At 71.2% G+C, this 50,555-nt stretch carries 38 protein-coding genes and 2 tRNA genes; 33 read left to right on the forward strand and 7 right to left on the reverse strand.

The features are described 5' to 3' along the window. Positions 1-91: 91 nt before the first annotated feature. Positions 92-1,327 (reverse strand): GNAT family N-acetyltransferase, encoded by a 1,236-nt coding sequence (locus tag ACIA8F_RS36760; protein WP_399385388.1) that lies wholly within the window; start codon positions 1,325-1,327, stop codon positions 92-94. Positions 1,328-1,443: 116 nt separating this feature from the next. Here ACIA8F_RS36760 and ACIA8F_RS36765 point away from each other — a divergent pair, with 116 nt between their 5' ends. The 4 genes from ACIA8F_RS36765 (at position 1,444) to ACIA8F_RS36780 (ending at position 5,622) form a co-directional block, all read left to right on the forward strand. Next, positions 1,444-2,589 carry a PP2C family protein-serine/threonine phosphatase gene (locus tag ACIA8F_RS36765; protein WP_399385389.1) on the forward strand — a complete coding sequence of 382 codons (1,146 nt, stop codon included), beginning with the start codon at positions 1,444-1,446 and terminating at the stop codon, positions 2,587-2,589. Positions 2,590-3,393: 804 nt separating this feature from the next. Then, positions 3,394-4,845: a pyridoxal phosphate-dependent decarboxylase family protein gene (locus ACIA8F_RS36770; protein WP_399385390.1), complete on the forward strand. Its 1,452-nt coding sequence runs from the start codon at positions 3,394-3,396 to the stop codon at positions 4,843-4,845. Continuing rightward, entirely contained in the window at positions 4,842-5,297 is a 456-nt protein-coding gene (locus ACIA8F_RS36775; RefSeq protein ID WP_399385391.1) for an HD domain-containing protein, read from the forward strand. Before ACIA8F_RS36770 ends, ACIA8F_RS36775 begins: the two co-directional genes overlap by 4 nt. Positions 5,298-5,427: 130 nt before the next feature. Next, on the forward strand, positions 5,428-5,622 hold the full coding sequence (locus ACIA8F_RS36780; RefSeq protein ID WP_250739483.1) for a hypothetical protein: 195 nt from the start codon (positions 5,428-5,430) through the stop codon (positions 5,620-5,622). Between the two features lie 153 nt (positions 5,623-5,775). Here the strand turns inward: ACIA8F_RS36780 and ACIA8F_RS36785 are convergent. Next, positions 5,776-5,846, reverse strand: a tRNA-Gly gene (locus tag ACIA8F_RS36785). 156 nt (positions 5,847-6,002) lie between these two features. On the opposite strand from ACIA8F_RS36785, the gene ACIA8F_RS36790 reads away from it, so the two are divergent. The 5 genes from ACIA8F_RS36790 (at position 6,003) to clpX (ending at position 10,909) form a co-directional block, all read left to right on the forward strand. After that, positions 6,003-6,079, forward strand: a tRNA-Pro gene (locus ACIA8F_RS36790). 188 nt (positions 6,080-6,267) lie between these two features. Next, complete coding sequence (gene tig / locus ACIA8F_RS36795) at positions 6,268-7,662, forward strand: trigger factor (RefSeq protein WP_399385392.1); 1,395 nt, start codon at positions 6,268-6,270, stop codon at positions 7,660-7,662. Positions 7,663-8,093: 431 nt separating this feature from the next. After that, positions 8,094-8,711 carry an ATP-dependent Clp protease proteolytic subunit gene (locus ACIA8F_RS36800; RefSeq protein WP_399385393.1) on the forward strand — a complete coding sequence of 206 codons (618 nt, stop codon included), beginning with the start codon at positions 8,094-8,096 and terminating at the stop codon, positions 8,709-8,711. 107 nt (positions 8,712-8,818) lie between these two features. Then, a complete protein-coding gene (locus ACIA8F_RS36805) occupies positions 8,819-9,469 on the forward strand; it encodes an ATP-dependent Clp protease proteolytic subunit (protein ID WP_250739479.1) in 651 nt (216 codons plus the stop codon). A gap of 153 nt (positions 9,470-9,622) precedes the next feature. Beyond that, on the forward strand, positions 9,623-10,909 hold the full coding sequence (gene clpX / locus ACIA8F_RS36810) for an ATP-dependent Clp protease ATP-binding subunit ClpX (protein ID WP_250739478.1): 1,287 nt from the start codon (positions 9,623-9,625) through the stop codon (positions 10,907-10,909). 73 nt (positions 10,910-10,982) lie between these two features. Here the strand turns inward: clpX and ACIA8F_RS36815 are convergent, their stop codons facing one another. Then, complete coding sequence (locus ACIA8F_RS36815; protein WP_399385394.1) at positions 10,983-11,945, reverse strand: hypothetical protein; 963 nt, start codon at positions 11,943-11,945, stop codon at positions 10,983-10,985. A gap of 127 nt (positions 11,946-12,072) precedes the next feature. On the opposite strand from ACIA8F_RS36815, the gene ACIA8F_RS36820 reads away from it, so the two are divergent. Further along, on the forward strand, positions 12,073-14,694 hold the full coding sequence (locus ACIA8F_RS36820) for a valine--tRNA ligase (RefSeq protein WP_399385395.1): 2,622 nt from the start codon (positions 12,073-12,075) through the stop codon (positions 14,692-14,694). Positions 14,695-14,783: 89 nt separating this feature from the next. Here ACIA8F_RS36820 and ACIA8F_RS36825 read toward each other — a convergent pair whose 3' ends face one another. Beyond that, positions 14,784-15,419 (reverse strand): vitamin K epoxide reductase family protein, encoded by a 636-nt coding sequence (locus tag ACIA8F_RS36825; RefSeq protein WP_399385396.1) that lies wholly within the window; start codon positions 15,417-15,419, stop codon positions 14,784-14,786. 152 nt (positions 15,420-15,571) lie between these two features. Here ACIA8F_RS36825 and ACIA8F_RS36830 point away from each other — a divergent pair, with 152 nt between their 5' ends. Beyond that, positions 15,572-16,723, forward strand: a complete 1,152-nt coding sequence (locus ACIA8F_RS36830) for a sensor histidine kinase (protein WP_399385397.1) — start codon at positions 15,572-15,574, stop codon at positions 16,721-16,723. A 40-nt stretch (positions 16,724-16,763) separates the two neighbouring features. Here ACIA8F_RS36830 and ACIA8F_RS36835 read toward each other — a convergent pair whose 3' ends face one another. Beyond that, positions 16,764-17,813, reverse strand: a complete 1,050-nt coding sequence (locus ACIA8F_RS36835; RefSeq protein ID WP_399385398.1) for a rod shape-determining protein — start codon at positions 17,811-17,813, stop codon at positions 16,764-16,766. Between the two features lie 118 nt (positions 17,814-17,931). Between ACIA8F_RS36835 and ACIA8F_RS36840 the strand changes: the two genes are divergently transcribed. From ACIA8F_RS36840 to galE, 18 genes are all read left to right on the forward strand, one after another. Beyond that, positions 17,932-19,446: a bifunctional folylpolyglutamate synthase/dihydrofolate synthase gene (locus ACIA8F_RS36840; protein WP_399385399.1), complete on the forward strand. Its 1,515-nt coding sequence runs from the start codon at positions 17,932-17,934 to the stop codon at positions 19,444-19,446. Between the two features lie 3 nt (positions 19,447-19,449). After that, complete coding sequence (locus ACIA8F_RS36845; protein WP_399385400.1) at positions 19,450-19,809, forward strand: DUF4233 domain-containing protein; 360 nt, start codon at positions 19,450-19,452, stop codon at positions 19,807-19,809. Positions 19,810-19,913: 104 nt separating this feature from the next. After that, positions 19,914-20,324, forward strand: a complete 411-nt coding sequence (gene ndk / locus ACIA8F_RS36850) for a nucleoside-diphosphate kinase (RefSeq protein WP_214950910.1) — start codon at positions 19,914-19,916, stop codon at positions 20,322-20,324. Positions 20,325-20,620: 296 nt separating this feature from the next. Further along, positions 20,621-21,640, forward strand: coding sequence for a rod shape-determining protein (locus tag ACIA8F_RS36855; RefSeq protein WP_069923827.1), 1,020 nt, complete (start codon positions 20,621-20,623; stop codon positions 21,638-21,640). A gap of 221 nt (positions 21,641-21,861) precedes the next feature. Next, complete coding sequence (mreC, locus tag ACIA8F_RS36860; protein ID WP_399385401.1) at positions 21,862-22,809, forward strand: rod shape-determining protein MreC; 948 nt, start codon at positions 21,862-21,864, stop codon at positions 22,807-22,809. 12 nt (positions 22,810-22,821) lie between these two features. Then, complete coding sequence (gene mreD / locus ACIA8F_RS36865) at positions 22,822-23,526, forward strand: rod shape-determining protein MreD (RefSeq protein ID WP_399385402.1); 705 nt, start codon at positions 22,822-22,824, stop codon at positions 23,524-23,526. A gap of 13 nt (positions 23,527-23,539) precedes the next feature. Then, positions 23,540-25,717, forward strand: a complete 2,178-nt coding sequence (gene mrdA / locus ACIA8F_RS36870) for a penicillin-binding protein 2 (RefSeq protein ID WP_399385403.1) — start codon at positions 23,540-23,542, stop codon at positions 25,715-25,717. A 14-nt stretch (positions 25,718-25,731) separates the two neighbouring features. After that, positions 25,732-26,934 carry a rod shape-determining protein RodA gene (gene rodA / locus ACIA8F_RS36875; protein WP_399385404.1) on the forward strand — a complete coding sequence of 401 codons (1,203 nt, stop codon included), beginning with the start codon at positions 25,732-25,734 and terminating at the stop codon, positions 26,932-26,934. Between the two features lie 192 nt (positions 26,935-27,126). Next, the gene (locus ACIA8F_RS36880) at positions 27,127-28,647 is read left to right on the forward strand and encodes a CHAD domain-containing protein (protein WP_399385406.1); all 1,521 of its coding nucleotides are present in this window, start codon (positions 27,127-27,129) and stop codon (positions 28,645-28,647) included. Positions 28,648-28,720: 73 nt separating this feature from the next. Further along, positions 28,721-30,646: a TIGR03960 family B12-binding radical SAM protein gene (locus ACIA8F_RS36885; RefSeq protein WP_383952806.1), complete on the forward strand. Its 1,926-nt coding sequence runs from the start codon at positions 28,721-28,723 to the stop codon at positions 30,644-30,646. Positions 30,647-30,767: 121 nt separating this feature from the next. Beyond that, positions 30,768-31,847, forward strand: a complete 1,080-nt coding sequence (locus ACIA8F_RS36890) for a hypothetical protein (protein ID WP_399385407.1) — start codon at positions 30,768-30,770, stop codon at positions 31,845-31,847. Positions 31,848-31,983: 136 nt separating this feature from the next. Further along, positions 31,984-32,775: a TIGR03936 family radical SAM-associated protein gene (locus tag ACIA8F_RS36895; RefSeq protein WP_399385408.1), complete on the forward strand. Its 792-nt coding sequence runs from the start codon at positions 31,984-31,986 to the stop codon at positions 32,773-32,775. 244 nt (positions 32,776-33,019) lie between these two features. Then, a complete protein-coding gene (locus ACIA8F_RS36900; protein ID WP_399385409.1) occupies positions 33,020-37,000 on the forward strand; it encodes an Rne/Rng family ribonuclease in 3,981 nt (1,326 codons plus the stop codon). A 495-nt stretch (positions 37,001-37,495) separates the two neighbouring features. Further along, complete coding sequence (rplU, locus tag ACIA8F_RS36905) at positions 37,496-37,816, forward strand: 50S ribosomal protein L21 (protein WP_214950890.1); 321 nt, start codon at positions 37,496-37,498, stop codon at positions 37,814-37,816. A 13-nt stretch (positions 37,817-37,829) separates the two neighbouring features. Beyond that, positions 37,830-38,084 carry a 50S ribosomal protein L27 gene (gene rpmA, locus ACIA8F_RS36910; RefSeq protein WP_030013081.1) on the forward strand — a complete coding sequence of 85 codons (255 nt, stop codon included), beginning with the start codon at positions 37,830-37,832 and terminating at the stop codon, positions 38,082-38,084. 180 nt (positions 38,085-38,264) lie between these two features. Next, positions 38,265-39,707: a GTPase ObgE gene (obgE, locus tag ACIA8F_RS36915; protein ID WP_399385410.1), complete on the forward strand. Its 1,443-nt coding sequence runs from the start codon at positions 38,265-38,267 to the stop codon at positions 39,705-39,707. Between the two features lie 130 nt (positions 39,708-39,837). Next, entirely contained in the window at positions 39,838-41,460 is a 1,623-nt protein-coding gene (locus ACIA8F_RS36920) for a glycosyltransferase family 2 protein (protein ID WP_399385411.1), read from the forward strand. A gap of 64 nt (positions 41,461-41,524) precedes the next feature. Further along, on the forward strand, positions 41,525-42,514 hold the full coding sequence (gene galE, locus ACIA8F_RS36925) for a UDP-glucose 4-epimerase GalE (RefSeq protein ID WP_399385412.1): 990 nt from the start codon (positions 41,525-41,527) through the stop codon (positions 42,512-42,514). 104 nt (positions 42,515-42,618) lie between these two features. Here the strand turns inward: galE and ACIA8F_RS36930 are convergent, their stop codons facing one another. Both ACIA8F_RS36930 and ACIA8F_RS36935 read right to left on the reverse strand, forming a co-directional pair. Beyond that, complete coding sequence (locus tag ACIA8F_RS36930) at positions 42,619-43,824, reverse strand: glycosyltransferase (RefSeq protein WP_399385413.1); 1,206 nt, start codon at positions 43,822-43,824, stop codon at positions 42,619-42,621. Further along, positions 43,821-46,700, reverse strand: a complete 2,880-nt coding sequence (locus ACIA8F_RS36935) for a CDP-glycerol glycerophosphotransferase family protein (RefSeq protein ID WP_399385414.1) — start codon at positions 46,698-46,700, stop codon at positions 43,821-43,823. The genes ACIA8F_RS36930 and ACIA8F_RS36935 overlap by 4 nt, the downstream gene beginning before the upstream one ends. A 156-nt stretch (positions 46,701-46,856) precedes the next feature. Here ACIA8F_RS36935 and ACIA8F_RS36940 point away from each other — a divergent pair, with 156 nt between their 5' ends. The 4 genes from ACIA8F_RS36940 (at position 46,857) to ACIA8F_RS36955 (ending at position 50,165) form a co-directional block, all read left to right on the forward strand. Continuing rightward, a complete protein-coding gene (locus ACIA8F_RS36940) occupies positions 46,857-47,858 on the forward strand; it encodes a glycosyltransferase family 2 protein (RefSeq protein WP_399385415.1) in 1,002 nt (333 codons plus the stop codon). A 164-nt stretch (positions 47,859-48,022) separates the two neighbouring features. Beyond that, entirely contained in the window at positions 48,023-48,433 is a 411-nt protein-coding gene (locus ACIA8F_RS36945) for a GtrA family protein (RefSeq protein WP_399385417.1), read from the forward strand. Positions 48,434-48,541: 108 nt separating this feature from the next. After that, the gene (gene proB, locus ACIA8F_RS36950) at positions 48,542-49,669 is read left to right on the forward strand and encodes a glutamate 5-kinase (RefSeq protein ID WP_399385416.1); all 1,128 of its coding nucleotides are present in this window, start codon (positions 48,542-48,544) and stop codon (positions 49,667-49,669) included. Between the two features lie 82 nt (positions 49,670-49,751). Beyond that, positions 49,752-50,165, forward strand: coding sequence for a hypothetical protein (locus tag ACIA8F_RS36955; RefSeq protein WP_399385418.1), 414 nt, complete (start codon positions 49,752-49,754; stop codon positions 50,163-50,165). Positions 50,166-50,555: the final 390 nt, after the last annotated feature.

Here is a 50,555-nt window from a genome sequence, read left to right on the forward strand (position 1 = left end):
GAGACCCCATTCGCGTCGACTCCCTCCTCCGCCTTGCGATCCACGGCACCAGACCCCGCTCCCTGATCCGGCCCGATCGACAAGACACCCCCTAGAACCCGTGCGGCAGCCAGGGGGCCACGTCGCCCGCGAAGGCGCGCGAGGCGCGGGCCAGCGCGCCCGGCCGCAGCTCGCGGACCAGACCGGCCGCGCCCAGCGAGTTCAGGGTGACCCCGCCCAGGTAGGCCGCGCCGAGCTCCCGTACCGACAGCTCCAGGTCCGCCGGGTCCTCCGTCCGGGTGCAGAGCGCGGACCCGTCCGCCCCGACGGCCAGCCGCCAACGCCCCGCGTTCCACGGGCAGAAGGCGTCCTCCACCTCCAGCACCGCCTCCAGCGGAGCCCCGTAGGCCCGCGCGGCCAGCGCCGCGGGCAGGTCCACGAGCCGTACGTGCATCGAGTCGCGCAGCCGTGCCTGCGTCCGCCGGACATCGGTGACCAGGTGCAGCACCGCATCGTCCGCCGGCCGCTTGACGGCCCGTACGGTCCAGGTCAGGTCGATGGAGCACACGTAACGCCACAGCGCCGCGTAGGCCGCGGGGTCCAGCGCATCGAGGTCCGACACGTCCACCCGGCCGTCCGAGCCGGTCAGGTCCCACTCGGGCCGCACCCGGTAGCGGGCGTACCCGGCCACCTCGCCGTCCGCCCGCTCGGCGACCACGCACTTCAGGGGAGAGGCGCCGTTGCGCGTCGCCTCCGGGTCCAGCAGCGCCTGCAGCTCCCAGCCCGGCTGCCGGGCCGGCATCCCGGGACGGCCCGCGAGCAGCGCCGCGTACACCCGCTCGCAGTCGGCCAGGGCCTTGCGCGGATCGACCAGCCGCAGCCGTACGTCATCGGTCCCCGGCGGCACGGAGAGCCGTACGCGGGACTTGTCGATCTCCACGGACAGCGAGTACGCGGCGGTGCCGTAGCCGAAGCGCCCGTAGATGGCCGGATCCGATGCCGTCAGCACGGCGATCGGTTCACCACCCGCCCGGACGTCGTCCAATTGGCGCCGCATCAGCGAGGTGAGCACGCCCCGCCTGCGGTGGGTGGGGGAGACGCCCACCATCGTGACCCCGGCGGCCGGGACGAGCGCCCCGCCCGGCACCGAAAGCCGGAAGGAGAAGGCTCCGGCCGTGGCCACGCAGCTCCCGCCGTCCCAGACGCCGAGGGAACGCTCCGTCTCCGTCAGCGACCGGTAGAGCTCCCGCTCCTCGGGGGACTCGGGCACCCCGCCGAACGCCAGTTCCAACTGGTCGTACCAGACATCCCACTCATCCGGCTGCAATACGCGCGTCTCAAGAGGCATACGGCCATCCCTATCAGGGCAATCCGTCCCGGTCGATCTCTTTTCGGTCGCCGATGGGCCCATCTCCGGGGGTACCCCTGCGCGCACACAGCCATGATGGATAGGGTCCCGAAGCAATGGCCGGAGCACACGTGGAGTCCCTCCTGGCCCGGTCCCGCATGGCGTGGCACCGGGCGCGCACGGCGCTGCGCAAATCCGCCGTCGACTACTTCCGCGGCGACGCCTCCGACTGGCTGGCCTTCGGCGGCCTGCTCCTGACCATTCCGGCCATCGCCTGCGGCACGCTGATGATGCCCGTCTGGTTCTCGCCCGCCGCGCTCGTCCTGCCGATCGTGGCCGGCGGCCTGCTCCTGCGCCCCGCCAGCCTGCTCGCCCTGTACGCGGCCTCCGCGGCCGCCCTCATCGTCGAAGCCCTCGTCCTCGGCCCCTACACACAGGGCCCGGCACGGGTCACCCCCGGCACCGTCCTCGTCGTCGCCGCCTGCGGATTCTTCGGCCTGGTCATCGCCCAGTTCCGCAGCCGCGTCGGTGTGCCCTGGCGGCGCGGCGGCACCATGCTCTTCGACCTGCGCGAACGCATCCGGGTCCAGAGCAAGCTGCCCGCCCTGCCGCGCGGCTGGCACCGGGAGATGGCCCTGCGCCCGGCCGGCGGACAGTCCTTCTCCGGCGACTTCGTCGTCGCCGCCCGCACCAACGGCGGCCGCACCCTGGAGATCGTCCTGACCGACGTCTCCGGCAAGGGCATGGAAGCGGGCTCCCGCGCCCTCCTCCTCTCGGGCGCCTTCGGCGGCCTCCTCGGAGCCCTCCCCCCGCACGGCTTCCTGCCCGCCGCCAACGGCTACCTCCTCCGCCAGGACTGGGACGAGGGCTTCGCCACCTCCATCCACCTCGTCCTGGACCTGGAGACCGGCGACTACGAACTCCTCTCCGCCGGCCACCTGCCCGCCCTCCAGCTCTCCGCGGGCACCGGCCGCTGGCAGGAAAAGACCGGCGAAGGCCCGCTCCTCGGCGTCTACGACGGCGCCGAGTTCACTCCCGCCCGCGGCAACCTCCGCCCCGGCGACGTCCTGATGCTCTTCACCGACGGCCTGGTCGAAACCGCCGACCGCGACCTCAGCGAAGGCATCGACCGCCTGACGGGCGAAGCCGACCGCTACGTCGGCGCGGGCTGGGAGGGCGCGGCCTGGCACCTGATCGAAAAGGTGGCCAAGGACGTCAACGACGACCGAGCCCTCCTCCTGATCCGCCGCCACCCCTTCTAACGCTCCGCTCGCACCGCTCGGCCCTGGCGGGCCTCCCGGGCTTCGCGTCGCTGCGCCGGACTCCGTCCGGCGGTGGCTGGTCGGGGCTGGTGCCATGGCCGTCCCGGCGCGGGGTCCGGTGGGCGGGTGCGGCTGGTAGGTGCGCTCTGCGGGGCCGGGGTCCCCTACCCACCCTTCGCCCGTTCCCCGGGGCTCCGCCCCGGACCCGTTGCCGGGTACGGAGGCGTTGCCCCCGGACCCCCGCTCCTCAAACGCCGGAGGTGCTGGATGTGGGCAGGCGTCGCTGAGACCGCCCGTCGGACACGTCCAGCGCACCCGGTCAATTTCGGCCGTCCGGTGCGTCAGGTGGGGTCTGGGCGCAGCGAATCCAGGCGTCCGGCGCCTCAGGTGGGGTCCGGATGCGGCGAATCCAGCTGTCCGGTGCGTCAGGTGGGGTCTGGGCGCAGCGAATCCAGCCGTCCGGCGTTTGAGGACCGGGGTCTGGGGCCGGAGCCCCAGAAGGGGTCCGGGCGAAGCCCGGTACCCCTCCCCAGCCCGTCCGGCGCTTGAGGACCGGGCTCCGGGCAGCGCCCGGGGACCCCCTCAGCCCCGCCGGCGTTTGAGGCGCGGGGTCCGGGCAGCGCCCGGGGAACGGTGGAAGGGCGGGTAGGGGACTCCGCCCCGCAGGGCCGCACCCCGCGTGCCAACGCAGGCGCCCGGCCGGCCCCAGGCGGCACCGCCGCCCCCGCACCGCCGCCCCAGCACCGACCACTCACCTCCGATTGGCCGGTCCACCGCCCCCGGGGCGCCCCCTACCGTGCCCCCATGGACCGCACCCTCGCCGCCGACCTGGCCCGCCTCCCCGAGCTCCTCGACGCCACCCGCGCCACCGCCGCCGCAACCCTCGCAGCCCTCGACGCACGCCCCGTCGTACCAGCACGGACACACGCACACGCACACGCACAGCCACCGGCCCCGGCCCCGACCCCCCACCCGGCGGAGCCCACCCCACCGCTCCCAGAACACGGCACCGGCACCCACACCACCCTCGCAGCCTTCGCGGAGCGCTGGGCGCCGCGCCTGTCGGCCTCCGCCGGCCCCCGCTACCTCGGCTTCGTCACCGGCGGCGCCACCCCCGCCGCCCTCGTGGGCGACTGGCTCACCGCGGTCCACGACCAGAACTCCAACTCCGCCCTGGACGCCGGAGGCCAGGACCTCGAACGCGAAACCGTCACCTGGCTCCGCGAGCTCTTCGGCCTCTCCGCCGCCCACACCGGCACCTTCGTCAGCGGCGCGACGATGTCCAACGCCACCGGCCTGGCCATCGCCCGCGAGTGGCTCGGCGAACGCCTCGGCGTCTCCCCGGCGGAGGACGGCGCGGCCGCGCTCGGCCCGGTCCGCGTCCTGTCGGGCGCCCCGCATTCCTCCATCGCCAAGGCCCTGTCCCTCCTCGGACTCGGCCGCGCCGCCCTGGTCCCCGTACCGACCCTGCCCGGCCGCGAGGCCGTCGATCCGGCCGCCCTGGACCGCGCCCTCGCCGACGCGCCCGGCCGGCCCGCCGTGGTCGTCGCCAACGCCGGCACCGTCAACACCGTGGACTTCGACGACCTCCGCGCCATCGCCGCCCTCCGCGAACGCCACGACTTCTGGCTGCACACGGACGCCGCCTTCGGTGCGTTCGCCGCGCTCTCGCCGGCCCACGCCCACCTCACCGACGGCCTGGACGCCTCCGACTCGCTCTGCGTCGACCTGCACAAGTGGCTCAACGTTCCCTACGACAGCGCCGTCCAGTTCACCCGCCGCCGCGACCTCCAGGCCCGCGTCTTCCAGAACGCCGCCACCTACCTCGGCCCCCTCTCCGCCGAACCCGACCTGGTGCACCTCACCCCGGAGAACTCCCACCGGCTGCGCGCCCTCGCCGCCTGGTTCACGCTGCGCGCCTACGGCCGCGAGGGCCACCGCGAGATCGTGGAACGGGACATCGCCTGCGCCCGCGCCCTCGGCGAATCCCTCACCGCGGACCCGTACTTCACGGTCCTGGCCCCGGTCCGCCTGAACGTCGTCTGCTTCACACTCGCCCACACCCACCCCCACACCCCCACCCCGGCCCGCCTGACGGCGCTGCGCGAAGCGGCCGGCCCGGAGGTCTTCGTCACCCCCACGACCTACGCGGGAACCCCTGCCCTGCGCGCCGCGTTCTCCAACTGGCGCACCACACACGCAGATGTACGCCGGATCGCGCAGGCCCTCCACGCAGCAGCGAAGGAGCTCGGATGAGCAACAGCCCCCTCACCCTCATCGAGGTCGAGGCCCTCGCCCGCGCCGCGCACGAAGGCCAGACGGACAAGTCCGGCCGTCCGTACGCCGAACACCTCGCCGCCGTCGCCGAGGGCGTCCGCACCCGCGGCGGCACCACCGAACAGCAGGCCGCGGCCTGGCTCCACGACGCGATCGAGGACGAGGCCCTCACCGAGGCCTGGCTGGAAGCGTCCGAACTCCCCCAACCGGTCAAGGACATGATCCTGGCCGTCACCAAACGCCCCGGCGAACCGGTCGAGTCCTACACGGCCCGCATCCTCGCCACCCCCGGCGCCCTCCTGGTCAAGGAAGCCGACCTGGCCCACAACACGGATCCCGCCCGCCTCGCGGTCCTCGACGCCGCCACCCGTGACAGGCTGTCCGTGAAGTACACCTATGTCCGCTCCCTCCTCGGTCTGAGCGCCCCCTGACGGAAAAGCGTCACCGTCACTTCGTCACGAGACGGATAGCCGGGGCACGTTGGTGGGAGGATGGAGCATGTGGGGGCGCGCACGGCCGCGCCCCGGGCCGACCAGGGGACGACCGAAGGTGTGATCAGAAGTGGCCATTTCGCTCTCAGTGGTAGTCCTGTTGGCGATCATCCTGGTGGTGCTCGTCCGCGGAGGCCACCTCAAGGCCGGCCCCGCGATCGTCGCGGTCCTCTTCGGCTTCTTCCTCGCCTCGAGCTCCATCGCCCCGGACGTGAACCGCTTCCTGAACTCCCTCGCGGACACCATCGCCGGCATCAAACTCTGACGACCCGTCCCGGGGCCCACGCCGACCACGGCCCCGGCCTCGCCGGTCCCTGTCCGACGGCCGGGAAGCCACGCAGGCGACCCTCAGCGCCCCCGGGAACGACGAAGGGCCAGATCGAGGAAACATCCTCTGACCTGGCCCTTTGCGTCTCTGAGCGGGTGACGGGAATCGAACCCGCGTAGCTAGTTTGGAAGACTAGTGCTCTACCATTGAGCTACACCCGCAGTACGTGCGACGCAGGTCCGGGGACCGCGGCACGAACAGCATCCTAGCGGGTTCCCGAGGGGGATCGCACACCGCATTTCGTGCCCGCGTGGGGTTTTCGCCGAAACTTCGCGCGGCGGAGGGTCCTCGGGCATGTACCCTACGTGTCGCACCGACGGGGTGTGGCGCAGCTTGGTAGCGCGTCCGCTTTGGGAGCGGAAGGTCGTCGGTTCGAATCCGGCCACCCCGACCAGCATGAGGACCGCGCGATCCCTACTCCGGGACCGCGTCGATGATCGCGTTGTGGGCTGATTGCCGCTTGCGGCTACTATGCAAGCTGCGTGCCCGTGTGTCTGATGTACCGGGCCCGATCCGCTGAGAACCGCTAGACCGCGGCGATGAGCAGAGACCCCCAGCAGTCAGCCACAAGGAGACCGAACCGTGAAGAGCGCCGTGGAGACCCTGAACCCGACTCGGGTTCGGCTCACTGTTGAGGTGCCCTTCGAGGAGCTCAAGGACAGCCTCGACGCGGCCTACAAGAAGATCAACCAGCAGGTCACGGTGAAGGGCTTCCGCAAGGGCAAGATCCCGGCCCGCGTCATCGACCAGCGCTTCGGCCGCGGTGCGGTGCTGGAGGAGGCCGTCAACGACGCCCTCCCGAAGTTCTACACCGAGGCCGTCAACGAGGCCGACCTGAACCCGCTGGGCCAGCCCGACGTCGACATCACGGAGCTGAAGGACGGCGAGCTGCTGGCCTTCACCGCCGAGGTCGACATCCGTCCCGCGATCGAGATCCCGGACTACTCCGGCATCGAGGTCACCGTGGACGCCGTCGAGGTCTCGGACGAGGACGTCGAGAAGTCGGTCGAGCAGCTGCGCGGCCGTTTCGCGTCCACCAAGGACGTCGAGCGCGCGGCCGAGGACGGCGACGTCGTCACCATCGACCTCGAGGCCAAGGTCGACGGCGAGGTGCTGGAGGACGGTGTCGCCCAGGACGTCTCCTACACCATCGGCTCGGGTGAGCTTCTCGAAGGCATCGACGAGGCCGTCAAGGGCCTGGAGGCCGGTGGCGAGGCCACCTTCACCTCCCAGCTGAAGGGCGGCTCCGCCGAGGGCAAGGACGCCGAGGTCACCGTCAAGGTCACCAAGGTCTCCGCCCGTGAGCTGCCGGAGCTGGACGACGAGTTCGCCGGCATGGCGAGCGAGTTCGACACCCTGGAGGAGCTGAAGGCGGACAGCCGCAAGCGCCTCGAGAACATGAAGCAGTACGACCAGGCCACGCAGGCCCAGGAGCGCGTCCTGGAGAAGCTGCTGGAGCTCGTCGAGGTCCCGATCCCCGAGAAGCTCCTCGCGGACGAGGTCCAGACCCGCAAGCACAACCTCGAGCACCACCAGCTCGGCCAGATGGGCCTCACCATCGAGAAGTACCTGGAGATCCAGGGCAAGACGGTCGAGGAGTTCGACGCCGAGACCGCCGAGCAGGCGATCAAGGGCATCAAGACCCAGTTCGTCCTCGACGAGCTGGTCAACAAGGAGAAGCTGAACGTGAACCAGGAGGAGCTCACCGAGCACCTCATGCGTCGCGCCGCCTCCTCCGGCATGTCCCCGGACCAGTTCGCCCAGGCCGTCGTCGAGGGTGGCCAGGTTCCGATGCTCGTCGGCGAGGTCGCCCGCGGCAAGGCCCTCGCGGCCGTCGTCGAGGCCGCCAAGGTCACCGACACCAACGGTGAGGTCGTCGACCTCTCCGACGAAGAGGACGAGCTCGAGCAGGCCGCCGAGACCATCGAGAACGCGGTCGAGGCCGACGGCGAGATCGCTGCCGACGAGGCCAAGTAACACCAGGGGTCACCCCCGCTGAGCAGTACCAGAGCACGGCCCGGAGGGCCCGTACGCCATCGCGTCCGGGCCCTTCGGCCTTCCCGCGGGGCGCGTTCCGCATGCCTTCCGCATGGCGTGCGCGTGTCTCCCACGCGCCTGCCGCATGCCCGCCGCATGCCCGCCGCGCGCCTCCCGCGCACCTTCCGCATGTCCTCCGGACGAGCTCCGCGAGACCCCGTGCGGGACCCTCCGTGAGGGGCCTCTGACCTTGCGCTCCGAGCGAACAGTTCGGGAAGCGGGATGGCGTTGTCGTAGCTGCGCGTTAGGGTCCATGAATACGAGGGCACGGGAGTACCCGACGCTGGCGGACATCGTCCGCACGGCAGGTCCGCGCCCCAGAACGAGACGCTGAGACGGCACATGGCCGTCGGAGACGAGCAGGTGGATACGTGACGAATCTGAAGCCTTACGCCGCGGGTGAGCCGTCCATCGGTGGCGGCCTCGGCGACCATGTCTACAACCGGCTGCTCGGCGAGCGCATCATCTTCCTCGGCCAGCAGGTCGACGACGACATCGCCAACAAGATCACCGCGCAGCTCCTGCTCCTGGCCGCCGAGCCGGAGAAGGACATCTACCTGTACATCAACAGCCCCGGTGGCTCGGTGACGGCCGGCATGGCGGTCTACGACACCATGCAGTACATCCCGAACGACGTCGTCACCATCGGCATGGGCATGGCGGCCTCCATGGGCCAGTTCCTGCTCACCGGCGGCACCGCGGGCAAGCGCTTCGCGCTCCCGAACACCGACATCCTGATGCACCAGGGCTCCGCCGGCATCGGCGGCACCGCCTCGGACATCAAGATCCAGGCCCAGTACCTGCTGCGCACCAAGCAGCGCATGGCTGAGATCACCGCCCAGCACTCCGGCCAGACCGTGGAGACGATCATCCGCGACGGTGACCGCGACCGCTGGTACACCGCGGAAGAGGCCAAGGCCTACGGCCTCATCGACGAGATCATCTCCGCCGCATCGCTGGTCCCCGGCGGCGGTGGCACCGGGGCCTGATCCCGGCCCCGGCGTACGGGATCCCGTACGGGGACCCGTACGCCCGCCCGCACCAGGCAAGCCTCAGCCCGCAGAACGCCACCAGGACGGTGAACACCCAGATGCACATGAACAACCTTTCTCCCGCGAGCGGCCTCTACACCGGCGCGCCGGTGGACAACCGCTACGTCGTGCCGCGCTTCGTCGAGCGCACCTCGCAGGGCGTGCGCGAGTACGACCCGTACGCGAAGCTCTTCGAGGAGCGCATCATCTTCCTCGGCGTGCAGATCGACGACGCCTCCGCCAACGACGTCATGGCGCAGCTGCTGTGCCTGGAGTCGATGGACCCGGACCGCGACATCTACCTCTACATCAACAGCCCCGGCGGCTCCTTCACCGCGCTGACGGCGATCTACGACACGATGCAGTTCGTGAAGCCGGACATCTCGACGGTCTGCATGGGCCAGGCGGCCTCCGCCGCCGCGGTCCTGCTCGCCGCCGGTGCGCCCGGCAAGCGCATGGCGCTGCCGAACGCCCGCGTGCTGATCCACCAGCCCTCGGGCGGTACCGGCCGCGAGCAGCTCTCCGACCTGGAGATCGCGGCCAACGAGATCCTGCGCATGCGCGACCAGCTGGAGACCATGCTGGCCACGCACTCCTCGACCCCGATCGAGAAGATCCGCGACGACATCGAGCGCGACAAGATCCTCACGGCCCAGGACGCGCTGGCGTACGGCCTGATCGACCAGGTCGTGGCGACCCGTAAGACTTCGAACTGATCCTTGCCGCCAGTTGGCGCGGGCATGTCGCCGGATTGGGCGATGTGAACCACGTCAAGGGGGCCCCGCTCGGGGCCCCCGGCAAGGTACCGTCGGATATGAGGCACCAGGAGCGCTGAACCAGGCGTCTCCCAGGCGAAGGGGAAGCACCTCGTGGCACGCATCGGTGACGGCGGCGACCTGCTCAAGTGCTCGTTCTGCGGAAAGAGCCAGAAGCAGGTGAAGAAGCTCATCGCGGGACCCGGTGTGTACATCTGCGACGAGTGCATCGACCTCTGCAACGAGATCATCGAAGAGGAACTCGCGGAGACCTCCGAGGTTCGCTGGGAAGAACTTCCCAAGCCCCGTGAGATCTACGAGTTCCTGGAGAGCTACGTCGTCGGCCAGGAGCCGGCGAAGAAGGCGCTCTCCGTCGCGGTGTACAACCACTACAAGCGCGTCCAGGCCGGCGAGAACGGCGGCGGGACGGGCCGTGACGACGCGATCGAGCTCGCGAAGTCCAACATCCTCCTGCTCGGCCCCACGGGCTCGGGCAAGACGCTGCTGGCCCAGACGCTCGCCCGCATGCTCAACGTTCCGTTCGCCATCGCGGACGCGACGGCGCTCACGGAGGCCGGGTACGTCGGCGAGGACGTCGAGAACATCCTGCTCAAGCTGATCCAGGCGGCCGACTACGACGTCAAGAAGGCCGAAACCGGGATCATCTACATCGACGAGATCGACAAGGTCGCCCGCAAGAGCGAGAACCCGTCGATCACCCGCGACGTGAGCGGCGAGGGCGTGCAGCAGGCCCTCCTGAAGATCCTGGAAGGCACCACCGCTTCCGTGCCGCCGCAGGGCGGCCGCAAGCACCCGCACCAGGAGTTCATCCAGATCGACACGACGAACGTGCTGTTCATCGTGGGCGGCGCCTTCTCCGGCCTGGAGCGGATCATCGAGTCCCGCGCCGGCGCCAAGGGCATCGGCTTCGGGGCGACGATCCGCTCGAAGCGCGAGATCGAGGCGAGCAACCAGTTCCAGGAGGTCATGCCGGAGGACCTGGTGAAGTTCGGGATGATCCCCGAGTTCATCGGCCGTCTCCCCGTCATCACCTCGGTGCACAACCTGGACCGCGAGGCCCTGCTCCAGATCCTCATCGAGCCGCGCAACGCCCTGGTCAAGCAGTACCAGCGGCTGTTCGAACTCGACGGTGTCGAGCTGGACTTCGAGCGCGAGGCCCTCGAGGCCATCGCCGACCAGGCGATCCTCCGCCAGACCGGCGCGCGCGGCCTGCGCGCCATCATGGAAGAGGTCCTGATGTCGGTGATGTACGAGGTCCCGTCCCGCAAGGACGTGGCCCGCGTGGTCATCACCTCGGACGTGGTCCGCTCCAACGTCAACCCGACGCTGGTCCCGCGGATCGTCCCGAAGGACCAGGGCCCGCACGAGAAGTCGGCGTAGCCGCCGCAGGCAAGCACGAGGAAGGGCGCCCCCGGTTCGGGGGCGCCCTTCCTCATGTGGTGCGCGTGGGCTGCTACTTCTTCACGCGGGCCGTGTTGTAGAGCTTCGCGGCGAGCTCCGCGGTCTGGTCCAGGGTGTAGCCCGGCTTGCCGGCCAGCACCGAGGTCAGGTCGGTCGCGCTGACCACGCTCAGGGTGCTGTAGTCACCCCAGATGCAGACCGGCAGGGTGAACTCCTTCGGTCCCTTGGCCGTGGTGCTCGTGCCGGTGGAGGTGAACTTCATCTCCTGGCACTTCATCACCGCGCCCTTGAAGCCCGCCGGGGTCGCCGCCTCCGGACTGCCGATCAGCTCCACCTTGGTGGACTTGTCCTTGTTGGCGTTGAGCTTGGCCGTGGCGAAGTAGGCGTCGACCGCCTTCTCCGGATCGGCGATCTCGCCGTAGAGACCGGAGAAGTTCAGGGCCTTGGCCGCCAGCGGGTTGCTCGGGTCACCGGACTGGTACTGCTGCGAGACCTTGGCGGGGTTCTTCACGCCGACGGCCTCGGCTTCCGTCTTGTCCTTGTCGGTGAGGGGGGTGTCCTTGTACTTGGGGTCCTTCTTGAAGTCGTCGACCGCCGCCGGAGGCACCAGCTTGTAGCCCTTGGTGTCCGCGGAGATCGAGGCCGAGGCGCCGCCGCCCTGCGTGAAGTACCAGCCGGCGCCGCCTATCACGGCCACCGCCAGGACCACCGCGATGATCACGCCGGCCTTGGACTTCTTCGGGGGCTGCTGCGGGGGCATCCCGCCGTACGGGGGCTGCTGCTGGTAGCCGCCGTACGGGGCCTGCTGCTGGGGCGGGTAGCCGGGCGGCTGCTGCTGCGGGTAGCCCTGCTGCGGGACGCCCTGGGGGGCCTGCTGCGGGTACCCGTAGCCGGGCTGCTGGCCGTAGGGGCCGGGCTGCTGTCCGTACGGTCCCGGCTGCTGCGGCTGCTGTCCGTAGGGCCCCGGCTGCTGCGGCTGCTGGCCCCCGTACGGTCCCGGCTGGTTGTAGCTCATCCCGCGTCCCCCCATGAGGTTGTTTATCCGTCCCACACATCCTGGCGGAAGCCGGGGCGGCGCAAGGCCCCGGGCCCCCGGAAACCCGGTTTCATGACCGGACCGTTACGGCCCTAAACTGTGGCTCGTGACCGAGAACACGCAGACACCCAGCAGCCCCTACTCCGAACTGCCGACTTCGTACGCGCCGGCCGATGTAGAGGGGAAGCTCTACGAGCGCTGGGTAGAGCGTGGGTACTTCGAGGCGGACGAGAAGAGCGACAAGCCCCCCTTCGCCATCGTCATCCCGCCGCCGAACGTCACCGGAAGCCTCCACCTGGGGCACGCCTTCGAGCACACGCTGATCGACGCCATCACCCGCCGCAAGCGCATGCAGGGCTACGAGACCCTGTGGCAGCCCGGCATGGACCACGCCGGCATCGCGACCCAGAACGTCGTCGAGCGCGAGCTCGCCAAGGAGGGCAAGTCCCGCCACGACCTGGGCCGCGAGGCCTTCGTCGAGCGCGTCTGGCAGTGGAAGGGCGAGTCCGGCGGGCAGATCTCCGGCCAGATGCGCCGCCTCGGCGACGGCGTCGACTGGTCGCGCGAGCGGTTCACCATGGACGAGGGCCTGTCCGAGGCCGTCCAGACCATCTTCAAGAAGCTCTACGACGACGAGCTGATCTACCGCGCCGAGCGCATCATCAACTGGTGCCCCCGCTGTCTCACCGCGATCTCCGACATCGAGGTCGAGTACCAGGACGACGAGGGCGAGCTCGTCTCCATCCGCTACGGCGAGGGCGACGCCTCCATCGTCGTCGCGACGACCCGCGCCGAGACGATGCTGGGTGACACGGCCGTCGCCGTCCACCCCGACGACGAGCGCTACGCGCACCTGGTCGGCACCGAGATCGAGCTGCCGCTCACCGGCCGCCGCATCCCGGTCGTCGCCGACCAGCACGTCGACCCCGAGTTCGGCACCGGCGCCGTCAAGGTGACCCCGGCGCACGACCCGAACGACTTCGAGATCGGCCAGCGCCACGGCCTGCCCAACCTCGCCGTCATGGACGAGCACGCCGTCATCACCGTCCACGGCCCCTTCCAGGGCCTGGACCGGCTGGAGGCCCGTTCCGCCATCGTCGCCGCGCTGCGCGCCGAGGGCCGGATCGTCGCGGAGAAGCGCCCGTACACGCACTCCGTCGGACACTGCTCGCGCTGCAAGACCACCATCGAGCCGCGCCTGTCGCTCCAGTGGTGGGTCAAGGTCGGCCCGCTCGCCAAGGCCGCCGGTGACGCGGTCCGCGACGGCCAGGTCAAGATCCACCCCCAGGAGATGGAGAAGCGCTACTTCGACTGGGTCGACAACCTCCACGACTGGTGCATCTCCCGCCAGCTGTGGTGGGGCCACCGCATCCCCGTCTGGTACGGCCCGAACGGCGAGATCGTCTGCGTCGGCCCCGACGAGCAGCCGCCGAGCGGCGAGGGCTGGACCCAGGACACGGACGTCCTGGACACCTGGTTCTCCTCCGGCCTGTGGCCGTTCTCCACGCTCGGCTGGCCGCAGCAGACCGACAGCCTGGCGAAGTTCTACCCGAACGCCGTCCTGGTCACCGGCTACGACATCCTCTTCTTCTGGGTCGCCCGGATGATGATGTTCGGCCTGTACGCGATGGACGGCACTCCGCCGTTCCACACCATCGCCCTGCACGGCATGGTCCGCGACGAGCGCGGCAAGAAGATGTCGAAGTCCTTCGGCAACGCGGTCAACCCGCTGGACTGGATGGACAAGTACGGCTCCGACGCGGTCCGCTTCACCCTGGCGCGCGGCGCCAACCCGGGTGTCGACGTCCCGATCGGCGAGGACTGGGTCCAGGCCTCCAGCAAGTTCGCCAACAAGATCTGGAACGCCACCCGCTTCGCGATGATGAACGGCGCCACGATCGAGGGCGACCTGCCGTCGGTCGAGGAGATGTCGGCGACCGACCGCTGGATCCTGTCCCGGCTGAACGAGACGGTCGCGCAGGCCGACGCCTTCTACGAGGACTACCAGTTCTCGAAGCTCAGCGAGGCCCTCTACCACTTCGCGTGGGACGAGGTCTTCGACTGGTACGTCGAGCTCTCGAAGACCACCTTCTTCGCGGGCGGAGAGCCCGCCAAGGCCTCGGCCCGGGTCCTCGGCGAGGTCCTCGACGTCATGCTGCGGCTGCTCCACCCGGTGGTCCCCTTCGTCACCGAGACCCTGTGGACCACGCTGACCGGCGGCGAGTCCCTCGTGATCGCCGAATGGCCGAAGGACAGCGGCTTCCGCGACGCGGCCGCCAAGGCCGAGATCGAGGGCATCCAGAGCCTGGTCCGCGAGGTCCGCCGGTTCCGCAAGGAGCAGGGCCTCGACGACAAGCAGAAGGTCCCGGCCCGCCTGGACCTGTCCGCGACCGCGCTGGCCGCCCACGAGGCCGCCATCCGCCAGGTGCTGCGGCTCCAGCCCGAGGGCGAGGCGTTCAGCGCCACCGCGACCCTGCCGGTCGCCGGCGCCACCGTCGCGCTCGACCTGTCGGGCACCATCGACGTGGAGGCGGAGCGCAAGCGGCTGAGCAAGGACCTGGCCGCCGCCGAGAAGGAGAAGCAGCAGGCCGAGGCGAAGCTGGGGAACGAGGCGTTCATCGCCAAGGCCCCCGACAACGTCGTGGACAAGATCAAGGGCCGGCTGAGCAAGGCCGAGGCGGACATCGCCCGGCTGAAGACCCAGCTGGACACCCTGCCGGCCGCCTGACGGCGCCCGTAGGACACAAGCGAAGGCCCCCACGCCGTCGGTCGACGTGGGGGCCTTCGCGGTATGTGTTCCCCGCGAGGGGGCCGGCATCACAGCAGCTGTGCGCCGAACCTCGTCAGGATGAGCGCCGCGACCACGCCGTACGCGGCCAGCGGCACCACCCAGTGGGGGAGCGCCCGCAGCCGGGAGCCCGCCGGGGCCAGGTGGCGGGTGACGTACCAGAACAGCGGGATCATCACCGCCCAGACGACCATGCACCACGGGCACAGGGCCCCGATCGCATACAGGCACTGGCTGATCAGCCACACCGTGAAGGCGAACCCGGCCGCGATCCCGGCCCACAGTCCGCGCCACAGCCACCGGGGGAGCACCGCCCCGGCGACCAGGGCCGTGCCCAGTCCGGCCAGGGCCGCGAAGCCGGCGAGGCCGAGCAGCATGTTGGGGAAGCCGAGGAGGTTGCCCTGCCAGGTGGTCATCACGTCGCCGCAGCTCAGCACCGCGTTGAGGTTGCAGCCCGGGGTGAAGTGCGGGTCCTCCAGGGTGCGGATCCGGTCGTACGTGAGGACCCCGGAGGCCAGGGTGCCGACGAGGCCGCCGATCAGCAGGAGGAGGGCGGTGCCCCGGGGGGTGGTGACGCCCCGCGGGGTGGTGGTTCCCCGGTGGGCGCTCGTTCCCCGGTCGGTGGGCGTTCCCCTTTGGGCGGTCGTTCCCCTTTGGGTGGTCATTCTCCCGACGCTACGAGCGCGGCCGCGGCCCCGGGTAGAGCGGAACGCCTCCGGGCCCAAGGACCTCCGGCCTGTCCGAAGTGCCCTAAATCACGCGTTCTCCGCTCCTGGTGGCCCGGATCCGGGGGGAGCGAGCACGGATGATGGAGGGCATGCACGTCAAGCCCGCCCTCTCGGCGCCCCACCGGCTCACGGCCCTCGGCCGCCGGCTCGCGCAGAGCTGGGCCGGGTCACCGCGCGCGATGGACCTGCTCGCGGCCCTCAGCTGCCTCGGCCTCATCGCGCTGGACCTGCCGGGCCTGGCGGCCGCCGACAACTCCCTGAGCGGCCCCACGGCGGCCGTCGTGCTGACGCTCGGCTGCTCCACCCTGCTGGTGCGGCGCCGCATGCCCTGGGTCTCGTACCTCGCCGCACTGCTCTTCATCGGCTGGCTGCACGACCTGACCCTGATCCAGTTCGCGCTGTACTCCGTGGGACGCAACCGCGGCCGCCGGGCCGGCATCCTCGCCACGCTCGGCTACCTCGCCTTCACCCTGTGCCTGTTCTGCTGCGTACCCGGCTGGCCGCTGGCCCGGGCCGAGACGCTCAGCTCCTTCCTCAGCCTGGTCGTGCCCATCGGGGTGCTCGCCTCGGCCGTGGGCATCGCCGCCTACCGCCACGACCTCGTGCGGGAGCTCGACACCCGGCGCGCCGAGTCCGCCGTCCAGCAGGCCGTCCAGCAGGAGCGGACCTCCGTCGCCCGCGACGTCCACGACTTCGTCGGACGCGAGCTGACCCTGCTGACGGTCCGCTCCGAGGTGCTGTCGATGCGCTCGCGCGAGACGGCGTACGCCAAGGACTTCGAGGAGCTCGCCGACACCGCCCGCCGGGCCCACCTGGTGCTCAACGAGATCATCGTGCAGCGCGGGGAGCGGGCGGCCACCCCGGGCGTGGACGGGCTGGCGGCGCTCGCGGAGGAGAGCGGGCGCGCGGGTTCACCCGTACGGCTGGACCTGGATCCGGCCGTGCACGGGCTGTCGCCGCTGCGCCAGGCCGCGGTCTACCGGGTGGTGCAGGAATGCCTGACCAACGCCGCCAAGCACGCGCGCGGCGAGACCATCGAGGTGTCCATCGCGGCCGAGGGGCCCCAGCTGCGGATCGCCGTCCGCAACGGGCTGGCCCAGCGGGTACCGGCCAGGGCCCCCGTCTCGGCGGGCTCGGGCACGGCGAGCATGTCCGAGCGCGTGCGCAGCCTGGGCGGCACGCTCACGGCCACGCGCACGCAGGATGCGTACGAGGTCCTCGCGACCCTCCCGAAGGGCTGAATCCGCCGGGCGCTGCCGGCCGCTTCCGGCCCGCGCCCGGCTAGGCCTTCGCCGGTGCCAGCAGGCTGCTGAGGGCGTCCATGTCCTCCACGCAGCGGCCCGAGCCGAGCGCCACGCAGTCCAGCGGATCGTCCGCGACGAAGACGGGGATCCCCGTCGAGGAGGCCATCCGCAGGTCCAGGCCGGGCAGCAGCGCGCCGCCGCCGGTCAGGACGATGCCGTGCTCCATGACGTCACCGGACAGTTCGGGCGGGCACTCCTCCAGCGTGGTGCGCACCGCGGCGATGATCGCCTCGATCGGCTCGTCGAGGGCGGCCCGCACGTCGCGCGCGTCGAGCACGAGCGTCTGGGGCATGCCGCCGACCTTCTCGCGGCCCCGCACCGTGAAGCTGGCGCTCTCCAGCTCCGGCCGGTCCGGCACCGGCCAGGCCGAGCCGATGGCGATCTTGACGTCCTCGGCGGTGCGGTCGCCGATGAGCAGGGAGTGCTCCTTGCGGACCCAGTCGGTGATCGCAGTGTCCAGCCGGTCGCCGCCGACCCGCAGCGACCGGGAGGTGACGATGCCGCCCAGCGAGATGACCGCGACCTCGGAGGTGCCGCCGCCGATGTCGACGACCATCGAGCCGCGCGGTTCGGACACCGGGAGCCCGGCCCCGATGGCCGCGGCCATCGGTTCCTCGATCAGGTGGACGGTTCTGGCGCCTGCCCGGGTGGAGGCGTGGATGATGGCCCGACGCTCCACCTGGGTGACCCCGGATGGTACGCAGATCACCATGCGGGTGCGGACCCGGCGGCCGGGGACGGCCTTGCGGACGAAGTGCCGGATCATCTCCTCGGCGGCCTCGTAGTCGCAGATCACGCCGTCCTTGAGGGGGCGGATCGCGGTGATGGAGCCGGGTGTGCGGCCGATGGTCTCCTTGGCCTCGGCACCCACGGCCAGTGCGGTGGTGGTGCCCGCCTTGACGGCGACCACGGACGGCTCATTGAGGACGATGCCGTGCCCCCGTGCGTAGACGAGGGTGTTGGCGGTTCCCAGGTCTATCCCTATGTCGCGGCTGGAACCTGTCTTGTTCGTGCTGGCCTGCGGCATTTGCTCCCCAATCTCCTGTCCGCAAGGCTTGCATAACGATCTGGTCGCTCCGGCAGCCGAAGGTCCCGATCCGACCGGGCCGAAGGTCCTCCCGGTCCTCGTCCGTAGACTGGGTCCCGTGAGTGAGCAGCAGCCCGAGAGCCACGATGACAGCTTCGACGCGTTCGACCAGATCGTGGCGGAAGAGTCCGACCGCGACCCCGACCTGGCGGTGATCGAGGCGGGCAGCCGCACCCTGCGCACGCAGGCCGGTCCGCCCCAGGGCGACCCGGTGCCCGAAGAGCCCGCCGACCCCGAGGTGGCCCAGGCGCTGCGGGAGGTGGAGCAGGAGCTGGCCGGCCGCTGGGGGGAGACCAAGCTGGAGCCCTCCGTCACGCGGATCGCCGCGCTGATGGACGTCCTGGGCGAGCCGCAGCGCGCGTACCCCTCCGTCCACATCACCGGCACCAACGGCAAGACGAGCACCGCCCGCATGATCGAGGCGCTGCTGAACGCCTTCGAGCTGCGCACCGGGCGCTACACCAGCCCGCACGTGTCCTCGGTCACCGAGCGGATCAGCCTGGACGGGGCGCCGATCACCGCCGAGCGGTTCGTCGAGACCTACCACGACATCAAGCCGTACGTGGAGATGGTGGACACGGCCGAGGAGTTCCGGCTGTCGTTCTTCGAGGTCCTCACCGGCATGGCCTACGCGGCCTTCGCGGACGCGCCCGTGGACGCGGCCGTGGTCGAGGTGGGCATGGGCGGCACCTGGGACGCCACCAACGTGATCGACGGCGCGGTCGCCGTGATCACCCCGATCAGCCTGGACCACACGGACCGGCTCGGCTCGACCACCGGTGAGATCGCGCAGGAGAAGGGCGGGGTCATCAAAAAGGGCGCCACCGTCATCCTGGCGCAGCAGCCGGTGGACGCGGCGCAGGTGCTGCTGAAGAAGGCCGTGGAGGTCGACGCGACCGTGGCCCGCGAGGGCATGGAGTTCGGCGTCGTCACCCGCGAGGTCGCGGTGGGCGGGCAGCAGCTGACGCTGCGCGGGCTCGGCGGCGAGTACGACGGCATCTTCCTCCCGCTGCACGGCGCCCACATGGCGCACAACGCGGCGGTGGCGCTGGCGGCGGTCGAGGCCTTCTTCGGGATCGGCGCCGACCACGCGCGGGCGCTGGACGTGGAGACCGTGCGCAAGGCCTTCGCCTCGGTGACCTCGCCCGGCCGCATGGAGGTCGTGCGGCGCAGCCCGACGGTGGTGCTGGACGCGGCCCACAACCCGGCCGGGGCGCGGGTCACGGCGGAGGCGGTGACCGAGGCCTTCGGCTTCAGCCGGCTGATCGGCGTCGTGGGCGCGAGCGAGGGCAAGGACGCGCGCGGGGTCTTCGAGGCCTTCGAGCCGATCTTCGCCGAGGTCGTGATCACGGAGAACACCAGCCACCGGGCGATGTCCGCGGACGATCTGGCGGCCATCGCGGTCGAGGTCTTCGGCGCCGAGCGGGTGCAGGTGGAGCCGCGGCTGGACGACGCCCTGGAGGCGGCGATCACGCTGGCGGAGGAAGAGGCGGAGTACGGAGGGGCCGGGGTCCTGGTGACCGGGTCCGTCATCACGGTGGGCGAGGCCCGCCTGCTGCTGAAGAGGGGCTGAGGGATGCGCACGCTGTGTGCTTCGACGCTGATCGCGGAGTTCTTCGTGATCGGCTTCGCCGGGCTGGTCGCGATGAAGGGCGATCTGAGCCAGGTCACCGTCTGGACGGTCTGCGGGACCGCGATGCTGGTGTCGGTCCTGTTGTGCGGGATGCTCTCGCGACCCGGGGCCGTCCAGATCGGCTGGGCCCTGCAGATCGGGCTCGTGCTGAGCGGGTTCGTCGTCCCGATGATGTTCATCCTGGGCGTGGTGTTCGCCGGTCTGTGGTGGTGCTCCATCCACTACGGCCGCCGCATCGACGTGATCAAGGCCCGCTGGGCCGCCCAGGCGGAGGCCCAGGCCGCCGCCCCGACCGAGGCGTAGCCCGCAGGGGGCCGGAGCGGGCCCCGGGAAGGCCCCGTACGGCGGGGGCCCGGGCCCCTGTAGCCTCGTCGGACCGCACCCGTATGCCGCAAGGAGTTACCCATATGACCCAGCGCACGCTCGTCCTGCTCAAGCCCGACGCCGTCCGTCGCGGCCTGATCGGCGAGATCGTCGGCCGCATCGAGCGGAAGGCCGGCTGGACCATTCCCGCGCTGGAGCTGCGCACGCTGGACCAGGAGACCCTGGAAGCGCACTACGGCGAGCACAAGGGCAAGGTCTTCTACGAGCCCCTCATGGGCTTCATGGCGAGCGGCCCGGTCGTGGCCCTGGTCGTCGAAGGGGAGCGCGTCATCGAGGGTGTCCGCCAGTTGGCGGGACCCACTGACCCGATTGCCGCCGCGCCCGGCTCCATCCGGGGTGATTTCGGTACCGTCACCCGGGAGAACCTGATCCACGCCTCGGACTCCGAGGAGTCCGCGGAGCGGGAGCTGAAGCTGTTCTTCCCGGCGCTGTGATCACTCTTTTCTGACGCAACATCAGCCGAATAGCGCTCATGACCTGGGGCGACCGAAGTAATTTCGGTCGCCCTCCGGTATTACCGGGCATATTCGGGAACGCATCGACAGGACACGACGTCACCACTATGGGGGCGGGTATTCGTTCCGGCGGGCTTGCCGGAGTCCCGTCGCGCGGTGGCCGTACTTGCGGCACTACGATGGGGCCTCCACCCACACACCCACCTCGCCGACCTGACAGCAGCCGCTATCAACTGGAAGGCCAGACGCTCCTCATGGGGAACAAGGGGAACAACATGTCGTTCATCGGCCGTGACATGGCGATCGACCTCGGGACCGCCAACACGCTGGTGTACGTGAGGGGCCGGGGAATCGTCCTGAACGAGCCGTCCGTGGTCGCCATCAACACGAACACCGGTGGCATCCTGGCGGTCGGCTCCGAAGCCAAGAAGATGATCGGGCGCACGCCCGGCAACATCGTCGCCGTGCGGCCCCTCAAGGACGGCGTCATCGCCGACTTCGAGATCACCGAGCGGATGCTCCGGTACTTCATCCTCAAGATCCACAAGCGCCGCTACCTGGCCCGTCCGCGCGTCGTGGTCTGCGTGCCCTCCGGCATCACGGGAGTGGAGCGCCGCGCCGTCATCGAGGCGTCCACGCAGGCCGGTGCCCGCCAGGTGCACATCATCGAGGAGCCGATGGCCGCCGCCATCGGTGCGGGCCTGCCCGTCCACGAGGCCACCGGCAACATGGTCGTGGACATCGGCGGCGGCACCACCGAGGTGGCCGTCATCTCCCTCGGCGGAATCGTCACGGCACAGTCCATCCGGGTGGCCGGCGACGAGCTCGACAACGCGATCATCCAGCACATCAAGAAGGAGTACTCGCTCCTCCTCGGTGAGCGGACCGCCGAGCAGATCAAGATCACCATCGGCTCGGCCTACGACCTCGACAAGGACGAGCACACCGAGATCCGCGGCCGCGACCTGGTCTCGGGCCTGCCCAAGACCGTCGTGATCTCGGCCGCCGAGGTGCGCAAGGCGATCGAGGAGCCGGTCAACGCCATCGTCGACGCCGTCAAGACCACCCTCGACAAGTGCCCGCCGGAGCTCTCCGGCGACATCATGGACCGCGGCATCGTCCTGACCGGAGGCGGCGCCCTGCTCCGCGGCCTCGACGAGCGGCTGCGCCGCGAGACGGGCATGCCGATCCACATCGCCGAGGACCCGCTCGACTCCGTCGCGCTCGGATCCGGCAAGTGCGTGGAGGAGTTCGAGGCGCTCCAGCAGGTCCTGGACGCCCAGCCGCGACGCTGATCCGGCCCGCCGCGCGGCGGCGGAACACAGATGATCCGCCGTACGGGTGCTACCGGGCCCGTGCGGCGGATCGTTGATATACAGGCAAGGTCCGGTGCGAGCCCCGGCTCCACCGGAGCGGCTTCGGCCGTCTCTTCGGATACCGCCGGCCGGCGCCGGCCGGATCCGAAGGGAACGGCCCGGCCGCACGGGTATCTATGAGGAAGGCACGGCCGCCGCACGTGAGGGACACACGAGAAAGCCGGCTGCTCCTGGTGCTTCTGATCGCCATCGCGTTCGCTTTGATCACGGTGGACATCAGGACGGGTGAGGAGTCTCCGGTCGACGGTGCCCGACAGGCCGCCGCAGCGGTCTTCGGGCCGGTCGAGAAGGGCGTGGCGCGAGGGGTCGACCCGGTCGCCAACGCCATAGGGGCGGTACGGGACTCCGGCGAGCGGCACAACCGCATCGCGACGCTGGAGCGCGAGAACGCGGCCCTCAAGGCCAAGCTGGGCAGCGACGACCAGACCCGCAGCCGGATCCGCGAGCTCGACGAGATGCTCAAGCGGGCGGGCGCGGGCCAGTACGGCATCAAGGGTGCCGAGGTCATCGCCATAGGAGCGGCCCAGGGCTTCTCCTGGACCGTGACCATCGACGCGGGCAGCAAGGACGGCATCGAGCGCGACATGACCGTCCTCAACGGGGACGGACTCGTCGGACGCGTCGCCACCGTCGGCCCCGACACCGCCACCGTGGTGCTCGCCAACGACCCCGACTTCACCGTCGGCACCCGGCTGGAGAAGACCGGCGAACTGGGCTTCGCCACCGGGCAGGGCGACCGGGAGCTCTCCGTGCAGCTGCTCAACGGCAAGGCCAAGATCAACACCGGCGACCGGCTCGTCACCTTCGGTTCGCGCGGCAACAAGCCCTTCGTGCCGGGAGTCCCGATCGGCGAGGTGATCAAGGTCGACCCCTCGCGCGGCGACCTGACCCGCACCATCTGGGTCCGCCCGTTCGTGGGATTCTCCCGCCTGGACATCGTGGGCGTCGTGGTCATGCCCCCGCGCGAGGACCCGCGCGACGCGGTCCTGCCGCCCAAGCCCGAGGCGCCCAAGCCCACCCCGACGGTCACCGTCACGGTCACCCCGTCGCCCGGCGCGTCCGCGTCCGGCAAGCCGGCCGACGACTAGGAGCCGATCATCATGCGTTTCAACCGGATCCTGCTCGCGGGCACGCTCGTCGTGGTCGCCCTGGTCGTCCAGGTCTCCATCCTGGGCCGGCTCCAACTCCCCGGAGCCGTCCCCGACCTGGTCCTGCTCACGGTCGTCGCCCTCGCACTCGTGTACGGGTGCGTCAGCGGCGCCCTCATCGGCTTCGCCGCCGGCCTCCTCACCGACCTGGCCCCGCCCGCCGACCACGCGGCCGGCCGCTACGCGCTCGTGCTGTGCGTCATCGGCTACGTCGCCGGCCTGGTCCGCCCCGACACCGGGCGGTTCCGCTCCGCCTGGGGCCCCATGCTCACCGTCGTCGGCGCCGCCTTCGTCTCCACCCTGCTCTACGCGGGGGTCGGCGCCCTCGTCGGCGACACCGCGGCCCGCCACGTGGGGCTGAGCGGACTGGTGTTCACCGCGGTCCTCTACGACCTGCTGCTCGCCCCGTTCACCGTGCCGTTCATCATGGCCCTGGCCCGCCGCGCGGAGAACGACCCGATGGCCGTCGAGGCCAACGGCGGCCCGCCCGCGGGCAAGGACATCGCCTCCGGCTGGCTGGCCGGCGGCACCGGGCTGCGGATCGGCAGCCAGCGCGGCGGCCTGCGGATGAAGACAGCCCGCAGCCGCGCGAACAGGGCCGGCCGGATAAAGGGCGTCAAGGGAATCAAGGGTGTGAAGAGCGTCAAGAAGCTGTGAGGGAGGAGTCCTCGTGACCAACATTCCGGAGACCGGCCGTACCTCCCGGGTGCAGATCCGGCTCGTGATCATCCAGGTTCTGGTCGGTTCGATGTTGCTCACCCTCGGCGGCCGGCTCTGGTACCTCCAGATCCGCAACGGCGCGGAGTACTCGGACGAGGCCAAGAACAACCACGTCCAGCAGGTGGTGCAGCCCGCCGTGCGCGGCTCCGTCCTCGACGCCCGCGGAGTCGCGCTCGCCGACAACGAGACCCGTCTCGTCGTCTCCGCCAGCCGCACCGAGCTGATGAAGATGGACGACCGCGGCAAGACCGTCCTCGCCCGGCTCGCGGGCGTCCTCGACATGAAGCCGCAGGACGTCGCCGACAAGGTCCGGCTCTGCAACAACGAGACCCCGCAGCCCTGCTGGAACGGCTCCCCGTACCAGCCCATCCCGGTCACCAACAAGGCCACCACCCAGCAGGCCCTGCAGATCCGCGAACGCCCCGAGGACTTTCCCGGGATCACCGCCGAGCCCACCGCCGTACGCCGCTACCCCGCACCGGGCGGCGCCAACACCGGCCAGGTCCTCGGCTACCTCGGCCCGGTCACCGACAACGAGATCCTGCGGGCGAAGGACACGAACTCCCCGTTCCTGCGCTCCGACCAGGTCGGCCGCTTCGGCATCGAGCGCACGTACGACAAGGAGCTGCGCGGCAAGTCGGGCGTCACCCGCTACGAGGTGGACAACCTCGGCCGGGTCATCGGCATGGCCAGGAACGACAAGGCGGTCCCCGGGGCCAACCTGGTCACCAGCATCGACGCCCGCGTCCAGGGCGTGGCCGAGTACGAGCTGAACGCGGCCATGCTCGAAGCGCGCAAGCAGATCGACCGCAACACCGGTGTCCTCTACAAGGCCGACGCCGGCGCCATCGTCGTGATGGAGTCCAAGACCGGCCGCGTCGTGGCCATGGCCTCCAACCCCACCTACGATCCCAACGTGTGGGTCGGCGGGATCTCCGGCAAGGACTACGCCAAGCTGACCGCCAAGGACTCCAACGTCCCCCTCATGAACCGGGCCATCCAGGGCCAGGCCGCCCCGGGCTCCATCTTCAAGGTCATCCCGACCGCGGCCGCGGTCAACGCGGGATACGAGTTCGACGGCAACTACCCCTGCCCGAGCTCGTACTCCATCGGCGGCCAGGTCTTCAAGAACTTCGAGTCCCAGGGCCACGGCTCGATCACCCTCGGACGGGCCCTGGAAGTCTCCTGCGACACCGTCTTCTACGCCCTGGGCCACAAGGAGTGGCTCAAGGACGGCGGGATCAAGCCCAAGAAGAACCCGGCGCAGGTCTTCTACAAGACCGCCCACCAGTTCGGCCTCGGCGCCGAGACCCACATCGACCTGCCGGGCGAGGAGAAGGGCCGGGTCCCCGACCGCGAGTGGAAGCAGCGGTTCTGGGAGGCCAACAAGGACGGCTGGTGCAAGACCGGCAAGAAGGGCGGCACCTACGTGGAACTGCTGTCCTACGAGAACTGCCTCGAGGGCAACCTCATGCGCGCCGGTGACGCCGTCAACTACTCCATCGGCCAGGGCGACACCCTCGTGACGCCCATCCAGATGGCCACCATCTACGCGGCCATCGCCAACGGCGGCACCCTGTGGAACCCGACCATCGGCAAGGCCATCATCAGCGCCGACGGCAAGCACATCGAGGAGATCAAGCCCCAGTCCCACGGCAAGCTCCCGATGACCGAGGCCACCCGCCTCAAGATGGCCGCCGCACTGGAAGGCGTCGCCACCCGCGGCACCGCGGCCTGGCGCTTCGGCGGCTGGCCGCAGAAGCAGATCCCGATGCACGCGAAGACCGGTACCGCCGAGGTCTACGGCAAGCAGACCACCTCCTGGTTCGCCACCTACACCGACGACTACACGATCGTCATGACGATCTCCCAGGGCGGCACCGGCTCCGGTGCCTCCGGGCCCGCCGTGCGCAACGTCTACAACGCCATCTACGGTCTCACCATGTCCGGAGTACAGGACCCCAAGAAGGCCCTGCTGCCCAGGCCGGAGGCCAGACTGCCCAAGATCCTGCCCGACGGCTCCATCGAGAACCCCGAGATCACGCCGTACGTACCGCCGTCCCCCGAGGAACTCGCACCGCCCGCGCTCGCCGGGCCCCCCGCCCCACCCGCCGCGCGCCAGGACTGAGGACCGAGACCGACATGCAGACCGCCAACAAATTCTCCGTGGCCCGGTACGCGCCGGAGCAGCGGGGAGCGATGGCCAAGCTCACCGCCCGCGGCTCCGTCGTGCGCCGGCTCGACTGGCCGATACTCCTCTCGGCCCTCGCCCTCTCCCTGATCGGCGCCCTGCTGGTGTGGTCGGCGACCCGCAACCGGACCTCGCTGAACAACGGGGACCCGTACTACTTCCTCTTCCGGCACGCCATGAACACCGGCATCGGCCTCGTGCTGATGATCGGCACCATCTGGCTCGGCCACCGCACCCTGCGCGGCGCCGTACCGATCCTCTACGGGCTCTCCGTGGTGCTGATCCTGGCCGTGCTCACCCCGCTCGGCGCCACCATCAACGGCGCCCACGCCTGGATCGTGGTCGGCGGCGGCTTCTCGCTCCAGCCCTCCGAGTTCGTCAAGATCACGATCATCCTGGTCATGGCGATGCTGCTCGCCACCCGGGTGGACGCGGGAGACCTCGCCCACCCCGACCACCGCACCGTCGTCAAGGCGCTCTGCCTGGCCGCCTTCCCCATGGGCATCATCATGCTGATGCCCGACCTCGGCTCCGTGATGGTCATGGTCGTCATCGTGCTCGGCGTCCTGCTCGCCTCCGGCGCCTCCAACCGCTGGGTGCTCGGCCTGCTCGGCTCCGGCGCCGGCGGGGCCATCCTGATCTGGCAGCTCGGCGTCCTCGACGAGTACCAGATCAACCGCTTCGCGGCCTTCGCCAACCCCGAGCTCGACCCGGCCGGCGTCGGCTACAACACCAACCAGGCGCGCATCGCCATCGGCTCCGGCGGGCTGACCGGCTCCGGGCTCTTCCACGGCTCGCAGACCACCGGCCAGTTCGTGCCGGAGCAGCAGACCGACTTCGTCTTCACGGTGGCGGGGGAGGAGCTGGGCTTCGTCGGGGCCGGGCTCATCCTGGTGCTGCTCGGGATCATCCTGTGGCGCGCCTGCATGATCGCCCGCGAGACGACCGAGCTGTACGGCACGATCGTGTGCGCCGGGATCATCGCCTGGTTCGCCTTCCAGGCCTTCGAGAACATCGGCATGACCCTCGGGATCATGCCCGTGGCCGGACTCCCGCTGCCCTTCGTGTCCTACGGAGGATCCTCGATGTTCGCCGTGTGGGTGGCGATCGGGCTGCTCCAGTCGATCAGGGTGCAGCGGCCGCTGTCGGCGTGAGACGGGGACGCCGGGCCGCGCAGCCCGCGTGCGGCGTCGCGTCGTCGGCCCGGTCCGGGGGTTCCCCGGGCCGGGCCGAGCCGTGCCGACGGCGGCCGGCGTGAGGCCTGATCCATCGGTTCCCGGGCAGGTTTTCCGCCGCACCCGCCGTTTTCCTGGCCGCCGCGTTCCGTTCAGGACTACGTTCGATGCATGGCGGACACGAAGCGCGAGATCGAGCGCAAATTCGAGTTCAGGACCACCAAGGCCGGACGGCGCGGAGTACCCGACCTGAGGGGCACGGACGCCATCGCGTCCGTGGCCGACCAGGGCACGGTCGAGCTCGACGCCGTCTACTACGACACCCCCGACCAGCGGCTCGCCGCCGACGGGCTCACCCTGCGCCGCCGCACCGGCGGCAAGGACGCCGGCTGGCACCTCAAACTGCCCGTCTCCCCCGGCGTCCGCGACGAGGTCACCGCCCCCCTCGGCGACACCGTCCCCGACGCGCTGACCGCCCTGCTGCGCTCCCGCGTCCGCGACACCCCGCTGGAACCGCAGGTCAGGCTCCTGTCCTCGCGCAAGGTCAGCCACCTCCTCGACGCCGACGGCGCCGTCCTCGCGGAGCTCTCCACGGACGCGGTGCGGGCCGAGCGCGCGCAGGCCACCGCCGCCTGGACCGAGGTGGAGGTCGAGCTCGCCGACGGGGCCGACCCGGCGCTGCTCGACGCCGTCGAGAAGACCTTCCGCAAGGCCGGACTCCGGGTCAGCGACGCCCCCTCGAAGCTGGCCCGGGCGCTGACCGAGACCGGCGGGGAGCCCCCGGCCCGTACGGCCGGCCCCGGCCCCGCCGAGGACACGGCGGGCGCGCACGTGCTCGCGTACCTGCGCGAACAGCGCGACGTCCTCGTCGCCCAGGACCCCGCCGTACGCCGCGGGCTGCCCGACTCCGTCCACCAGATGCGGATCGCCACCCGGCGCCTGCGCAGCGCCTTCAAGACCCACCGCCGGATCCTGGACCCCGCCGAGACCGGCCCGGTCGGCGAGGAGCTGCGGTGGCTCGCCGCCGAGCTCGGAGTCGACCGCGACCAGGAAGTGCTCCTGGAGCGGATCCAGACCCACCTCGACGAACTCCCGCGCACCCTCGTGCTCGGCCCGGTCCGCGGCCGCCTCAAGATCTGGAACGCGGCCCGCCGCACCGGCTCGCGCCGCGCCGCGCTGGCCGCGCTCGACAGCACCCGCCACGTGGCCCTGCTCGACGCCCTCGACGCCCTGCTGGCCGACCCGCCGCTGCTGAAGGCCGCCGCCCGGCCCGCCGCCGCGGCCCTGACGGCCGCGGTCCTCGGGGACTACGAACGCCTCGCCGGCCGGATCGGGGCCGCCCTGTCCCTGGACCCCGGCCAGGGCCGCGACCTGGCCCTGCACGAGGCCCGCAAGGCGGCGAAGCGCGCCCGGTACGCGGCCGAGGCGGCGGTGCCCGCCCTCGGCAAGCCCGCGCGCAAACTGGCCAAGGCGGTGAAGGCCGTCCAGACCCTGCTCGGCGACCACCAGGACGGGGTCGTCGCCCGCGAAGCCCTGCGCGCACTCGGCGTCCAGGCGGCGGGCGCCGGGGAGTCGGCCTTCACCTGGGGCGTCCTCTACGCCCGCGAGGAGGCACTGGCCGAGCGCCGCGAGCGCGAGCTGCCCGAGGTGTGGGCGGCGACCGCGGGGCCCGCGGCGGCGGTCCGCGGATGAGCGTGCGGGCAGGGGCGCTCCGGGCCCCGGGGTACGCTTGAGAGTCGCCCCCTGCCCGCTTCACGAAAGTCGCGTGATGACCGAATCGGTCTTCCCTCAGCTTGAGGCCCTGCTTCCGCACGTCCAGAAGCCGATCCAGTACGTCGGCGGTGAGCTCAACTCCACGGTCAAGCCGTGGGAGAGCGCCGATGTCCGCTGGGCGCTGATGTACCCGGACGCGTACGAGGTCGGGCTCCCCAACCAGGGCGTCATGATCCTGTACGAAGTGCTGAACGAGCGCGAGGGCGTGCTCGCGGAGCGCACGTACAGCGTGTGGCCGGACCTCGAAGAGCTGATGCGCGAGCACAAGGTGCCGCAGTTCACCGTCGATTCCCACCGTCCGGTCGGGGCCTTCGACGTCTTCGGGCTCTCGTTCTCCACCGAGCTCGGCTACACCAACATGCTGACGGCGCTGGACCTCGCGGGCATCCCGCTGGAGGCGAAGAACCGTACGGTCGACCACCCCATCGTGCTCGCGGGCGGCCACGCGGCCTTCAACCCCGAGCCGATCGCGGAGTTCATCGACTGCGCGGTCATCGGCGACGGCGAGCAGGCCGTCCTCGACATGACCGAGATCATCCGCGCGTGGAAGGCCGAGGGCCGCCCGGGCGGCCGCGAAGAGGTGCTCCTGCGCCTCGCGAAGACCGGCGGCGTCTACGTGCCGGGCTTCTACGACGTGGAGTACCTGCCGGACGGCCGCATCGGCCGCGTCGTCCCGAACCGCTCCGGCGTGCCGTGGCGCGTGTCCAAGCACACCGTCATGGACCTCGACGAATGGCCCTACCCCAAGCAGCCCCTGGTCCCGCTCGCCGAGACCGTCCACGAGCGCATGTCCGTGGAGATCTTCCGCGGCTGCACCCGCGGCTGCCGTTTCTGCCAGGCCGGCATGATCACGCGCCCCGTGCGGGAGCGAAGCATCACCGGCATCGGCGAGATGGTGGAACGCGGCCTCAAGGCGACCGGCTTCGAAGAGGTGGGTCTCCTCTCCCTCTCCTCGGCGGACCACACCGAGATCGCGGACATCGCCAAGGGCCTGGCCGACCGCTACACGGACGACAAGGTGGGCCTGTCCCTGCCGTCGACCCGCGTGGACGCCTTCAACGTGGACCTGGCCAACGAACTGACCCGCAACGGCCGCCGCTCCGGTCTGACCTTCGCCCCCGAGGGCGGCTCCGAGCGCATGCGCAAGGTCATCAACAAGATGGTCTCGGAAGAGGACCTGATCCGTACGGTCGCCACCGCCTACGGCAACGGCTGGCGCCAGGTGAAGCTGTACTTCATGGTCGGCCTGCCCACCGAGACCGACGAGGACGTGCTCCAGATCGGCGACATGGCGGTCAACGTCATCGCCAAGGGCCGCGAGGTCTCCGGCCAGAACGACATCCGCTGCACGGTGTCGATCGGCGGCTTCGTCCCCAAGCCCCACACCCCCTTCCAGTGGGCCCCGCAGCTGTCGGCTGAGGAGACGGACGCCCGCCTCGGCAAGCTCCGCGACAAGCTCCGCGGCGACAAGAAGTACGGCCGCTCCATCGGCTTCCGCTACCACGACGGCAAGCCCGGCATCGTCGAAGGCCTCCTCTCCCGCGGCGACCGCCGCATCGGCGACGTCATCCGCGCCGTGTACGAGTCGGGCGGCCGCTTCGACGGCTGGCGCGAGCACTTCAGTTACGACCGCTGGATGCAGGCCGCGGAGAAGACCCTGCCCGCGTACGGCGTCGACGTGGCCTGGTACACCACCCGCGAGCGCACCTACGAAGAGGTGCTCCCCTGGGACCACCTCGACTCCGGCCTCGACAAGGACTGGCTCTGGGAGGACTGGCAGGACGCCCTCGACGAGACCGAGGTCGAGGACTGCCGCTGGACCCCGTGCTTCGACTGCGGCGTCTGCCCGCAGCTCGACACCAGCATCCAGATCGGCCCGACGGGCAAGAAGCTGCTGCCGCTGTCGGTCGTGAAGTAGCCCCTCCGCACCCCGTCCGTACGCCGAAGGCCCGCCCCGATCACGGGGCGGGCCTTCCGCGTGTCCGGACCGATGGGGTGTTCCCCGCAACGGCAGGGGCCCCTGCGGAGTCCTTATCCGTATGGAACTGGAAGAGGCGCGCGCACCCGGGGGAGAAGGCTGCCTCGTCGGAGCCGTACGCATCCCCGTGAAGATCGTGGCGGTGCTGGTCGTGCTGCCCGTGCGGGTGGTGTGGGACCTGCTCGTCGCCGGTGCGCGGATGCTGAACCGGACCGTCCTCGGGCCGCTGGGGCAGGGGCTGCGCCGGCTGTACGAGCTGGTCCTGCTGCCGGTGCTGCGGGGGACCGGGTGGCTGCTCGGGGTCCTGTTCAAGCTGGTCTTCTACTGGCCCTGGGCCGGTCTCTGGCGCTACGTCGCACTCCCGGTGGGGCAGGCCCTGTACGGGTACCTGCTGAAGCCCGCGGGCACGGGGCTCTGGCGTTACCTGCTCGTCCCGGTCTGGGAGTACGGGCTGCTGCCCGCCGGGCGGGGCATCGCCCGGCTGCTCGCGGGCGCGCTCCGGTACCTGCTCGTGCTGCCGGGCGGCGCGCTGTACCGGTACGTCCTCACCCCCGTCGGGCACGCCCTGCGCCGGCTGGGCCGGGGGGCCGCGGCCGGTGCGGCCTGGGTGGCCAAGGCCCTGTTCCTCTGGCCGTGGGCCGGGCTGTGGCGGTATGCCGTACGGCCCGGGGCCGTCGGGCTGTGGCGGTACCTGCTCGCGCCGCTCGGGCGGGGGCTGTGGGCGTACCTGCTCGTGCCGCTCGGGCAGCTGCTCGTCGCGGCCTGGCACCTCGCGGGGCGGGTCAGCCGGGCGCTGGGACGCGGGCTCGTGCGGCTGTGGCGGTGGGCCGTCGTGCGGCCCGCCGGGTGGCTGCGCCGGCACGTGGTCACCCCCGTCGGGAACGTGCTGCGCGCCGGGTGGGACGCCGGCCGCCGGGCCGCCCGCGCGGTGCACCGGCAGGCGATCGCTCCGGTCGGCCGCGCCGTCGGCGAGGTGTGGCGGACCACCCGCCTCGCGGTGCGCGAGGCGCGGGCCGACGTACGGCGGGCGCTGTTCGGGGGGCCGGTCCGGGAACCGGCGAGGTCACGGGCGCGTACTCTGGGTAGTAACAGAGCCGCAGGCGACACGCCCGCCCCCGAGATCTCCCTGCACAAGACCTGAGCAGGGGTGAGCCGGAGGGCAGGCGCGAACTGCAGGCCCCACAGACCTCAGGGCGACGCGCGAGCCGCGGAGCCCCGCACAAGGAGATGAACCACTGGGCAAGCGACAGCCCGAAGGCCCGCCTCCCGCACCGGTAGTGCAGCGCATCCGCCTGCGCTACACCAAGCGCGGCCGCCTCCGGTTCACCAGCCACCGTGACTTCCAGCGCGCCTTCGAGCGGGCCCTGCGCCGCTCCGAGGTGCCCATGGCGTACTCGGCGGGCTTCACCCCGCACCCCCGCGTCTCGTACGCGAACGCCGCCCCGACCGGGACCGGCAGCGAGGCCGAATACCTGGAGATCGCCCTCGCCGAGCCCCGCGACCCCGCGGTCCTGCGCGAGCTGCTCGACGAGTCGATGCCCGTGGGCCTCGACATCATCGACGCCGTCGAGGCGCACACCTCGGGTCTCGCCGACCGCCTGACGGCCTCCGTGTGGGAGCTGCGCCTGGACGGCGTGGAGCCCGGAGACCTGGAGAAGGCCGTCGAGGCCTTCCTCGCGGCCGAGACCGTGGAGGTCCAGCGCCGCACCAAGAACGGCATGCGGACCTTCGACACGCGCGGGGCCGTGGTCAGCCTGGACGTGGTTCCGGTGACGGCGACCGCAGAGGCTGATAGGCCCCTGGACAATGCTTGTGCGATACTGCGGCTGGTTGTTCGGCATCTGACACCTGCCGTTCGACCCGACGACGTCCTGTCCGGTCTCCGAGCTGTGGCCGACCTAACGCCGCCGGTCCCCGCTGCGGTGACCAGGCTGGCGCAGGGGCTCTTCGACGAGGAGTCCGGCACGGTGACCGACCCGCTCGCGCCCGACCGCGAGGCTGTCACGACCGCCCCACCCACGGCGGTCGCAACCGCCGACGCGAAGGCGCCGGAAGGTCCCGCCGCGTAGGGATCGTCGTCGTAGCGCAGCCCTGGGACTCGGGAGCCACCTGGGTCGGGCCGCGCACGGACAGACCTGAAGACTTGAAGACTTCCGCCAGGCCGTACGACCAACCGTACGGAACCGGCGGCCATTGAACTGAGCTCCCGTGTGGCGAACGCGCCCCGGAGGCCGGTTCCGCGCTCATTACGCGGAACCGTGCCGGACCGGACGTCAGCCGCGGCGCCCGGGAGCGTGACGGGAGAAACCCCGCATGCTCGACAACGAAAACGACAACAAGAACGCCGCCGACAGTGGCAGCCCGAGCGACAACCTGCCGCCGCGCCGGCGCCGCCGTGCCGCGTCCCGCCCGGCCGGCCCGCCCGGTGGCGCCGTAGCCGCCGCCGAAGCCGCTCCCGCGCCCGTAGTGGCCGAAGCTCCCGCCGAGGAGGCCGCTCCGGCCGCCGCCCCGGCCCGTACCCGACGCCGTGCGACCCGCGCCGTGGCCGCCCCCGAGGCGTCCGCCGCCGAGGTCGTGGCCGAGGCTCCCGTGGCCGCCCCCGCCGCTCCGGCTGCTCCGGCCGTCGAGGAGCCCGCTGCTCCGGCTCCGCGTGCCCGTCGCCGTGCTACCCGCGCCGTGACTGCTCCCGAGGCGCCCGCCGCCGAGGCTCCGGTCGTCGAGACCCCGGTCGCCGCTCCGGCCGCCGAGGCCGTCGAGGAGGCCGCTGCTCCGGCTCCGCGTGCCCGTCGCCGTGCGACTCGCGCCGTGACTGCTCCCGAGGCGCCCGCCGCTGAGGCTCCGGTCGTCGAGGCCCCGGTTGCCGCTCCGGTCGCCGAGGAGGCCGCTGCTCCGGCTCCGCGTGCTCGTCGCCGTGCCACCCGCGCCGTCACCGCCCCCGAGGCGCCCGCCGCCGAAGCCGTGGCCGAGGCCGCGGTCGTCGAGGCACCGGTCGCCGCGGCCAAGGCCACCGTCACCGTGGCCGACGCCGTGGACTCCCCGAAGCGCGGCGGCCGCCGCCGCGCCACCCGTTCCACCACCGCCCCGGCCGCCGCCGCGCAGCCGGCGGCTCCCGCAGCAGCGCAGCCGGTGGCGCCCGCCGCCGAGGCCCCGGCCCGCGGCCGCCGTGCCGGGCGTCCCGCCGTCGCCGTGTTCCAGGCCCCGGTGTTCGCCGAGCCGATGTTCCAGACCCCGGAGACCGCGGCCATGATGGCCGCAGCCGCTGCTGCCGCCGCCCCGGCCGAGGAGGCCGAGGAGGAGGAGCTCGACCTCGTCGAGGCCGAAGCCGAACCCGTCGCGGCCCCCGCGCCGCAGCCGGCCGGCCGTCGCCGCCGCCGTGGCCGCGGCGCCGCCGCCGAGACCGCCGCGCCCGTGGCCCAGGCTCCGGCCGCCGCCGCCGCGCCGTCCGGCCCGGTCACGCTGGCCGACGTAGAGCTGGTCGAGGACGAGACCGAGACCGAACTCGAAGGCTCCGCCGACGAGGACTACGACGAGTCGGGCGACCGCCCGTCGCGCCGTCGCCGTCGCGGTGGCCGCCGCCGCCGTCGCGGTGAGGCCGCCGACCTCGACGAGTCCGCCGAGGAAGAGGCCGAGTCCGCCGAGGAGACGGAGTCCGCCGAGGACGCGGACACCGAAGAGGCCGAGGACGACGAGGAGAACGGGGCCCTCGGCTCCAGCTCCAGCCGTCGTCGCCGGCGTCGCCGCCGTCGCAGCGGTGACGGTGGCACGGACGCCGACGCGGCCGAGGACGACGGTGTCCGCACGGTCGTCAAGGTCCGCGAGCCGCGCCCGGCGCGCGAGCGTGGCGAGTTCGTCGCCTCCGGCTCCACCTCCTCCGACGAGGTCCAGTCCATCAAGGGCTCGACCCGCCTGGAGGCCAAGAAGCAGCGCCGCCGCGAGGGCCGCGAGCAGGGCCGCCGCCGCGTCCCGATCATCACCGAAGCCGAGTTCCTGGCCCGCCGCGAGGCCGTCGAGCGCGTCATGGTCGTCCGCCAGTCCGGCGAGCGCACCCAGATCGGCGTCCTCGAGGACAACGTGCTCGTCGAGCACTACGTCAACAAGGAAGAAGCCACCTCGTACGTCGGCAACGTCTACCTGGGCAAGGTCCAGAACGTGCTGCCGTCCATGGAGGCCGCCTTCATCGACATCGGCAAGGGCCGCAACGCGGTCCTGTACGCCGGCGAGGTCAACTTCGAGGCGCTCGGCATGGCCAACGGGCCGCGCCGCATCGAGTCCGCCCTCAAGTCCGGCCAGTCGGTCCTGGTGCAGGTCACCAAGGACCCGATCGGCCACAAGGGCGCCCGCCTGACCAGCCAGGTCTCGCTGCCCGGCCGCTACCTGGTCTACGTGCCCGAGGGCTCGATGACCGGCATCAGCCGCAAGCTGCCCGACACCGAGCGCGCGCGCCTGAAGACCATCCTCAAGAAGATCGTCCCCGAGGACGCGGGCGTCATCGTGCGCACCGCCGCCGAGGGTGCGAGCGAGGACGAGCTGCGCCGCGACGTCGAGCGACTGCAGGCCCAGTGGGAGGACATCCAGAAGAAGTCGAAGCAGATCTCGACCTCTTCGCCGAGCCTCCTGTACGGCGAGCCGGACATGACCGTCCGCGTCGTGCGCGACATCTTCAACGAGGACTTCTCGAAGGTCATCGTCAGCGGTGACAGCGCCTGGGAGACCATCCACGGCTACGTGAACCACGTGGCCCCGGACCTGGCCGACCGGCTGAAGCGCTGGACCTCCGAGGTCGACGTCTTCGCGACGTACCGGATCGACGAGCAGCTCGCCAAGGCGCTCGACCGCAAGGTGTGGCTGCCCTCGGGCGGTTCCCTCGTGATTGACAAGACCGAAGCGATGATCGTCATCGACGTCAACACCGGCAAGTTCACCGGTCAGGGCGGCAACCTCGAGGAGACCGTCACCAGGAACAATCTGGAGGCGGCCGAGGAGATCGTGCGCCAGCTGCGGCTGCGCGACCTCGGCGGCATCGTGGTCATCGACTTCATCGACATGGTCCTGGAGTCCAACCGCGACCTCGTCCTGCGCCGCATGCTCGAATGCCTGGGCCGCGACCGCACCAAGCACCAGGTCGCCGAGGTGACCTCGCTGGGTCTGGTCCAGATGACCCGCAAGCGGGTGGGCCAGGGTCTGCTGGAGTCCTTCTCCGAGACCTGCGTCCACTGCAACGGCCGCGGCGTCATCGTGCACATGGAGACCCCGACCGTGGTCGGCGGCGGTGGCAACGGCAAGCGCTCCAAGCGCCGCGGTGGCCAGGGCGCAGGTCAGGACCACGAGCACGACCACGAGACCGAGGCCGTGGAAACGGGCGAGGGCGACGACTACGAGATCGAGACCGAGACCGAGGCGGAACTGGCCGCCGAGGTCGCCGCTCCCGTCGCGCTGCCCGAGCCGGCCTTCGTCGCCGACGAGGAGCTCTACGGCAGCCCGGCCGAGGCCGAGGCCGCTGCCGGAGTGAGCGGGCGCCGCAACCGCCGCCGCGCCACCCGCAAGGCGACCGCTCCGGCGGGCGCCCCGCGCGGTGCGGCGACGGACCGCGCCCCGGCGGCCGCGGCCCCCGTGGCCGAGCCCGAGCCGGTGGTCGAGGCAGAGATCGTCAAGGCCACCGAGGTCGCCGAGGTCATCGAGACGCCGGAGCCCGAGGCCGTCGTCGAGATCGCCGAGACGGTCGTCGCGGAACCGGTCGTGGAGGAGGCCCCCAAGGGCCGCACCCGGCGCCGTGCCACCCGTAAGGCGACCGCTCCGGCGGGCGCCCCGGCCGAGGCGGTCCAGGCCCCGGAGCCGGTGGCCGAGGCCCCCGTGGCCGAGCCGGAGCCCGAGGCCGTCGTCGAGGCCGCGCCGGCCGTCGTCGAGACCCCGGCCGAGGCCGAGGTCCCCGTCGAGGCCGCGCCGGCCCGTCCGCGTCGCCGTGCCACCCGTAAGGCCACGGCTCCGGCCGGTTCCCCGGCGGGAGCGGAGGCGGCCGTCCTGGTCGTCGACGCTCCGGTCGAGACGCCGGCGCAGCCCGCTGACGAGGCGGCCGAGGCCGTCGCCGAGGAGGCCGCCCCGGCGGCTCCCGCCAAGAAGGCGGTCCGCAAGACGGCCGCCAAGAAGGCGACCACGACCGCGGCGAAGAAGGCCCCGGCCAAGAAGGCGGCGGCCGTGAAGAAGACCGCGGCCAAGAAGACGACCACGGCCAAGACGGCGGCGAAGAAGACGGTCGCGAAGCGGGCCACGAAGAAGACCGCGGCGGCCGAGCAGTAGACGCTGCCCTCCGTCTCGGCTCCGACCGAGGCCTGATCCGCGGATCGCGTTCCACCGGCCCCCGCCCGGCACCCCTGGTGCCGGGCGGGGGCTTTCGGTCTCCGGCACCGCCCGCAGCGGTGTCCCCGGCCCTGCGGGCCGAAGGCCGGAGGCCGGAGCCCCTGGCGTCCGGGTGGGCCCGGAGGGCGCGTGCGGGCTGTCGGTGGGGCCGTACGAGCCCTTGTGGGCGGCCCCGCCGGTCGGCCGCATGCGCCCTCCGGCCCCGGCCTGGCCGCCTGCGCGACCCCTCCGAGACCCCTTCGTGACCCCGGTTTGACCCTCCCGACCGGGCCCCGTAACCTAGGGCGCTGGCGTGTCTATGCACACGCCAATCCACTGAGCACCTCACCTCCCGTACCGCTGCCTCGCGGCTGGGGCGGGGGAGGCCGGCCTGCGGTTCGACGCGGGGCCGGCTGGCTTCAGGGGTTCCCGATTTCGAGTGAGAGAGAGATCCGCGTGTACGCCATCGTGCGCAGCGGTGGTCGCCAGCACAAGGTTGCTGTCGGCGACATCGTTGAAGTTGACAAGATTCCCACTGCCAAGGTTGGCGACACGGTCGAGCTCTCGACCCTGCTCGTTGTCGACGGCGAAGCCGTGACCAGCGACCCGTGGGTCCTGGCCGGCATCAAGGTCCAGGCCGAGATCGTGGACCACCACAAGGGTGCCAAGATCGACATCCTTCGGTACAAGAACAAGACCGGCTACCGCCGTCGCCAGGGTCACCGCCAGCAGTACACGGCGATCAAGGTCACCGGTATCCCCGCGGCTGCGAAGTAAGAGGGACTGAGACATGGCACACAAGAAGGGCGCATCGTCCACCCGGAACGGGCGCGATTCCAATGCTCAGCGGCTCGGCGTGAAGCGCTTCGGCGGTCAGGTCGTTTCCGCTGGTGAGATCCTCGTCCGCCAGCGCGGCACCCACTTCCACCCGGGTTCGGGTGTCGGTCGTGGTGGCGACGACACGCTGTTCGCGCTGCAGGCCGGTTCGGTCGAGTTCGGCACGCACCGTGGCCGCAAGGTCGTCAACATCGTTCCGGCCGCCTGATTCAGCTCTGCTGATCTGAAGCGTTCGTAACACCCCGAGGGCGGATCTCAGCTCTTCCCGGCGCGAGCCGGGAAGAGAGGTCCGCCCTCGGCGCGTTGTCACACAGACACGTTTAATGGGTAGCAAGGCCTACCCCCCGGGACTTTCCGGGATATTCCCGCTGTATCTGGAGGAACAACCATGACCACCTTCGTGGACCGCGTCGAGCTGCACGTCGCCGCGGGTAACGGGGGCCACGGCTGCGCCTCCGTTCACCGGGAGAAGTTCAAGCCGCTCGGCGGCCCCGACGGCGGCAACGGCGGCCGTGGCGGCGACGTCATCCTGGTGGTGGAGCAGTCGATCACCACCCTGCTGGAGTACCACCACAGCCCCCACCGCAAGGCCACCAACGGCCAGCCCGGCGCGGGCGACAACCGTTCCGGCAAGGACGGCCAGGACATCATCCTGCCCGTGCCGGACGGCACCGTCGTCCTCGACAAGGAGGGCAACGTCCTCGCCGACCTCGTCGGCCAGGGCACCACCTACGTGGCCGCCGAGGGCGGCCGCGGCGGTCTCGGCAACGCCGCGCTCTCCTCCGCCCGCCGCAAGGCGCCCGGCTTCGCGCTCCTCGGCGTACCCGGTACCGGCGGCGACGTCATCCTGGAGCTCAAGACCGTCGCCGACGTGGCGCTGGTCGGCTTCCCGAGCGCCGGCAAGTCCTCGCTGATCTCGGTGCTCTCCGCTGCCAAGCCGAAGATCGCCGACTACCCCTTCACCACCCTCGTCCCGAACCTGGGCGTCGTCACCGCGGGCTCGACGGTCTACACGATCGCCGACGTCCCGGGCCTCATCCCCGGCGCCAGCCAGGGCAAGGGCCTCGGCCTGGAGTTCCTGCGCCACGTCGAGCGCTGCTCGATCCTCGTGCACGTGCTGGACACCGCCACCCTGGAGTCCGACCGCGACCCGCTCGCCGACCTCGACGCCATCGAGGAGGAGCTGAAGCTCTACGGCGGCGGCCTGGAGAAGCGTCCGCGCCTCGTCGTCCTCAACAAGGTCGACATCCCCGACGGCAAGGACCTCGCGGACATCGTCCGCCCGGACCTGGAGGCCCGCGGCTACAAGGTCTTCGAGGTCTCCGCGGTCGACCGTACGGGCCTGAAGGAGCTGTCCTACTTCCTCGCCGAGGTCATCGCGAAGTTCCGCGCCCGTGCGCCCAAGCAGGAGGCGACCCGCATCGTCATCCGGCCCAAGGCCGTGGACGACTCGGGCTTCACCATCACCTACGACGAGGCCGAGGACGTGTACCGCGTGCGCGGCGAGAAGCCGGAGCGCTGGGTCCGCCAGACCGACTTCAACATCGACGAGGCCGTCGGCTACCTCGCCGACCGCCTCAACCGCCTCGGCGTCGAGGCGGCGCTCAAGAAGGCCGGTGCCCGCGCGGGTGACGGCGTCGCCATCGGTTCCGACGACAACGCGGTCGTCTTCGACTGGGAGCCGACCATGATGGCCGGCGCCGAGATGCTGGGCCGCCGCGGTGAGGACCACCGTCTGGAGGCGCCGCGTCCGGCCACCACGCGCCGCAAGGAGAAGGAAGCCGAGCGGGATTCCGCGCAGAAGGAGTACGACGAGTTCCGTCCCTTCTGATCGGCCGGTCACTGAAGGCGACGGCCGGGTCCCCGGCCGTCGTCACAGGCTCGTCACAGGATTCCGTTTATCCCCCGTTCGGGTGACCCGTCTTAAGGTCACGTTTACTCGGGTGGCCTAGGATCCACGGGTGACGAGCACCCATACCCCCACAGTTGCCGTCGTCGTGATCGCGTACAACGATGCAGAGCTCGTCGGTCAGGCCGTTTCCTCGGCCCTCGCCCAGGGCTCGGTCGTCGCCGAGGTCATCGCGGTCAACGACGCGTCCAGCGACGGCACCGCCGAGGTGCTGGACGAGCTGGCGGCCCGCCACCCCCGCGTGAAGGTCGTGCACCGCACGGAGAACAGCGGGGGCTGCGGCACCCCCCGCAACGACGGGATCGCGGCCGCGACCGCCCCCTACCTGATGTTCCTGGACAGCGACGACGTCCTGCCCCGCGGGGCCGTCGACGCCCTGGTGCGCGCGGCCGGGGAGCACCGGGCCCCGGTCACCGTCGGCTCGTGCGTCCGCCGAGAGATGCCCGAGAGCCGCGACGTGCCCTGGGTACCCGGCCTGTACACGCCGGGCGAGGTCATCGAGGTCCCGGCGGACCGGCCGGAGCTGGTCCGCGACACGCTCTGCGTCAACAAGCTGTACGAGCGGGCCTTCCTGGACATGTACGGCATCCGCTTCCCCGACGGCCGGTTCATCTACGAGGACTTCGTCTTCACCGCCCGCGTACTGGCCGCCCGCCCCCGCATCGCGGTGATCGGCGACCTCGTCTACGTGTGGCACGTGCGCCGCAACGCCGCCCGGGTCTCCATCTCCCTGGACCGCAAGGACGTCGGCAACTGGAGCGCGCGCGTGGAGGCCCACCGCGTGGCCTCCCGGCTGATGAAGGCGTCCTCCGCCGAGCTGGGCCGGGCCTGCCAGGTCAAGTTCCTGGAGTACGACCTGCGCATGTACCTGCGCGAGCTCGGCGAGGACCCCGAGTACCAGGCCGCCTGGTGGACGCTGACCCGCGACTACGTCGCCGGCTTCGCCGAGGACGACATCGAGGCCGCCGGGGCGCACGCCCGCTGGATCGTACGGGTGCTGCGCGCCACCGCGGTGCCGCCCGCCCCCGCCGACCTGCTGCGGCTGACCCGCTTCGCCGCCGACCCGCCCCGCCTGACGCCCCCGTACGCGACCGGCGCCTCGGGGGCGCCGGTCTGGAGCGACACGCTGCCGGTGGAGCTGGACCGGATGGACGAGCTGGAGACGTCGGAGCTGCCCGTCACCATCGACGCCGAACCGAACGGCTGCGCGGGACTGCGGATCAAGGTGCACGACCTGTACGGGCGGCTCGCCGCGGCCGGCCCGCGCACCGTCCAGCTGCGCTTCCAGCCCCGGGGCGACCTGGGGGAGCTGCTGGTCGCCGAACCGGTGGCGCTCATCCCCGCCGGGGACGGCCAGGGGTGGACCGCGGAGCTGCCGTTCCAGCTCACCACGCTGGCGCGCCTCGGGCGGGGCGAGGGCCGGCGCGGTCTGCAGGCGTGGGACGTGAAGCTGAACGTGGAGTGCGCCGACGGGAGCGCCGTACTGACCTCCCCCCGCCCCTTGCGCCGCCTGCTGCACCGACGGGTGCTGCCCAGCAGCCGGTACGGTGTGCTCTTGGCGCAGCCGTACCGCACGACCGGGGGATCCCTGGCGCTGCGGCTCGCGCCCGGTGCCGCGGGTGTCATGAGCCTGGCCCGTCACCGGTTCCACCGGGCGCGCATAGTGCGCGGCTAGGGCGGAACCCGGCTGACGGTCCGGCGCCGGACCGGACGTACGAAAGATATTTGGGGAGACACGCATGACGTTTCTGATCACTGGTGGTGCCGGTTACATCGGGGCGCACGTCGTCCGCGCGATGCTGCTTGCGGGTGAGGAGGTGGTGGTGCTGGACGACCTCTCGACCGGTAACGCCGCCCGTGTCCCGGAGGGCGTTCCGCTGGTGATCGGTTCGGTGCTGGACCGTGCGTTCCTCGACAAGACCTTCGCCGAGCACCGGATCACCGGTGTGGTCCACCTCGCGGGCAAGAAGCAGGTCGGCGAGTCCGTCGATAAGCCGCTGCACTACTACGAGGAGAACGTGGGCGGTCTCACCGTCCTGCTCCAGGCCGTGGCCGCCGCGGGCGTGCGCAACTTCCTCTTCTCCTCCTCCGCCTCCGTGTACGGGATGCCGGACGTGGACCTCGTCACCGAGAGCACCCCGTGCCTGCCGCTCAGCCCGTACGGCGAGACGAAGCTGGCGGGCGAGTGGATCGTCCGGGCCGCGGGCAAGGCGCACGGGATCTCCACCGCGTGCCTGCGCTACTTCAACGTGGCGGGCGCCGCGACCCCCGAGCTCGCCGACACCGGGGTCTTCAACCTGGTCCCGATGATCTTCGAGCGGTTCGACAAGGGCGAGGGCGCCCGGATCTTCGGCGACGACTACGCGACCGCGGACGGCACCTGCATCCGTGACTACATCCACGTCGCCGACCTCGCGGAGGCCCACGTGGTGGCCGCCCGCAAGCTCGTCGAATGGGGCGCGCAGGGCGACTACAAGGACCTCACCGTCAACATCGGCCGCGGCGAAGGCGTTTCCGTCCGCGAGATGGTCGAGCTGGTCAACGAGGTCACCGGGCACACCGATCCCGCCTACGCGCCCGCGGTCTCCCCGCGCCGCGCCGGCGACCCGGCGAAGGTCGTCGCCTCCGCCGACCGGATCGGCGCGGAGCTGGGCTGGAAGGCCCGCCACGACGTCCGCGAGATGATCACCTCGGCCTGGGAGGGCTGGGAGGCCCACCGCAAGGCCTGAGGCCCGCAGAGCGTACGAAGAAGCCGCCCGCCCCGGTCGATTCCGGGGCGGGCGGCTTCTTCGTACGTGCGTGGAGCGCGGGGCCCCAGGTCAGAGCGTGGGCCTCAGCGCTCCAGGAAGGAGAACAGGGCCTCCCACCGGTCGGTGATCTCGGCGCTGGAGTACCGCTTCACCTTGCGGAAGGCGGTGTCGCCGAGCCGGTCGCGCAGTTCGCGGTCGGCCATCAGCCGGTCGAGGTGTCCGGCCAGTTCCATCGTGTTGCCGAGCCGGGCCAGCAGCCCGTCCTCGCCGTGCGTCACGATCTCCCGCACACCCGGCGCGCAGTCGAAGGCGGCCACCGGCACGCCCGCGGCCATCGCCTCCAGCAGGGTGATGGGGAACCCCTCGGCCCGCGAGGCCTGGGCGAAGACGGAGGCACCGTTCAGGGCGCCCAGCACGTCGCCGGTGCTGCCCATCCACTCCACCGAGCCCGCCAGGCCGAGCCCGGCGGCGTGTGCGCGCAGGGTCGGCTCCTCCATGCCCGCCCCGTAGATCCGCAGGACCCAGTCGGGGTGGTGCGGGGAAGCGTCGGCCCACGCGTCGAGCAGCAGGTCCACGCCCTTCTCGAAGGCGAGGCGGCCGACGCTCGCCACGACCTTCCCGGTGCGCGGGGCGGGGGAGGCGGGCATGAACGGCAGCGGGTTCGGCATGCTGGAGACGTTCTCCATGCCCGAGCGGATCCAGAGGTCGGCGTCCTCGGGGGTCAGCACGAGCATGCGGTCGACGTCCCGGTAGAACCGGCGGACCCGCTGGCCCCGGGTGGACTTGTTGCTGGCCTCGAAGGACTCGTGGCTCATGCCGATGACCGTGCAGCCCTTGGTGTCGGCGAGGGCCACCCACTCCATCGCCCAGACCTGGGTGACGATCACCACGGCGCCGGGGCGGGCCGCGCGCAGCAGCTCGCCCAACTGGTCAGCCTTGGCCCGCATCTTGGCCCGGCGGGCCGCCTGGCGGCGCCGTTCGGGCGCGTTGAGCCGGCCCTTGATGCCGTGCAGCCGGCGGGCCGCCGGCGGGTGGGACTCGTACAGCGTGGTGACCGCGTAGGGCAGGTTCGCCGGGAGCTGCTGGCGGATCTCCTCGGCGACGGGGGCGATGCCGACGACGTGCACCCGGTGCCCGCGCTCGGTGAACAGCCGGGCCATCTGGTGCGACCAGGTGGTCACGCCGCCGAGCTCGTCCACGCTGTTGGAGACGAGGAAGACGTCACGGCCGCCGGAGGTCCCCTCCGGGACTTCGGGGGTGTGCGGGGCGGTGGAAGTCTGCTGGCTCACTTGCCGCTCCTGGTGAAGAACTTCTCGACGATCCGGCGGGCCGCGTCGCCGCGGTCGTACTCGCCGAACTCGGCGAGGAAACGCTGGCGCGCCTCGGCGTACTTGGCATCCGCCTCGTCGAAGGCGCCGAGGGCCTGGAGCAGTTCGTCCGCGGTGGAGACCACCGGGCCCGGGGCCTTCTCCTTGAGGTCGAAGTACGTGCCGCGGATGTCGGTCGCGTACTTCTCGTAGTCGTACGCGAAGAACAGCATCGGCCGGTCCATGACCGCGTAGTCGAACATCACGGACGAGTAGTCGGTGATCAGCCCGTCGGCCAGCGCCAGCAGCGGAGTGATGTCGTGGTGCCGGGACACGTCGATGACCCGGCCCGCCACCGACGGCGGCAGCGTGACGCTGTTGAGGTAGTGGGTGCGCACCAGCAGCGTGAAGCGGTCGCCGAGCCGGTCGGCGAACTCCTCCACGTCGAAGGGGAACTCGAAGCCCTCCACCGCGCCGTCCGCGTTCGCCCGGAAGGTCGGCGCGTACAGCAGCACCTTCTTCTCCGGGTCGATCCCGAACTCCCCGGCCAGCGGGCCGCGGACCCGCTCGCCGCTGTTCGCCTCGGAGCGGTGGGCCGCGACCAGGGCGTCGTTGCGCGGGTAGCCGGTGCGCAGCAGCACCTCGTCACGCAGCCGGAAGCCCTTGGCGAGGGTGCGGGCGTCGTGCTCGGAACGGATCAGGAAGTGGTCGAAGCGGTCGACGGCCGCCTGGAAGCGGGCCTGGCCCGTACGGTCCTGCGCCTTGGTGCGCGGCTCGTGGAAGCCCATCCGCTTCAGGGCCGAGCCGTGCCAGGTCTGGATGTACGTGGTCCCCGGGCGCTTGGCCAGCGCCAGCGGGAAGCCCTGGTTGTCGATCCAGAACTCGGCCTGGGCCAACGCCCGCAGGTAGGGCCAGCTCCAGCGCCGCACCAGGGTGGCCTCCTTGGGGAAGCCGGTGGGCCTGCCGCCCGCGTAGGACCAGATCGCCTCGAACTGCACGCCGGAGCGCACCAGTTCCTCGTAGATCGCCTTCGGGCTGTCGCTGTACTGCTTGCCCATGTGGCTCTCGAAGACGACCGTGCCCTTCTTGACCGGCAGCTTCGAGAAGACCTCGTGGTAGACCTTCACCTTCTGCTCGCCCGAGCCGATGTTGCGGCGGGCCCGCAGGGCCCTGCGCAGGCCCCGCTTGACCACGCCCGCGGCCTTGCCGTGCATCGCGCTGTTGATCAGCGTCTGGGTGCGCACGGCGGCGGCGCCCTCGGCGGTCAGGACGTAGGAGAGGTTGCCCTTCTTGGTCATCTCCGGCTCGAAGCGGTCGGAGACCAGCCGGGTCAGCCTCGGGCGCACGCGCAGCCGGGCAGCCTTTTCCAGGTCGACGCCGCCGATGGAGACGCGGGTGGTGAGCCGGTCCTTGCCGGCGGTCAACTTCAGCCGGACGTCCCAGACGGCGTCGATGATGCCGAGCGGGCGGACGGTGCCGGCGACGTCGGCCGTGGCCTTCCACTCGATCGTGTCACCGGCGTGGCGCACGGTTGCCACCGGGAAGCTGAAGGAGCGGACGCCGATCTGCCGGCGGGCCCGGAACTCCAGCGAGGCCTTCAGCTCCGTGTCGGGGCGGATCCGGCCCAGCGGGTTCACGACGGCGCCCGACAGGGTGACCGTGCCGCGGCCGTCGTCCTCGTACGCGGTCAGGCGGTTGCCCAGGGTGAGGGAGCCGAGCGGCGCACCGGCGTAGCCCTGGTCGGTGACGTCCAGTATCCGCCGGGCCTCGTCGGCGTCGGGGCCGTCGATGTGCCGGTCGCACCAGTAGACGCGCCCGTCGCGCTCGGCGAGCGGGGAGGTGAGCCGCCCCTGGTTGGTCATCGCGTCGGCGGCGGGCAGGAGGTTGTCCCAGTCCTCCTTGCCGAGCAGGTAGGCGCAGATGGCCTGGAGGTTGCTGACGTTGTCGTACGCGGCCGGGTCGATGCCCGCCAGGTAGCCGTTGGCCAGCCGGGCGAACTCCTGGCGGTAGGCGTCACCGAGCAGGGGCAGGTCCCGCAGGTGGAGGACCAGGTCGTGCTTGAGGAACTTGGCGTCCTTCGCGGACTTGATCTGTGCGTGCCCCTTGGAGGCCAGCAGCTCGTCGACGCGCCGGTGGATCTCCATCCGGTGGACGAAGTTCTCGATCTCGTGGCGCCGGTTGCTGATCGACTTCGCCGAGGCCTTCTCGATCACGTTCCAGTAGTAGACGTGGTTCGGGATGAGCGTGATGCGGCGGGCGGCGACGTAGGCCTGCGCGGAGAAGAGCAGGTCCTCGTAGTGGATGCCGACCGGGAACTCCAGGCCCTGCTCCAGCAGGAACGCGCGCCGGTAGCACTTGTTCGTGGAGAGGGTGTCGTAGACCAGCAGGTCGGGGTACTCGGTAATCGACTCCAGCGTGCGGGTGCGCGCGTAGATCCACGGGTACCACTCGGTGGTCTTGCCCCAACGGCTGTCGAGGTGGACCCGGACGCACATGCCCGAGACCAGGTCGGAGCCGGTCCGCTCGGCGGCGTCCAGCATGTTGCGGCAGGCATTACGTTCCAGCACGTCGTCGCTGTCCAGGAACATGACGTAGGTACCGGTGGCCTGCTGGATGCCGTGATTGCGCGGGGCACCGCAGCCGCCGCTGTTCTCCGGCAGCCGGAAGGCGCGCACCCTCCCCGGATGCGCGGTTTCGAGCTCCTGGGCGACCGCGTAGGACCCGTCCTTGCTGCAGTCGTCCACGATCACGACTTCGACCCCGTGCAGGGTCTGGTCCAAAACCGACTGGACGGCTGCCGGGAGACGCTCTGCGTCGTTGTAGACGATGACGACCACGGAGACGTCAGGCACGTGCACCTCGATCCCTCTGATTCATTCCGCTTATCCCGTCAAAGCTACCGTGTGCCGCACTGACACCCGGCAGGGCAACCACCGCCGTGCATACTTCTAAGGAAGAGGTGAGTGGCAGGTCCGGTCGCCGTAAATCACCCGTTCGGACCGCAGGAAGTGTTCATGAAGCTGTCTGTAGTAGTCCCTTGCTACAACGAGGAAGCCGTCATCGACAGCTTCGACACGGAGATCCGCAAGGTCCTGGACGCACTGCCCGTCGAGTACGAGGTCTGCTACGTCGACGACGGTAGCCGCGACGGGACCCTCGGCAAGCTCCGCAAGATCGCGGCCCAGCACGCCGACCGGACCCGGTACGTCTCCTTCAGCCGCAACTTCGGCAAGGAGGCCGGCATGCTCGCCGGCCTGCGCGAGGCCACCGGCGACGCCGTGGTCATCATGGACGCCGACCTCCAGCACCCGCCCGAGCTCATCGGCACGATGCTCGAGTACTACCGGCAGGGCCACGACCAGATCATCGCCCGCCGCACCCGCGAAGGGGACAAGAAGCTCCGCACCGCGCTGAGCCGCCTCTACTACCGGGGCATCAACCGCTGGGTCGACGTGGAGCTCACCGACGGCGTCGGCGACTTCCGGCTGCTGTCCCGGCCGGCCGTGGACGCGCTGCTCTCGCTGCCCGAGTACAACCGCTTCTCCAAGGGCCTCTTCTCCTGGATCGGCTTCGACACCGTCCACTTCGACTACCGCAACGCGCAGCGCGAGGCCGGCGAGACGAAGTGGAAGTTCGGCGCCCTGCTGAACTACGGCATGGACGGGCTCATCTCCTTCAACAACCGGCCGCTGCGCATCGGCATCTGGTCGGGCGTGTCGCTGGTGGCCCTGACGGTTCTCTACGCCCTGTGGATCGCCGTCATGGCGATGACCAACGGGGTGGACTCCCCGGGCTACGTCACGATCGTCGCGCTCATCGCGGGTCTGGGCGGGGTCCAGATGATCATGCTGGGACTGATCGGCGAGTACATCGGCCGCATCTACTACGAAACCAAGCGCCGGCCGCACTTCCTGGTGAAGGAGGCGCACGGCGCCGACCGGACGGGCGCGTCCACCGACGTCCGGGACGCGCTGCTGCCCGAGGCCCAGGCCGTTATCGCGGAGCGAAGCAAGTGATGTCGGGCACGAAGAACAGCCGGCCGGACGGAACGGCGGACGGCCAGGCGGCTGCTGCGCAGGCCGGCGGGCAGCCGGCCGCGGACCCGAACCCGGTGGCGAACCCGGCCGCCGACCCGGCCGCCGACCCGGCCGCCGACCGGGCCGCGGACCGGAGGGCCAAGCTGGGCCAGATCATCCGGTTCGGCCTGGTGGGCGGGGTCAACACCGCGACCTTCTTCGTCCTCTACCTGGTCCTGCACCCGTGGATGCCGTACTTCGCCGCCTACTCGCTCGCCTTCGTGCTGGCGATGATCGGCTCGTTCTTCATGAACACCTACTTCACCTACCGGACCCGGCCGACCTGGAAGAAGTTCCTGCTCTTCCCCCTGACCAACATCACGAACTACGTGATCCAGTCCGCCGGCCTGTACGCCCTGGTGAGCTGGGCGGGCATGAACACCAAGATCGCCCCGCTGGTGGCGGCCGTCGTGGCCATCCCCTTCACCTTCGTGCTCTCCCGCAAGATCCTCATTCCGGGGACCTCCGGCGCGGCCGGAGAACCGGAGCAGACCCACAGCGCGTCCACGGTCTGAAACCCCTGGGCGGCCCCGCCCGGACACCCCGTAGATTGAACGGGCGGGTTCGCAGGTTCGGGGGTTCGCAGTTCGTGTTCGGCGAGGGTCAAGGGTCAGGGGACAGAAGTGTCAGCGGCTAGGCAGGGTGTGCTCGACGCGCGCAGGATCGTGGTCAAGGTCGGCTCCTCCTCCCTGACCACGGCGGCCGGCGGACTCGACGCCGACCGGGTGGACGCACTGGTCGACGTACTGGCCAAGGCGCGCAGCGGTGGCGAGAAGGAGATCGTCCTGGTCTCCAGCGGAGCCATCGCCGCCGGACTCTCCCCGCTCGGCCTGCGCCGCCGCCCCACCGACCTGGCCCGCCAGCAGGCCGCCGCGAGCGTCGGCCAGGGCCTGCTCGTCGCCCGCTACACGGCCTCCTTCGCCCGGTACGGCGTACGCGTCGGCCAGGTGCTCCTGACCACCGACGACACGAGCCGCCGCGCGCACTACCGCAACGCCTACCGGACCCTGGACCAGCTCCTGGCCATGGGGGCGCTGCCCGTCGTCAACGAGAACGACACCGTCGCCACCGACGAGATCCGCTTCGGCGACAACGACCGGCTCGCCGCACTCGTGGCCCACCTGGTCCGCGCCGACCTCCTCGTCCTGCTCTCGGACGTCGACGGCCTCTACGACGGGGACCCCTCCCAGCCCGGCACCAGCCGCATCGAGGAGGTCCGCGGCCCCGAGGACATCGCCCACGTCACCATCGGCAGCGTCGGCAAGGCGGGCGTCGGCACCGGCGGCATGGCCACCAAGGTCGAAGCGGCCCGCATCGCCGCGGCAGCGGGCATCCCCGTCGTCCTCACCTCGGCGAGCCAGGCCGCGGACGCCCTGGCCGGGCGGGCCACCGGCACCCTCTTCCACTCCACCGGACGCCGCTCGACCGACCGGCTGCTCTGGCTCCAGCACGCATCGGCCCCGCAGGGACACCTCGTCCTGGACGACGGAGCCGTCCGCGCGGTGACCGAACGCGGCAGCTCGCTGCTGCCCGCGGGCATCGCCGCGGTCGAGGGCGACTTCGTCGCCGGGGACCCCGTGGAGCTGCGCGCGGCCGACGGCCGGGCGGTGGCGCGCGGCCTCGTCAACTTCGACGCCAAGGAGCTCCCGCAGCTCCTCGGGCGCTCCACTCGCGAGCTCGCGCGGGAACTCGGACCCGAGTACGAGCGGGAGGTCGTCCACCGCGACGATCTGGTCCTGCTGCAGGGCTGAGGTTCGGCAAAACCACCGCGCGGTGAGCCGAGGACTGGTCAACTGTGAGGGGCGGACACGCGTAGCGCAGACAAGGAGGCGGCTGGTGAGACGAGCGCTGACCAGCGTCGGCACCGGGGACGGTGACGTCGGCGGGCCCGGCGAGGCACAGGACGCCTCCCGCCTGTGGCACATCACCCTGAGCGTCTCCGGAAAGCCCGCGCCGCTGTGCGACGTACGCCGTGGGCTGGAGCAGCTCGCCCACGACCACCCCTTCCTCCTGACCAGCCGCTACGCCGACGACCACGCCGAGATCCGCTACTGGGAGGAAGCCCGCGACCTCCACGACGCGGCGGCCGTCGCCCTGCGGCTCTGGGGGGAACACCGCTCCTCGGCGAAGCTCCCGCCCTGGGAGATCGTCGGCCTCGAAGTCATCGACCGCGCCACGTACCACCAACGCGTGGCGGAGGGCTACGGCCCACCCCCGGCCCACCCCATGGGCGTGCACCCTTACTAGACGCGTCACTCGCACCGCTGCGCGGGCTTCGCTTCGCTGCGCCGGACTCCGTCCGGCGGTGGCCCGGTCGGTGCTGCCGCCACTGTCGTCCTGGCGGGGGGTCCGGTGGGCGGGTGCGGCTGGCTGGGCCCTGCGGGGCAAGGTCCCCTACCCGCCCTTCCACCGTTCCCCGGGCGCTGCCCGGACCCGTTGCGCGTGCGGCGCCGTTGCCGGGGGCCAGCCCCCGGGCCCCCGCTCCTCAAACGCCGGAGGGGCTGATTGTGGCCGGCGTTCGGCTGGCTGTGCGCGGGGCGGGCTGGTGTGCCGCGCAGCGGCACAATCCAGCCCCTCCGGCGTTTGAGGAGCGGGGTCTGGGGCGGAGCCCCAGAAGGGGTCCGGGCGCAGCCCGGG

This window comes from Streptomyces sp. NPDC051563, assembly GCF_044454225.1.
Taxonomy (GTDB): Bacteria; Actinomycetota; Actinomycetes; order Streptomycetales; family Streptomycetaceae; genus Streptomyces.

Coding starts and splice junctions, on each gene's coding strand:
- ACIA8F_RS36760 (WP_399385388.1), bottom strand. CDS start 1,327: ATGCCTCTTGAGACGCGCGTATTGCAGCCGGATGAGTGGGATGTCTGG.
- ACIA8F_RS36765 (WP_399385389.1), top strand. CDS start 1,444: ATGGCCGGAGCACACGTGGAGTCCCTCCTGGCCCGGTCCCGCATGGCG.
- ACIA8F_RS36770 (WP_399385390.1), top strand. CDS start 3,394: ATGGACCGCACCCTCGCCGCCGACCTGGCCCGCCTCCCCGAGCTCCTC.
- ACIA8F_RS36775 (WP_399385391.1), top strand. CDS start 4,842: ATGAGCAACAGCCCCCTCACCCTCATCGAGGTCGAGGCCCTCGCCCGC.
- ACIA8F_RS36805 (WP_250739479.1), top strand. CDS start 8,819: ATGAACAACCTTTCTCCCGCGAGCGGCCTCTACACCGGCGCGCCGGTG.
- ACIA8F_RS36815 (WP_399385394.1), bottom strand. CDS start 11,945: ATGAGCTACAACCAGCCGGGACCGTACGGGGGCCAGCAGCCGCAGCAG.
- ACIA8F_RS36825 (WP_399385396.1), bottom strand. CDS start 15,419: ATGACCACCCAAAGGGGAACGACCGCCCAAAGGGGAACGCCCACCGAC.
- ACIA8F_RS36830 (WP_399385397.1), top strand. CDS start 15,572: ATGCACGTCAAGCCCGCCCTCTCGGCGCCCCACCGGCTCACGGCCCTC.
- ACIA8F_RS36835 (WP_399385398.1), bottom strand. CDS start 17,813: ATGCCGCAGGCCAGCACGAACAAGACAGGTTCCAGCCGCGACATAGGG.
- ACIA8F_RS36845 (WP_399385400.1), top strand. CDS start 19,450: ATGCGCACGCTGTGTGCTTCGACGCTGATCGCGGAGTTCTTCGTGATC.
- ndk (WP_214950910.1), top strand. CDS start 19,914: ATGACCCAGCGCACGCTCGTCCTGCTCAAGCCCGACGCCGTCCGTCGC.
- ACIA8F_RS36855 (WP_069923827.1), top strand. CDS start 20,621: ATGTCGTTCATCGGCCGTGACATGGCGATCGACCTCGGGACCGCCAAC.
- mreD (WP_399385402.1), top strand. CDS start 22,822: ATGCGTTTCAACCGGATCCTGCTCGCGGGCACGCTCGTCGTGGTCGCC.
- rodA (WP_399385404.1), top strand. CDS start 25,732: ATGCAGACCGCCAACAAATTCTCCGTGGCCCGGTACGCGCCGGAGCAG.
- ACIA8F_RS36880 (WP_399385406.1), top strand. CDS start 27,127: ATGGCGGACACGAAGCGCGAGATCGAGCGCAAATTCGAGTTCAGGACC.
- ACIA8F_RS36890 (WP_399385407.1), top strand. CDS start 30,768: ATGGAACTGGAAGAGGCGCGCGCACCCGGGGGAGAAGGCTGCCTCGTC.
- ACIA8F_RS36900 (WP_399385409.1), top strand. CDS start 33,020: ATGCTCGACAACGAAAACGACAACAAGAACGCCGCCGACAGTGGCAGC.
- rpmA (WP_030013081.1), top strand. CDS start 37,830: ATGGCACACAAGAAGGGCGCATCGTCCACCCGGAACGGGCGCGATTCC.
- obgE (WP_399385410.1), top strand. CDS start 38,265: ATGACCACCTTCGTGGACCGCGTCGAGCTGCACGTCGCCGCGGGTAAC.
- galE (WP_399385412.1), top strand. CDS start 41,525: ATGACGTTTCTGATCACTGGTGGTGCCGGTTACATCGGGGCGCACGTC.
- ACIA8F_RS36940 (WP_399385415.1), top strand. CDS start 46,857: ATGAAGCTGTCTGTAGTAGTCCCTTGCTACAACGAGGAAGCCGTCATC.